Here is a 54,949-nt window from a genome sequence, read left to right on the forward strand (position 1 = left end):
GAACGCACCGCCGCCATGACCCCGTGGCTGTGCGACTACAACAGCCGCAGGCCTCACTCGGCTCTCGGTGGACAACCACCCACAAGCAGGCTCCCTAAGGACAACCTCCTTGGAAACGACATCTAGAGCCGCCCTGGGACGTTCATCCCTTGCGACCCCGCCCCCGTGCCAGAGGGGCATGGACGCACCGAGGCGGGTGTTGCGCCCGATGCTCGCTGGAGACCGGCCATGACAAACCGCGATATCATCGTCATCGGCGGATCGTCGGGTGCGACCGCACCGCTCAAAGTGATCCTCGGCGCTCTGCCCGCAGATCTGCCGGCGGCGGTCTTCATCGTCGTGCACATCCCGGCTCGCAGCCTCGGCCTGCTCGCGACCGTCACGGCCGCGGCCGCGCACATGCCGGTCCACGCCGCAAGCGACGGCATGACGATCGCGCCCGGCAACATCTACCTCGGCGTACCCGACCATCATCTGATCGTGCGCGACGGACGGATGATGCTCGGCCGTGGTCCCCGCGAGAACATGGCCCGCCCGTCCATCGATCCGCTGTTCCGCTCGGCCGCGGCGGCCTACGGCTCCCGCGTGATCGGCGTGTTGCTCAGCGGCTTGCTCAATGACGGCGCAGCCGGTCTGGAGGCGATCAAGCGCTGCGGCGGGGTCGCGATCGTCCAGGACCCCGCGGACGCGATCGCCGATGAGATGCCGCTCAGCGGGATGGCGGCAGTCTCCGTCGACCTCGCCGTGCCGAGCGCCCGCCTCGGCGACATCCTGTCCGAACTCGTGCAGGAGCCGGCCGGACCGCGCCTGCCGGTGCCGCCTGAGATTCGCCTGGAGGTTGACATCGCCGCGGGCGAGCGCGTCGACAGCGATGTCTTACGCCGCATCGCCGATCCCGCGGCGCTGACCTGTCCGCATTGCAGCGGCGTCCTGTCCAAGGTTCGCGATGCCAAGCCGCTGCGCTTCCGCTGCCAGGTGGGTCACGCCTACACGGCGGAGGTGGTCGCCAAGGAGCAGGAGAATGCCGTCGACGAGGCGCTGCGCGTCGCCCTGCGCATCATCGAGGAGCGGGCCGAACTCGTCGCCCGCATGGCGCAGGACGGGCGGACCTCCGGACGTCCGGCCGTGGCGGAGTTGTACGAGGAGCGGGCTGCCGAGTACCGGAACTATGCAGAGACGATCCGCCGAGCGGTCCTGCTCTCCCTGCCGCAGCCCGAATCGTCCGGCAGCGAAGGGGCGCAGGAGGAATAGGAGGCGGTGTTTCCATCGCACGGCAATCTTGCCGTAGCAGGAGGGCCCGAGACTTTCTACACGAAGCGCATGGAGCGGCATCGCCACTCTCTCCGCATCTCACAGCACGGCGATTCAGAATGTCCCAGGTCGATGCGAGCCCGTCACGAGCAAAAGTCTTCGTGGCCCTCAGCGCGTCGGCTGCAAGCACCGGATCGTTGCAGCGCGTCCTTGCCGGCCTGCCGCGGCTGGACGGCTTGGCGGTGATCATCGCCCTGCAGCACCGGAGCGCCCTCGATGAAGATGGCTTCCGGCACGCTTTGTCGAAGGCGGGTCGTGAGCTCGCGGACATCCGGGACGATGCCCTCGTCGAGGGCGGACGCACCTACCTGATCGGCGCCGACCTTGTCGTGAGCGTCGAGAGCGGGCGCTTTCGCACCCGTCCCGCCGAACAGGTCGGGGGCCGGGGCATCATCGACAGCTTCCTCGTCTCGCTCGCTCGCGACGAGGACGGGCGCAGCATCGCCGTTGCGCTGGCGGACACGGACGGGGACGGAACGCTCGGCTTCAAGGCGATCAAGGAGGCGGGCGGCCTGACGCTCGCCGAGGAGACCAGGGAGGCCAGAGCCGGTGAGCTCACCTCCAGCGATAGTCCGGCGGCGCTGGCCGACGCTGTGCTGCCCATCGACGCCCTCGTCGAGCGGGTAGCGTCCGCCGCCCGCCAGATCGACGCTGAAGGCATCGCCACCCCGGCCGCATCCAAGGCCGCGCTCACGGCCATCGCAGGAGTACTGCGCAACAGGACCGGCCACGACTTCCACGGCTACAAGCCCGGGACCTTCCTGCGCCGGGTCCAGCGCCGGATGCAGGTTCTCTCGACGGAGAAGGTCGAGGATTACGTCGAGCTTCTGCGCAGCCAGTCCGAGGAGGCGCAGGAGCTCTTCAACGATCTCCTGATCGGTGTCACGCAATTCTTCCGGGACCCGAAGGAGTTCGAGATCCTCGAACGGGAGGTCGTCCCGAAGCTGTTCGCCGACAAAGGGCGGGACGATCAGATCCGGGTCTGGGTAATCGGCTGCTCGACCGGCGAGGAGGCCTACTCGCTGGCGATCCTGCTGCGCGAGCACATGGCCACCCTGGACGCCGTGCCCCAGGTCCAGATCTTCGCGACCGACCTCGACGGCCGCGCCCTCGCCTCGGCCCGGGCCGCCCGCTTCGCCAGCACGATCAGTGAGTCCATGTCGCCAGAGCGGCTGGCGCGCTGGTTCGTGAAGGAGGGCAACACCTACTGTCTTGTGAAGGAGCTGCGCGAGATGTGCATCTTCTCACAGCACTCGATCATCAAGGACGCGCCGTTCTCCCGGCTCGACCTGATCTCGTGCCGCAACCTGCTGATCTACCTCGACGCCGAGTTGCAGAGCCGGGTCATCCCACTGTTCCACTTCGCCCTGAAGCCCGAGGGCACCCTGTTTCTCGGAAATTCCGAGAACATCTCGCGCCACACCGATCTGTTCGCGCCGATCGACAGCCGTTCACGCATCTTCCGCCGCCGGGAGACCGGCGCGCGCATCCTGCCGGACTTCCCGTTCACGACGCCGGACCGGCGGCCCGGCACCGCGGTCGTCGCCGAGGAGCGGGTCCGGCCGAACGGGGTGACGCTGACCCGCCGCGCCGAGCGGCTGGCGGAACGCTACGCCCCCGCTTACGTGATCACCGACATCGCCTACAACGTCCTGCACTTCTCCGGACGGACCGGGCGCTACATCGATCCGGCCGGCGGCGCCGCCAGCCTGAATCTGCTGCAGCTCGTCCATCCGGACCTGCGGCTCGACCTGCGCGCGGCCCTCACCAGCGCCGGCGAGACCGACCAGATGATGCAGATCGAGGGCCTGCAGATCGGCCAGAACGGAGCGCGCCTATCGGTCGACCTCGTGGTCGAGCCCATGCGGGACGAGCCGGATGCGCGCGGCTACTTCGTGCTGTTCAAGGACGGCGGCCCGGTGGCGGCCGCCGGACGCGGCGCCGACGCGGTCACCTCAGGCGGGCTTGAGCACACACGGCGCCTGGAGGCGGAGCTGAGCGCCACGCGCGAGCGCCTGCAGGCCACCATCGAGGAGCTGGAGAGCACCAACGAGGAGCTCAAATCCTCAAACGAGGAATACCAATCGCTCAACGAGGAGCTGCAATCGACCAACGAGGAGCTGCAGACCTCGAAGGAGGAGCAGCAATCCGTCAACGAGGAGCTGACCACGGTCAACGGTGAACTCGGTCACCGGGTCCAGGAGCTGGGACGGGCCAACAGCGACCTGAAGAACTTCCTGGAGAGCACGCAGATCGCGACCGTCTTCCTGGACAACGAGCTGCGGATCACCAACCACACGCCCGCCGTCACCGAGATCTTCCACCTCATCGAGACCGATGCGGGCCGGCCGATCGGCCACATCAAGTCGCGCATCGCCTACGAGGAGCTGCAGGACGACGCCCGACGCGTGCTACGCACCCTGAGCGTGGTCGAGCGCGAGATCACCAACTCGACGACGGGCGCGCAGTACCTGGTTCGGGTCCTGCCCTACCGCAGTGTCGACAACTTCATCGCCGGCGTCGTGATCACGTTCGTCGACATCACGGAGCGCAAGCGGGCCGAGGAGCGCCAGCGTGCGAGCGAGCGCCGGCTCCTCGCTCTGGTCGAAGGCATCCCGCAGCTCGTCTGGCGCGCGGGCGAGGACGGGCGGTGGACCTGGGCGAGTCCGCAATGGGCCGCCTATACCGGCCAGACGGAGGCGCAGAGCCGCAACCACGGTTGGCTCGACGCCGTGCATCCGGACGACCGCGGACCGGCCGTCGAGGCGTGGCGCGACGCCGCGCGGGCCGGCTTGCTCAAGATGGAGGGACGCCTGCGGAGCGCGGCCGATGGCAGCTACCGCTGGTTCCAGACGCGCGCGATGCCAGTGCGTGGCGAGCGCGGCGACGTGGTCGAGTGGCTCGGCACCTCGACGGATATCGACGACCTCCGTCGGATGCAGGAGCAGCAGCAGGTTCTCGTCGCCGAGCTGCAGCACCGCACCCGTAACCTTCTCGGCGTGGTGCACTCGATTGCGCAGCAGACCCTGGCCTCCAGCGAGACGCTGGAGGCCTTCGGAACGGCATTCAACGAGCGGTTGACTGCGCTCTCACGCGTGCAGGGATTGCTGTCTCGCGCGGGAGATGAGCCGATCACGCTCCGAACACTGATCCGCACTGAGCTTGACGCGCTCGCCGCGGCCGGCCTGCAGGAGCGCGTCGTGCTGGACGGCCCAGAGGTACGCATCCGCAAGGCGACGGTGCAGACCTTTGCGCTGGCCCTGCACGAGCTGGCCACCAACGCGCGCAAGTACGGCGCCTTCGCCAACGCCCATGGCCAGCTCAGTGTGCGGTGGTGGACAAGCGACAGCGATGGGCAGGATCAACGGCTCGTGCTCGAATGGGTCGAAACCGGAATTGACCGCCCCCCCGAGATAGGACGTGCGGCTCCAAAGAACGGCTATGGCCGCGAGCTGATCGAGAACGCGCTACCGTATGCGCTCGATGCCACGACGCGCTACGAACTGGGCGAGGCCGAGGTACGTTGTCTGATCGAGCTTCCACTGGCCTGAGGTCACATCGGAGGGGCGAATGACGACCGATCCGTCGATCCATGAGCTGGACGCGTTGTCCGGCCACAAGGTGCTCGTGGTCGAGGACGACTACTTCATCGCTAGCGAGATGCGGCGGACGTTGTCGACGAGAGGCGCTGAGGTGCTCGGTCCTGTGGCGACGGTCGACAAGGCCTTGGCATTGATAGCGGCGAGTTCGGAGATTGATGTAGCCGTGCTCGACGTCAATCTGCGCGACGTCAAGGTCTTCCCGGTCGCGGATGCTCTGAAGACACGCGGCGTGCCGTTCGTCTTCGTCACGGGCTATGATGAGGCCACCATTCCCGCGCGCTACACGCATGTTCAGCGCTGTGAGAAGCCGGCGGGGATCGACACGCTCGCGCAGGTCTTGTCGAAGGAAATCAACATCCACTGAATATCTTTACAGGTCCAGCGTAGATCGAACTCAAAATTCTGGGGCAATGCCAGTGTAGGATCAAGAATCTCGGACGAGATTTTCCGGAGCCAATGCGTTCAAATTGGCTCTCCTGACCACTCCACGATCCCGGCGCGTTCTTTTCCAGCATAATCAGTTGAAAGCAGCCAAGCCGTGTCCAGCCCACATCTCTCGCTCGGAGCCGCTTAATTAGCCGGCCCGTCAAGGGAGATTCTCAACGCCTCCTTGGGATTGAGAGCAGGTGCGGCGGTGATGTCCGCTCTCATGAAGGACTGCTCGGAAGCGGACGGGCCGAAAATACACCCCAAGCGGACCAAATAAACCTCGACGGCGCAGCCCTTACGCCCACGCCACCGGCAGCTCGCTCACCTGCGTCGTGTAGCGCGGCGTCCGCATCTCGAACTTCGTGTTCCACTCCCGCCGGCTCACCAGCCCCGCCCGCGCCGGCACCACCGCGCCTCGGCCCCAACGCGCATTGCACGCGTCCATCGCCGCCATCAGCGGGCCGGATCGCTCCCGGTCTAGCGCGCCGATCAGCGCCCGCGGGCTGTGCGACAGCGGCACGAGGTCGTTCGTGACGATGCCGGCCTTGCTGTAGCGCCACGGCCGCTCCCCCGGCTCGCGCCAGGTCTTGGCCACCCCGTGCCGCGCCGCCTTGATCAGCGCCAGCGTGTCCGAGCTGTGCTCCGGCAGGCTCACCGTCGTCGAGACCGAGCGCATCGGCGCGCCCCGGTCGTGCTCGCTCGTGTGGTAGAAGACCGTCACGTGATCCGTGCCCAGCCCCTCCCGCCGCAGCTTCTCGCCGAGCCGCGTCGCGTGGGCGGCCACCGCCTCCTCCAGGGTGGCGCGATCCTCGATCCGGCCGGAGAACGAGCGCGTCACCGCGCAGCCCTTGCGCCGGGCCGGCACCAGCTCCAGCGGCAGGCAAGCCAGCCCGCGCAGCTCGTGGATGATCCGCTCGCCCACCACGGTCAGGCCCTTGCGCACCGGTCGTGGGTCGAGGTCGCGCAGGTCCGCCACGCTCTCGACGCCCATCGCATCGAGTTTGGCCAGCGAGGCCCGGCCGATGCCCCAGACCTCGGCCACGGAGATCCGGCACAGCCAGTGCGCGTAGGCCTCCGGATCGGTCAGGTCGCACACGCCGCCGAGGTCCGGCACGGTCTTGGCGATGTGGTTGGCGAGCTTGGCCAGCGTCTTGGTCGAGCCGATGCCGACGCAGGTCGGGATGCCGGTCCAGGCCCGCACGGTGGCGCGCAGATCCCGGGCGAGCTCGACCCGGAGCGCCGGCGCCACGTCGGTGAGGTTCAAAAAGCTCTCATCGATGGAGTAGATCTCCACCTGGGGGCTGAACTGCCGGTAGACCGCGTTGGTGCGCCCCGACATGTCGCCGTAGAGCGTGTAGTTCGACGAGAACACGCGCACGCCCTGCGCCCGGCACAGGTCGCGGATCTTGAAGTACGGATCGCCCATGCGGATGCCGAGCGCCTTGGCCTCGCTCGTGCGGGCGATGGCGCAGCCGTCGTTGTTCGAGAGCACGATCACCGGCACCCGGGCGAGCCTGGGATCGAACACGCGCTCGCACGAGCAGTAGAAGCTGTTGCCGTCGATCAGCGCCACGGCGCGTCCGCCGCCGATTCGGTCGCGTAGCCGGGCCTCTTGCGTGCTCACGCGCGCTGGCCGCGGGCGATGTGCCAGCGGATCGAGAAGCGGACCACGCCCCAGATCACGCCCTCGCCGAGTTCCTCGACCGCGAAGGCGGGCAGGTCCGGGTTGCAGAAGGCCAGCCGCGCGACGTTGCCCTCGATGACGAGGCGCTTGCACGACATCTGGCCGTCGATCGCCGCCACGACGATGCTGCCGTGGGAAGCCTTGAGGCTGCGGTCGACGCAGGCGAGGTCGCGGTCGAAGATGCCGGCACCCTCCATGGAGGATCCGCTGATCCGCCACAGGAAGGTGGCGGGTGGGTTCGGCACGAGCCAGCGCGGCAGCTCCAGGGCATCCTCGACGAAGTCGTCGGCCGGCGACGGGAAGCCGGCGCACAGCGCCTGGCCGATCAGCGGCACGCGGACGGCGTCAGAGCTTTCCATGAGCAGCCCGTCGATCCGGTTGAGATGCACCCGTGGCTCCGCTGTATTAGAACATATACGGAACAAACATCGCGCGGCGCGGTGGTTCGATCGGTTCGGCTCTCGGCGCCGAAAGCGCAGTGGACGGGTGTGGACAGCGGGCGAGAACGCGAACGGCGACTGCGGGTTAGGCCGACCTTCGCAGAGGTGAGGTGAGGATGGCGATGAAGACAGCGTTCGTGGTGCAGCCGTTCGAGCTGCACCGGAAGCGGCTGCGGCCAGCCAGGCAGGAGCCGGTGCACACGGAGAGCGGCGCCCTGAAGAAGGCCGAGAACCTGGCCAAGCGGATGCCCGGCGCTGCGGCGCTGAAGGTGGTGGCCGACGATGAGACCGGCGAGCTAGAGGGCGTGACGATCCTCGGCCAGTGGGGCGAGATCCCGGACGACTTCGCCGAGAGCCTGCAGGGCGGCTAGAGGTTCGGTGTGCCGCCTCTGAACTTCATGGGACATGGCCCGTTCTCATGGCTCAGCTGTCGAACGGATCACCTCATGACACGCGGTCTCGCGGCGCTCGCAGGCGCCCTATCCCTCGCCCTCGCTGGGCCAGCCTCGGCGCAAGTGGTGACAGGAGGCGCGGGGAACACCGGCGTCGCCCCGCTGGCGACGACCGGCGGCGCCGGCCGGGGCGCCAGGGATCTGGGGCCGAGCCCGATTACGCGGGGGAACGAGGCCAACCCGAGCAACTCGTCGACTCCGGGCACGACGCCCGGCATCAACATCGGCGGTACTCCGACCAGCGGACCGCCCGGGACGGGCGGCACGTCGGGCGGCCCTTCGCTCGGCCGTTAAGCCAAGTGGCTCGAAACCCGAACTTCTTCTGCGCGCGGGTGGGCGCACATCCATGATGCCGGTCAGCCACGAGCCGCCGGCCGAGGATAAGGCGCAGCGAACTTTCAGATCGGCATCCCAGGGGTCTGACCCTTCAAGGGCCGGTAGCCGGACGCCTGGGCGAATGCCACGCGATCGGCATGGTTCGCTTGGGCCGCACCGGAGCCGAGCATCAGCACGCCGCAGGAATCCACGCGCAGCGTGCCGCTCGTTGGATGCACGCCGAACGTTCGGGGTCGGTCCAGCCGAGACGGTGCGCCTCAGCGCCATACTGATCCAGGAAGGACAGCGCGTTCGCGCGGATCGCGGCCCATTTCGCCGGGGCGAGATATCGGCAGGGCGAGGCGTGCTCGGACAGGCGTTCGATTTGGTCGCGCCAGGAGGTGACGGCAGTCGGAGACTCGACGGGGGTAAGACTAGCCGACATGGCCAGCGCTGCTACTGCCTATAGGGTTAAGGATTGGTGGCCGATCTTGCGGGTCCAGGAAGTCTCGCAACGACTCTGTAAGCCGCGCAATATCTCGTGTCTCGCACTCCCAGATTATCAGCACATCCCAGCCAGCCGCCAATAGCTGTACTTCTTTGCGGATGTCACGCTCGACATTCCCGTCGAACTTCGCCTGCCAGTAGGCTCGCCGGTCAGCAGGCGTCGCCGCTCGCTTGCATCCTGAATGGCGGTGCCAGAAGCAGCCGTGAACGAACACGACCTTCCGGCGGCCGGGAAATACGAGGTCCGGAGTGCCTGGTAAGTCTCTGCGGTGCAAGCGGAAACGGTAACCGAGGTTGTGGGCCGTGGATCGCACCGCAAGTTCCGGGCGGGTGTCTTTGCCCCGGATGCCCGCCATTCGGCGCGAGCGCGCCTCAGACGTCAGCGTATCGGTCAAGCGACCGCTCGTAGCTGTTCGATGACCTGCCGGGCAACGATCTCGGCAAAGGCACACGGCAGGGCGTTTCCGACAATCTGACAGGCATGCTCGACGATGGAGGTGTCGAAGTAATAGTCCGGAGGGAACGTCTGGAGCAGGGCGGCCTCTCGCAACGAGATCGTCCTGTCCTCCTCAGGGTGACCGAACCTTCCCTTGCTGAGCGTGGTGCAGCCAGCCGTGATCGTCACGGAAGGCTCGTCCCACGACATGCGGCCGTACACGTTGGTGAAGCCGTCATAGCCGCCTCTGTGGCAGGGCGGACGGACCTCTTCGGGCATCGTCTTCCAGACGGCACCGGGCTTCGCGTGCCGGAGGCGCTCGAGATTTGCGGGGGAGAGGGAGCGCGTCACATGCCAGTCGACAGCGATCGGACCGCCCAGCGCTTTCGCTTCGCTAAACGTGACCGCTGGCCGGTTTATGCCGGCGAGCGCTTCGCGTACGGTGCGCCAAACCGGGAGTCCGGATTTGCCGGTGCGCGAATGAGTCGGGGCCGGCATGGATATGTCAAACCCCAGCCCGGCGAGTAGTACAAGACGACGTCGCCGCTGTGGAACACCGTAGTCAGCGACTTGGAGAACGGACCAAGTGCACCGATAACCCAGGTCACGGAGCCTTCTCACCAGTTCGTCGAACAGAATTTTGCCCTTGTCGACGAGGCCCGGCACGTTCTCCACCATGATAGCCCGCGGCCGCATTTCCTCGGCCAAACGAGCCACTTCGAGGACGAGTTCGTTGCGCGGATCAGCCTTGCGCCATTTGGAAGTGAGGCTGGAAAACCCCTGGCACGGCGGACAGGCGGCCAGCACATCCAGCGCCCCGCCAGCCAAGCCGAGTAGTTGCGCCCCGTCGATGGTCCGCACGTCCTGCTGGAAGACGCGCACCTCGGGATGATTGGCCTTGAAGGTCGCTACTGCGCTCGGTTCGACCTCGACCGCGGCTACGGTGCGAAAACCGGCGTCGCGGAGACCTACCGCCAGGCCGCCGCCACCAGCGAAAATCTCGATTGCGGTCGGCGTGTTCGTGCCAACGCTCATGGCTTCAACGCCAGATCGCGTTGGCGCTCCGCCTCAGCGAGGAACTCTTGATGCATGTGCTTCGTACGTCGCAGGAAAGCTGTCCACGTGATGTGTTCGACCTTGCGGTCTCGCGCGGCCGATTCGAACGCCGCCTTCGCCGATCCGCTCAAGGACACACCGTCACAAACGAGAGTGACATTAAAGCCTTTGAATAGTTTCTTGAACTCCTCATGCCCCTTGTGATCAAGAAACATGGACATGACATCGATGTATGTCTGTATCCGCTCCCATTCTTCGTTATTGATGTTGTGAGATGGGCGTTTAATCTCGATGATTTGCAATCCAAAATCATGACTAGATAAAACAAAATCAGGGCGCTTATTGCCTTTGTCGAAATCTTGTAAATTTAGATCTTCACCAGTTTCAGTCTTGTAGAATTTCTCAAACTCGACCTTGAGATTGGTCAAGCTCTGGTTCGCTGTGATGGGTGACCACTGCGGGTTGATTAACCACGGCGCTTCAGCAATGGAGTCTTGCAGTGCCTGCTCCAGGGTTTTGGCCTCGTCCTTCAAGTCCGTCAGTCGTTCGATAACCCTGACGCGCTTTTCTGCGATCATGCCGTACGAAGACAGTTCGGCGACGCGAGCCGTCCGCAGGATCTTGGCGACTACGCCCAGAGGGGCCTCAGTCTCATCTGCAGCCTCTCGAAGGGCATCGTCGAGTTGCACGTGCGGCCCCAGCATGAGGCTGAGCTGAACCAAGCTGTCGACATGCTCGGCGTCTTTAACCTCTCCCGGTCGCAAACGTTCACCCATAAGCTTAGCGATCTTCAGAGTAGTATTTCTAATAGGAGCCCACTTCGCTCCTGGAAATGCCGCTTCAACTTTGGCATTGACTTTGCCAACTTCAAGGAATTCTTCCCAAACTTTCTTCTTATATGGCTCGCGGGATAGCGTACCTACGACCTCAACGACACCCTGCCCCCACTTTTCAAAAGCATGACCCAAGTCGTCTGACCACAGGATGTCCCTCCGGTCAGTCTGTATAAGATCCTCCTCCTCATCGAGCCAGTCTGCTTCAAGCTGACCAACGAGATACGACCGGACTTGATACTCTCCGGTGAACCCTGACTTCCGATTGAACACACTGGACTGAGCTGCGATCTTGCCGCGACAGTAAATCCGGATGCCGGCCATGAGGTCGTCACGGTACGACTCCCGGGCGTACGCTACCCATCCCGTGACTGGATAGAACCGGCCGTCATGATGAATGAACCCCGCTTGCAAGGAGGTCATCGGTTTCCCGTCCGGACCGGTGACCGAGTATACGGACGCGCGCGGTGGTCTCGGCCATGGCAACCTCATAAACGATACCGTCTATTGAAGTGGTACGCCGTGCCATGTAGGCTGTCAACATAAACGGTACCGTTTAGGAGCAAGCCTTGCCGGCAATCGCGGCGTCGGTCAGAAGCGCGACCATGGGGCGTCCAGCGCTACACATGACGCCGACACAGGTGCGGCTGCCGAAGGTCGTTCGTGACCGGATCACCGACCTTGTCGGCAAGAAGGGCATGGCCGCCTTCATCCGCGAGGCCATTGAGGAGAAACTGGCGGCGACTGAGGCTCAGGCCCCTCGCAAACCATCTTCTCCCCCCAACCGCACCACCCCCAAAACAGACTAATCCCCCGTCGTCTCCGAACCCCTCGGGAAGGGGGAGGGGCGGGGCGAAAGGGTGCGGGACGCTCTGAAAATTCCCCAATCGCATCAAAGGGCACCCTTGTCCCTCACCCGAGGGGCAAGCGATTGATCTTCCTCGTCTAATGGCACTTCTGCCGGGCCCACCATCCGCTGCGTCCGCCAGCCTCTCAGACCACGCGTCAGCCCGGGACCACGCGTCAGCCCGGCCTGCCGGTGCCCGTCAGGTGGGAGCGGATCGGGCCGAGGTTGCTGATTGCGATGATCGCCGGTTCCGCGACGCCTGCCTTCACGTCGTCGTGATGCGGCGTCCTGGCGACCCGGCGGACGAACGAGCATGCCGGAACCGGCACGGTCGCGTCCGGGGCAAAATCCTCGCCGCCGGCGACGTACCGAGCGAACGCGTACCTCAAGACGCAACAGGAAGACTGACATCAGCGTCCAAGCTGTCGAGTCGATGATCCTATGACATCGATATCATGCAGACGAACAGGATCAGAAGCTCGAATGTGATCCACCCGCCGAATACGAGAATCAGTTCACGATCCGCCTTCTCGTCGATCCGCGTCGCAGCATACATAAGCGCCCCCTTACGGCCCTTCAGGCTCCGCAAGCATGTTCATCCGATGCAGCGATATTAAACTTTCAAGTATTCAATCATATTCGCGAACTCATGGCAATTGCGGATTTTGGCGGATTCGGACGGACATCAGCAACCGCCGTCGGAAGCGGCAGCGGACACGGAGATCCGGATTGCGGATCTCGCGGCGCAGCGAGTCTCATCGCGCGTTGCCCAGGACACGACGTGCAGGCATGCCGCGGATCCCGGTCCGCTTCGTTGAAACCCGAGCCCCCGCCGCGTATTCGGCCCCGGCGGCCCGGGCGGCCGCGCAGAGGACGATCCATGAAGCACGGTGCGCGCAACGACATCCCCGCCACGGTGACGGCGATCAAGCGCGGGGGCGTGATGGCTCAGGTCGAGGTGGAACTCGTCGGCACCACCTACCGCATGGCCTCGGTGATGACCGTCGACTCGCTGGAGGAACTCGGCCTCAAGGAGGGCGACACCGTGCACGTGCTCGCCAAGGCGGTGAACGTGCTGCTCGTGAAGCCGTAACGGCGCAGCCCGGTTCCGCGCGATCGGCGAGCCCGCCGCGGAACCGGTCGCCTCATCCGTCAGCCGCCGGGCCGGACCCGGCCCGTCCGAAGCGCGCGTAGAGCGCCGGCAGCACCACGAGCGTCAGCAGGGTCGCGCTGATCAGGCCGCCGATCACCACGGTGGCGAGCGGGCGCTGCACCTCCGCGCCGGTGCCGGTGGCGAGCGCCATCGGCACGAAGCCCAGGGAGGCGACGAGCGCGGTCATCGCCACCGGCCGCAGCCGGGTGAGGGCGCCTTCGCGAATCGCCGCCCGCAGCGGCTGCCCCCCGGCGACGCGCTGCTTGATGAAGGTCAGCATCACGAGGCCGTTCAGCACCGCCACGCCCGACAGCGCGATGAACCCGACCGCCGCCGGCACCGAGAGCGGCATCCCGCGCAGCCACAGGGCCGCGATCCCGCCGGTCAGCGCCAGCGGCACCGCACTGAACACGAGGAGCGCGTCGCGCGCCCGGCCGAGCGCCGCGGTGAGCAGCAGGACGATCAGCCCGAAGCAGACCGGCACCACCACGGCGAGGCGCGCCCGCGCCGAGGCGAGGTTTTCGAACTGCCCGCCCCAGCTCAGGGAGGCGCCCGCCGGCAGCGGCACCTGCGCGGCGATCGTCTCCTGCGCCTCCGCCACCAGGGAGCCGATGTCCCGGCCGCGGACATTGGCGGTGACCACGACCCGGCGGCGGCCGTTCTCGCGGCTGATCTGGTTCGGCCCCTCGCTGACCGAGAAGCGCGCCACCTGCCGCAGCAGCACGGAGGCGGCCCGGCCGTTCGGGTCCGGGGGGAGCGGGACGGGCAGGTTCTCCAGCGCCTCCCGGTCCTCGCGGACCTGATCGGTCAGCCGCACGACGATCGGCACGCGCCGGTCGCCCTCGAACACGATGCCCGCCTCCCGCCCGCCCATGGCGGCGCCGATCACCTCCTGGATCGCCCCGGTGCTGAGCCCCAGCCGCGCCGCCTCCTCCCGGTCGATCGTGATCTCGAAGACCGGCAGGCCGGCGATCTGCTCGACCTTCACGTCGTCGGCGCCCGGGATCCCGCGCAGGATCGCGGCGATGCGGTTGGCGGTCTCCAGCATCGGCCCGAAATCCTCGCCGAACACTTTTATGGCGAGGTCGCCCCGCGTCCCGGCGAGCAGCTCGTTGAAGCGCAGCTGGATCGGCTGGGAGAATTCATAGACGTTGCCGGCGAGGTCGCCGAGCGCCGCCTCGATCCGCGCCTGCAATTCGGCCTTGGACAGGGCCGGATCGGGCCACGCGGCCTGCGGCTTGAGCATCACGAAGGTGTCGGAGGAATTCGGCGGCATCGGGTCGGTGGCGACCTCGGCGGTGCCGGTCTTCGAGAACACGGTGGCGACCTGCGGGAATTTTTTGATCGCCTGCTCGACCTTGAGCTGCATCGCCTGCGACTGGGTGAGGCTGGTGGACGGGATCCGGGTGGCGTTGAGCGCGATGCTCTTCTCGTCGAGGAGCGGGATGAACTCGGTGCCGAGCCGGGAAGCCAGCAGCCCGGCGCCGGCAAGCAGCAGCAAAGCCGCCCCGACGAAGGGGGCGGGCGCCCGGATCGCCGCGTCCAGAACCGGCCGGTAGAGCGCCTTCAGGCCCCGGAGGATCGGGCTCTCCGCCTCGGTGACCCGGCCGGTGAGCGCGATGGCGATCAGGGCCGGCACGAAGGTCAGCGACAGCACGAAGGCCGAAGCCAGCGCCAGGATGACGGTGAGCGCCATCGGCTGGAACATCTTGCCTTCGACGCCCGAGAAGGTCAGGAGCGGCAGGTAGACCAGGATGATGATCGCCTGCCCGTAGAGGGACGGCTCGATCATCTCCTCGGCGGATTGGCGCACCGTCTCCAGGCGCTCCTCCAGGGAGAGCCCGCGCCCGGCCGCGTGCTGCCGCCCGGCGAGGTGGCGCAAGGCGTTCTCGGTGATGATCACCGCCCCGTCGACGATGAGCCCGAAATCGAGCGCGCCGAGGCTCATCAGGTTGGCCGAGATCTTTGCCTCGACCATGCCCGTCACGGTCACCAGCATGGCGACCGGGATGACCAGAGCCGCGATCAGCGCGGCGCGGATGTTGCCCAGCAGCAGGAACAGGACGACGATCACCAGCCCCGCGCCCTCCGCGAGGTTCTTGCCCACCGTGCGGATCGTCGCCTCGACGAGTTGCGTCCGGTCGAGCAGGGTCTCGACCACGATGCCGGGGGGCAGGGCGCGCCGGATCTGGTCGAGGCGGGCGCCGACGGCGGACGCCACCGTGCGGCTGTTCTCGCCGATCCGCATCAGGGCGGTGCCGATCACGGTCTCCCGCCCGTTCTCGCTGGCCGACCCGGTGCGCAGGTCGCGCCCGATCCGCACCGTGGCGATGTCGCGGATCCGCACCGGCACGCCGCCGCGGCTCGCCACCACCACGTCGGCGATCGCCGCCGGGCTCTCCAGGCGCCCGGCGGCGCGCACCACGTAGCTCTCGCCGTTGTCCTCCAGGTAGCGGGCGCCCTGGTTGGCGTTGTTGGCCTGGAGCGCCCGGGCGACATCCGCGAAGGACAAATCGAGGGCGGTGAGCGTCGTCGGGTCCGGCTGGACGTGGTACTGCTTCTCGAAGCCGCCGATCCCGTCGACCCCGGCGACGCCCGGCACCGCCTTGATCTGCGGCCGGATGATCCAGTCCTCGACCGTGCGCAGATAGGCGACCTGCTCCAGCTCCGTGCGGAGATCCTGGCCCTCCGGGGTCCGGTAGCTGCCATCCGGCTGCCAGCCGGGCTTGCCCGCCGGCGCGACCGCCCGCTCCCCCGGCGGCGCGTAGCGGACCGACCACATGCTGATCTCGCTCAAGCCCGTGGAGATCGGCCCCATCCGCGGCTCGACCCCGGAGGGCAGATCCTCCCGCACCTGGGCGAGGCGCTCGGCGACCTGCTGGCGGGCGAAGTAGGTGTCGAGGGACTCGGCGAAGACCGCGGTGACCTGCGAGAAGCCGTTGCGCGAGAGCGAGCGGGTGTAGTCCAGGCCCTTGATGCCGGCGAGGGCGGTCTCGACCGGGTAGGTCACCTGCCGCTCGACATCGACCGGCGACAGGGAAGGCGCCAGGGTGTTGATCTGCACCTGGTTGTTGGTGATGTCGGGCACGGCGTCGATCGGCAGCCTCGCGAGCGCGACGGCGCCGAAGCCCGCGGCCAGCAGCACGAGGAGCAGCACCAGCCAGCGCTGACGGACCGAGACGGCGAGGATGCGGCTGATCATGGCGCGCGCCTCAATCGTCGTGGCCGGCTTCGGCCTTGCCGAGCTCGGCCTTCAGCAGGAAGGTGTTGCCGGTCGCGATCTCGGCGCCGGGCTCGAGCCCGGCGGTGACCGCGTAGGCCTCGTCGTCGGAGGGCCCGAGTTCGACCACCCGCTTCTCGAAGCCGTCGGCCTTGCGCACGAACACCACGGGCTTGCCGTCGATCGTCTGGACGGAAGCCTTGGGGATCCGGACCGGGACCACGTCCCGGGCGATCTCGATCTCGGCGGTGACGAAGGTGCCGGGCCGCCACGCGAAATCGGGATTCGGCAGGGTCACCACCACCCGGGCCGAGCGGGTGTCGGCGTTGAGGAACGGGCTCACGAAGATCACGCGGCCCTCGGCCCGGTTCTCCGCCGCGCCCGCCCGACCCGGGGTGACGGCGACGCGGGCGCCCTCCCGCACCTGGGCGAGGTCGAGCGTCGGCACCGACAGCTCGATCCAGACCGTGGACAGGTCCGCCACCGTGTAGAGGTCGGCCGGATCACCCTCCTTGCCGACCGCGGTGCCGACATCGACCTTGCGCTCGACGATCCGGCCGGCGAGCGGCGCCCGCAGCGGGTAGCGGCGCAGGCTCGACTGGTTGGGCGTCGCCTCGTCGCGCTTCTGGGCGGCCGCCACCGCGGCGGCGTCGAGGCCCAGCGCCGACAGCTTCTGGCGGGCGAGGTCGACCCGCAGCCGGGTCTCCTGATAGGCGGCCCGGGCGGTCTCGAAGGCGGCCTCGGAGGCGCTGCGCGAGGCGAGCAGCTTCTGCTGGCGCTCGAAGTTGATGGTCTGCAATTCGGCCTGGACCTGGGCGGTGAGGTACTCGCTCTTGGCGTCGGCGACCTCCCGGCTGTCGAGGATCGCCACGACCTCGTCTTTCTGCACGGCGTCGCCGAGGCGCTTGCGCATCTCGGCCACCGTGCCGACCACCCGGGCCGGAACGCGGGCGATCCGGTCGGTGTCGGGGGTGATGGTGCCGGGGACCAGGAGGTGGCGCGCCAGCGTACCGCCGCCGACCTGCATGGTCGCGATGTCCTGGCCGGCGATCTGGTCGGACCGCATCCGGATCACGTCCGCGGCGTGATCGGCCGCGTGATTCGCGCCATGCGGAGGGTCATCGCGCGCCACGCCATCCGCGGCGGCCTTGGAGCGGTCCGGCGCCGCGGCGTGGTCATGGCCGTCCGGGGCGAGCCCGGCAACGGTGACGGGCTGCCGGAGGAGGCCGGGAACGGCGGCGCCGAGGGCGATGCCGGCGGCCAGAAGGACCGCGCCAATGGCGGCGGACGGGAGGATGCGCATGGATCGGCTCTGGGAGCGGCCGGGACGGCGGGCTGCCGCGCGTGGCGGCCCCGGGAAGCCCGGTCAGGTTTCGCGTGGAGGCGGGCCTGGGGCCGGTTCCGGCCTCCGGGCGGGACGCGCGCCGATCGGCGGCGTCAGCTCACGCGCGTGGGGGCCGCGGCAGCCGGTCGGGATCGACGGGGGGACGGCCCTGCGCGAGGCGGGCTCGCAGCGGCCGGCCCGGCACGGGCGGCGGCACCAACATCGCGGCCTCCAGGCGGGCCGCCAGATGACAGCCGCAATGGACATGCGCGGCAAGGCCGGGATCGACGGCGGTGGCGGTGTCCGGCGCGTCGAGGGCCGAGCCCTCGCCCGCCTCGTGGTGGCCGCCCGCGTGGAAGGCGAGATCCGCCGCGAGGCCGACGCCCGGCCCGGCGACCGACAGTGCCAGGACGAGCGCGAGGACGAGCGCGAGCATGCGGACGGCGAGCGCCCACCAGCCCCGCGCCCGAACCGTGCGCCTATGCCGAACCCCGAAGGTCATCGCGGGTCTTATGGTCGAGGCGGAGCCGGGGACACAAGGGGCCCGCTTCGGAGCCGGCTTGCCCCGATTGGCGCCCCCGTCGAACAGGTTCTCAAGCAGCCAGCCGGAGGACCCAGTCGTAGAAGTCGGGCCAGCTCTCCGTCCGGGCCGGCTGATTCGGGGATGCGGCGGCCTCCGCCAAGGTCTCCGCCAAGATCTGGGACCGGACGTCCCGGGGGGCGTGGCCGAAGGCGGCGCGGAAGGCTTGCGCGAAATGCGCGGGGCTCTCGAAGCCCCAGCGATAGGCCACCTCCGAGACGCGGGCGCCGCGCCCGTCGCCCGCGGCGAGGTCCTGATAGGCGCGGGCGAGCCGGCGCTGACGGATGTGGCCGGACACGCCCCCGAGCGGAGCGAACAGGCGGTACAGGGTGCTGCGCGAGAGCCCGAATTTCCGGCCGAGCGTCTCGGCGTTCAGGTCGGGAGCGGTGAGTTCGGCCTCGATGAACCGCCGGAGGATGAGAAGGAGCGGGGCACCGTCCGGGGCATGACCGACCCGGTCCGCCTCGGGCAGGCCGGAAACCGCCGCGCCAAGCAGCATCGCGGTCGCCTGCGCGGCCGCCGCGGCCTCGCGCTCCGAGAAGCCGGGGGCGTGTGCGCCGAGGGAGCGCAGATGATCGTTCAGCATCCGGCCGAACGGGGTCGCGCCCCGGATCACCTGACCGTGGAGCGCGTCGAGCGCGCCCTGATAGGCGCCGAAGAGTCCGCGCGGCAGCACCACCGTGAGGGCCTGATAGTCCGTGGAACGGGCGGATAGCGGCTGCGACAGGTCGAGCAGGCAGATGTCGCCCGGCCCGCACGCCTGCTCACGGCCGCCGACCGCGACCTGGGATCGGCCGGACAGGCGCACATGCGCCAGGACGTGATCGACGCCCATGCGGGCCACGAGGGCGCGGTCGCGGCTGAATTGCAGGCCGGAGGCGGTGGCCCGGCAAAGGATCGCGTTGCCGAGGTGCTGGACATGCGACTGGCCCCGGAACTCCGCCAGATCCTCCTTCCGGATCGCGAAGGTCCAGAACGGGGCGACGGCATCGCGCCAGGCCGCGGCCTGGTGAAGACCTGGCCGCGCGTCATCGAGGCGCAGAACTGAATTCGATCGCATCGCCCGTGTGGCTCAACCCCATGCCGGAGTACTCGTCCGGGCGGATCTCTTACAGGATATCGGGTTTCGAAGAAAACGGGCGGCGCCAGCAAGGGGATCGACCATCGCCCAACCCGCCTGCGCCGCGGCGGACCGCCGGATGAGGGATCCTGCCGGATCCGGTCCGCCCGTTCAGGGCGCGCCCGATACGAAACGTCCCGCGAGCCGGAGGGCTGCGGGACGGAGAGTTGCACGGTTGTGAGGACCGCTGATCTCGGTCCTTATGGTTAACGGCGCGTTACCGTCCGCTCGGCGCCGCGCCGCTGCCCGTGGCGCCGTTGCCGGTGCTGCTGTCGCCCGCGGGCGCGCCGGAGGATGACGTGCTGCCGTTGGGCGTGCTCTGCGCGGCGGCCATGCCGGCGCTACCGGCGACGAGGGCGAGGGCGAGCAGGGCGGATTGGACGGTGCGGCTGGTCATGGTGCTCCTGACTTCCAATCGAAGCTTCGGTGGGCCGGCACGCGGGGCCGGAGGGCCAGCCCGAGCCGGTCTGGCCTGGATAACGGCCAGCCGCCGCGCCCGTTCCGGGCCTAAATTCCTGCCGCCAGCGGCAAGCACTTCGTTAGTCGCGACAATTTCGATCGGGAACAGCCGTGCAACTCCCAAGCTTGTCCGGAAAACGGCCAACGAGGGCGGGCGAGGGCGGGACGTGAAGATCTTCCGGATCATGCAGGCGGCGACGGGGGCGGTTCTCTGGATCGGCGCGGCGCTCGACGCCCTGGCGGCGCTCGACACGATGGCGAGCGCGGCCGGCTACCGCGACAGCAGCGGAATCCCGCCCCACCTGCGGGCCGGCGGCCTTTACGTCGAGGAGGTGGAGGTCCGATCATGACCAAGCTGTTCATCGCGCAGGTGCGCGACGCTCAGGGTGAGAAGCCCCTGGTCACCGTCCGGGCGGAGGCCGAGGGCGAGGCGCGCCTGTTCCTGACGGCCGCCTATCCGGACGCGGAGATCGCCGCCATCGCGGAGCCCAGCGACTGGACCAGCGATGCCGATACCGGAACCCGGGCCGGCGACATCCGCGAGCATCCGGGCGTCGCGTGGCAGATGCCCTCCAGCCTGGCGGGTTGAGGGCCGGGTGCGGCCCGCGATCCGGCAGGCCGTTTGCAGACAAGTGTAACGGGTCGTTCAGGGGTTCTCAGCGTGGAACGGGGAGGCTGGGGCATGATGTCCGGCGATCCGACACCGCGGCTCTTCGCGGCCGTGGCTTCCCTGACCGGCACCGGGATCCTGATGTGCCGGACGGAGCCGTCCTGGGACGGGATTCTGATCGGCCTGCTGTGTCTCGGCCTCTGGGCCCTCGGGACCCTCGCGGCGCGGCCCGCGCGCGCCCCCGTGAGGCCGGCGCGCCCGATGGTGCTGGAGGCCGTCATCGTCGAGACGCCACGGGCCGGGCAGGCGCTGCTGCCTGCGCCCCACCCCACCGGCCGGCCCCATGGTCCGGGGGCCGCGTCCCGCCTGACCGAAGCGCCGACGCACCGGCAGCGGGTGATCGAGCGATACACGCGCCAGCGCCGGTAGCGCAGGCCCCGCGGTCCCTCGCGAGCTTCTGCCGCAGTCTCGATGCGGGCGGCCCCGGCGTTGGCCCAGAGCCAACCCAGGAGACAGCATGGCGGACAAGGCTGACGTGACGACCTACACGGTGAAGCAGGCGCTGGCCGCCAAGGTCGGGGATCACATCGAGATCGCGGTCGAGGCGCAGGACGGCACGACCCTGAAGCTCAAGGCGACCGCCGACCAGCTGGATGCCCTGGTGGGCGATCTGGAGACGATCCTGGACGCCGACGATGCGGAGGGCGAGGCGGCCTGAGCCGCACCGCGCCGAAGCCGTTCGGCCGGCCTGACCGGGGCGAGCCCCGGGATCAGGAGCGGCCCCCGATCGCGGCACGATCGGGGGCCGCTGCCGCTGAAGCGTCCCGATCCGGGGCGGGGCCGGTCCGAGGCGGAAGCCGCCACCGATCTCCGGATGCCCCGGGGATCGGCCGCAACGGCCGGATCGGGGCCGTTCTTGAGCAGGACAGTTCCTGGGCAGAACAGTTTCTGGGCAGACACCGGATAAGCGGTTCTTGAGCCGGCCATTTCTGGTATGGCTTCGTCTCGATCGATGGGTCCGAGGAGGTTTCCCGTGTTCGGCTGCGTCTGCGCTCTCCGGAACGGCAAAGCCTCGGCCCCTGGAAGCCGGGCGCACGGAACCGGGCCGCGGGCCGCGTAGGCCGCATCACCGGCCCGGAGCCCCCCATGGCCGCGAGCCCACCGCCGGCACCCTATCGCCTGCAATGCGTCGTGCATCGAGAGAGCGCGAGCGGCATCATCATCCACGACGAGCAGATCCTCGCGCCATCCGAGAACGCGGCCGTGGCGGACGCGAAGGCGCGCTTCGCGCAGCTGCTCGCCGGCCGCTCGGGCTCGGCCGCTCTGAGGGATCGGGCCGGGCGCGTCGTCTGGTCCAGGCGGCAGAACACGCCGTCGGGGTCAGCGACGCCCGAACCCGAGGGATAGCTGCGCTGACGCTCGCTCGCGCGACGGGCCGCCGCGCCTCAGCGCTGCGGTTCCAGGTCGATCACCAGGTCGATCATCGGGCCACCGAGATCGAAGATCTCGTCATCGGACGGACACCCGTCCTCAAGCTCGATCTCCTCCCGGCGCCGGAACGAGACCGCCGACAGGACGCCGAGCGAGAGCGCACCCGCCAAGAGAGCAACCAGGATCGCGACCGTCATGACGAACCCCCCGGGTGCGGCGTGCAGCGGCATCAAGCACCGGCATGATTAAGACCGGGTTCCCACGGCGACGCAAGGGCGAGGCGATCCGCCGCGGCGCGGAAGGCGTCGAAACACACACGGTGTGTCCCGCCATATCCCGCCGCCGCATCGCGCGTCGGCAACGCCCATCGGAGGGGCAGCAGCTCACCGCCGCTCGGGCACGGCATCCTGCTGGCGGTCGACCTCGTCGCGCACGCCGCGGCCGGCCATCAGGATCTCGGTCATGAAGGCCGCGATCGCCGCGACGGTGCAGAGCAGGGCCGCCCCGAAGCAGGCGAACAGGACCGACGCGGCGGCGGCGTCGCGCAAAGCCCCGACGAACAGGGTCAGCACGGCCACGCCGATCAGGCAGCTCCCGAGCGAGGCGAGGGCGACCGCGATGTCGAGCACGAAGGAGCGCCGCCGCAGGTAGGTCAGCCGGCGCGACAGGCGCCGGGCCTCGGCATCCGCCGCCTTCGCCCGCTCGATCCTGGCAGCCTCCGCCGAGAGGGCATCGACCTTGTCGGCGATCCGGCCGAGGCGGGTCGAGAACACGTTGAGCAGCGTCGCGAGCGCCGAGAGCAGGAAGGCGGGCGCGAGCGCCACCTGGATGATGTGCGCGATGCTGTCGGGCTCGGTGGAGCTGAGCGAGAATCCGAACATCCGACGCTACGCCCGCGCGCGCGTCACGCGCGACAGGCCGTCCGGGCTGCACCCGGGGCTCGCTTGGAGGGGGAGGGGAAATCGCGATGGCACCATCCGGCCAGGGTCACCACAGGATGCCCCGCCCGTGCAAGTCCGTCACCGGAACCGCCACACCCGCGGATTGGTGGCGACGGCCGCCAGGACGTAGCAGGCGAAACCGAGCGGCGTCCCGTAGGCCACGACGGCGACGCCGATCCCGATCCAGATTGCCAGGAGGGCGAGCATCGACAGCAGGGCGACCGGATTCATGCGCGCCTCCCGGAGCTATGGCCGATGTGCCGTACCGTCACGGCGCGGGCGGCAGCGCCTGCACGACGATGGCCGCCGGCACCGAGCGCCGGATGCAGGCGAGCGACGCCGCCACCCTCGCCCGGTTCAGGAACGGCCCGAACACCACCGGCGCATCGCCGGGCGGCGTCTCCGCGAAGGTGTCGAGCGCATCGACCCGGGCCGTGAGGCGACAATCCCGGCTTGCCCGCGCGACCGCGGGGGTCACGCCCTCGGGACCGATGAAGCGGGACAGGAGCGGGCCGCGGACCGAGCCGGCATAGATCCACCAGCCGATCGTATCCGCCTCGACCGCGCCGGCCGCCCGCGGCCGGCCCAGGCAAGGCATGCGAGGATGTTGCGGGCGTGCATGCAGGCCGGCTCCATCCGGACCGGCGCGGCGATCCCAACCTCGCGGTCGACGATCGAGCCGGTGCTCTCGCCGGCGAAGCCCGGTTGCGGATGGGCGCCATGATCCGCTGACGTCACGCGGTCCGCTCGCCGACACGCGACATCCGCCGCTTCTCCACAGGCCACACGGCCGATCCGCGCGGCGGTCGCGGCGGAGGCAGCCTGCGCGAGGACTGGGTTTCCGCCCAACGCACCGCGAAATCCACCGGCCACTATAATGACGGACCTCCATCATCGAAGGTCAGGCCATTCGCTGAGAGCTTTCATCGGCGGATGATCGGCCGCGATCATTGGCCATGCCCCGGGTCAGGTCTGCACGAGCCCGGCGCGGGCCGGCGGGAGACCCACGCACCAGCCAGGTAGACAGAGGGTCGGCCGCCGGGAAACCGGACGTCCCGGATGGCCAGCCATCGGAGGGGCCGGTAAATTAATGTTAACCGCTTTCAGCCGGCCGGGGCGGGCTTGCGGGCCGTCATCGGTTAGGATTTAACAAACGACGAAGCTTCCTGGTTGGTCCTGGGAACGTTTACGAGCGAACTCAAGCCCCGCCCGCCTCCGCGCAGCGGGGCTTCTTGTTTGAGCCCTGTCCCGGCTCCGGCATCCGACAGGATAGGCGAGAGCGCCCACCGCCGAACCGGAGGAGGCCGCCTCGGAACACAGGCCTGGAACCGGCTCCGACGGCGGTGCGATCGGGGCCGGCCCGAACGGGAACGCCCGGATACGCGTCTTCCGCCGCGCCGCCGCAATCTCCTGCGGAAGGTGCTCCAGCACACTTGATTATTGGCCGTTCGAAAACGCGAAGCTCGGCTGTTGCAGCGTTGCACTATCGCGCGGCATCAACCTGTCGTTCTGTGGTCCGGTACACATCCCGCCCAACGGGAGACAGAGGACCAGATGATCAAGAAGCTTCTTCTCGCGAGCGCCGCCACGGCTCTCCTCACCGGCGCCGCCTCGGCCGCCGACCTGCCGCGCCGCGCCGCCCCGCCGCCCGTGTTCACCCCCGTGCCGGTGTTCACCTGGACCGGCGCCTACTTCGGTATCAACGCCGGCTACGCCTTCGACGCCTCCAGCCGCTCGACCGGCTCGTCCTTCGGCGTGCCCTTCCCCTACGCCGCCCCCGGCACCGTCGCCACCTTCCGCGACCGCAGCCAGGACGGCTTCTCGGGCGGCGCCCAGATCGGCTACAACTTCCAGCTGACCCCGGGCAACGGCGTGGTGTTCGGCATCGAGGCCGACGCCCAGTACCTCGACTTCGGCCGCAACCGGAACAACGCCTTCATCAGCGGCGCCGTGGCTCCGGGCTACTACGTCACCGACCCGCGCGGCCTGTCGAGCCTCGACTACTTCGGCACCGTGCGCGGCCGCCTCGGCTACGCCTTCGACCGTGTCCTCGTGTACGGCACCGGCGGCTTCGCCTACGGCTCGGGCTCCTCGGATCGCTCGTTCGGTGGCTACGCCGGCAACGACAGCTTCCGCACCGGCTACGCGGTCGGCGGCGGCATCGAGTACGCGCTCCCCACCGACTCGTTCCTGAACTTCTTCCGCTCCTCGGCCGTGACGCTCAAGGTCGAAGGCCTGTACGTCAACCTCGACCACAACAACCGCAACCAGGGCGCGTTCGTCATCAACGCCGCCAACAACTTCCCGGTCGTCTACAGCGGCGTCGGCCGTCGCTCCGACGAGTTCGCCGTCGTCCGCGCCGGCCTGAACTACAAGTTCGGCTCGTACTAAGACTCGCCCGCGGAAACACCGGTCCGGCCTGACGGCCCGGCGGGTGTTCTCCCGGCAATCGACCCTCGGCGATGCGGCCCCGCCGCATCGCCCCTCGACCCGAGCATCCCCAGCCCGATCAGACTGGCCGCTCGCGCCGAGCAACGCCCCGGGAGCCTCTCCCGGGGCGTCTTTCGTCGTGGGGAACCGCCCGCCTCAAGCGTGAACGGCGTGCTCCAGCTGCGCCTTCGACATCTTCGACCGGCCGGGCACGTTCTGCGCCCGGGCCTTGCGCATCAGCGCGGCCTTGGTCGTCCCGGACTTGCTCTCCGTCTTGCCCTCCGTCTTGCCGGCAGCCTTGCTGCTCGCCTTCCCGCTCTTGCGCGCGGCGGCGGATTTCTCGGCGGCCGCCTTCGGCTGCTTCGAGAACTGCTTGCCCTTGGCGGTATCGGCCCGCTTCTTGGCCGTGCTGGCGGCATATTCCTTGTCGCTCAGCGTCGCGCGGGCCTTCTTGGGCAGATAGCGCTCGCCGGTCTTCCCGCTTTCCTGGCCAGACTTCGTGCCCCATTCCTCGTCGGTCCACTGCTTGAGGTGGTTGTCGTCCGACTTCTTGCCGGCGTAGCCGCCGCCTTCCTTCTTGTATTCGGCGGTGGCCATCTGGGCCTTGCGCGCCGACCACTGGCCCGGCTTGCCGCCCTTCTCCGACTTCGTGACCTGCTTCTTGACCTTCTCCCACAGTTTGGGATCGGTCTTCTTCGCGGTTCCGGCCATCGTCACGTCTCCGAATAAAGATTTCGCAGACAACACCAGGCCCACGGCTCCGTTCCGATGGCGCGCCGCCCGGGCGGGAATCGCATGGGATTATTCGCGGATACGCCGGCAGCTCCGGCGGGTTGGCCTCTGAGGATCGGGCCTCGGAGGGACACGGCATGGCAGACGCACCGGACGACACGCAGGCTCAGCGGAGGGCCGCCGATACGACTGCCGGCAAGCCGGAGAGCGCGGGTCTGGCCCATACGCCCCTCGACACCGCCACCGGCACGGTCAAGCCGCAGGACGGCCCGATGGAGCGGCCCGGCACCGAGAAGGAAGAGGCGCGCCACGGTGGGGCCAGCCTCGGGGCCGAGCGCGACCGGCCCCCGGGCGGCCGGTGAGCCCCTCCGGCGGCCCCACCGCGCCCGTGCACCACACAGCAGAGAGAGGAACACGCAGCATGCAGATCCGGCACAAGCCCCTGCGCGAGCAGGTGATCGTCATCACCGGCGCCTCCAGCGGCATCGGCCTCGCCACGGCCCGGGCGGCCGCAAGCCGCGGGGCCCGGGTGGTCCTGGCGGCGCGCAACGGCGCCGCCCTCGACGACATCGCCCACGACATCCAGGAGCGCGGCGGCGAGGCCCGGGCCGTCGTGACCGACGTGTCCAGCCGCGCGGATGTCGAGGCGCTCGCGGCCGAGGCGATTCGCGCCTATGGCGGCTTCGACACCTGGGTCAACAATGCGGGCCTCTCGATCTTCGGCCGCCTCGAGGAGGTCTCGGACGAAGACCATCGCCGGCTGTTCGACGTGAACTTCTGGGGGATCGTCTACGGCTCCACGGTGGCGCTGCAGCACCTGCGGAAGCGTGGGGGCGCGCTGGTCAACCTGGGCTCGATCGCCTCCGACCTCGCCTTCCCGATTCAGGGCATGTACTGCGCCTCCAAGCACGCGATCAAAGGCTTCACCGACGCCCTGCGCATGGAGCTGCAGGAGGAGGGTGTTCCGGTCTCGGTGACGCTGATCAAGCCGGCCTCGATCGACACGCCCTTCCCGGAGCACGCCAGGAACTACATGGCGCGGGCTCCGAAGCTGCCGCCACCGGTCTACGACCCGGCGGACGTCGCCAAGGCGATCCTGTACGCCGCCGAGCACGGCCCGCGGGACCTCTATGTCGGCGGCGGCGGCAAGATGATGAGTTCCCTGCGCAAGCGCGTCCCATCGGTGACGGACTGGATGGGGGCCCAGGTCATGTCCCGGACCCAGAAGGCCGGTGCGTCCGGGCCGGACCGGGACGGCGCCCTCTTCGCGGCCGGACGGGATGGCGCCGTGCGCGGTGCCTCGCCGCATCACGTCATGCGCAGCGCCTACACGCAGGCCTCGGTCACCCCGGTGCTGACCGGGCTCCTGCTGGCCGGCGCCACGGCGGCGGCAGCCTCGCTGCTCGCCCGCTCCGACCGGTCATAAAGGCCTCGAACTGTTTGTTTCCAAACAATAGCGGCTCAGGTCAGCGTCTATTCAGGCATCATGACCAATCTGCTCGGAACTCGCGCCCGGCCAGCCCGGCGCGAGCCCGAACAGAAGGGTTGATCATGATGCACGTGAAGATGCTCGCCGCCGCGGCGGCCGTCATCGGCGGCCTCGGCTTCGCCTCCGCCGGCGCGGCTCCCCTGACGCCGGCCGCTGCGGACACGCTGGCCGGCCCCGCGGCCGTGACCAGCGTGGCCTATGGCTGCGGTCCCGGCTGGGCGCCCGGTCCCTACGGCCGCTGCCGTCCGATCTATCGTCGGCCGCGCTTCTACGGCCCGCGCTGCTTCTTCCGTCCCACCCCCTTCGGACCGCGGCGCGTCTGCCGCTACTGAGCCGATCGTCGGCGGGGCCCGGCCCCGCCGAACCGTGATGCGGTCCCGGGGTTGAAACGACAGCCGGCGGCCGGCTCGCGGAGACGATTTTTTCGGATCAGGCGCCCTGCCGGATCGGGTGATCGCGCCACGCATGGGAGACGCCATGGCCCGGGATCAGAGCGGTGGAACCGGCGATCGGGAGCGGGCTGCGGCCGCGCGGGCCGGCCGGAAGCGCCTCGGCGAGAACGGGCGGCCGCAGAGGCCCCCGAAGCGCGCCCGACCCGACGGCCGTGACGGTGACCGGACCGCTGGATCCGAACCCGCACGCCATCAGGAAGGCAGCTGACGCGGCTCAGCGTGCCGCCGCGTTCCGTCAGGTGACCGCGCGTCGGGCCGGGTTTCCAAAGGGCTGAGCCCTCGGGGCGGGGCCAGGGCGAAGCCCTCGTTGCGGACGAAGCCCACCTTCCTCGTCACGGCTGCCGTCCGCCACAGGGACGCGGCTCCGGTCCACGCGCGGCCGGGTCCGATCCGACGATCCCGGTTACGATGCCGGCCGCGCAGAGCTGCGCCGCGTCGGGGATCCAGATGGCGGCCGGGGCGACCGCCAGGGCCCGGGCCACGAAGGCCGCTGGCAGGCCGGCGGCCCGGTAGGCCGCCCGCTCCGGCGTGGGATCCACCGGACGCACCCGCCCCCGCACGCCGACCGCGTAGGGCGCGTGGAAACCGAGCCGACCGCGTTCAGCCAGGATGCGCCGCCGTCCGCGGATGAAGATCAGCGTACAGGCCGAGGCGCAGGCATCGGACACCTGGGTCTCCAGCCCGCGGGCCGCCACGAGGGCTCCGATCGCCGCCCCCTCCTCGACGAGGCCGCCGTCGCTCGTCAGGTGCAGGCGCACGATCCCCGGATGGGCGCCGAGGAGGCCGGCCACCCGCGCGGCCACGCCCTCGGTCAGGTCACCCACGAGGTGCAGATCCCGGCCATCCGATCCGACCGTGAGCCGGGCCGGGACCTCCGGCTCATCCGACCCGGAGGCCGCGCGGGAGGCCGGCCCCGGGCCCGCAGCGGCGGAACCCGGAGCTGGACAGAGGACGGCCGGGCAGGCGGCGAGCGCCAGGGCGAGGATGCGCGCGCGCATCCCCGACCGGCGCCCCCACCGGCGGGTGAGGCACGGCGTGGCGGCCGTCATGGCGGCTTGTCCTGTAACGGAATCGGAGGGGCGAAACCGGGGGGACCGGCGGGGCCGGACGCGGACCCTACTGGAGGTAGGCCACGAACATCTCGGCCACGGCCCGCGACGCGTAGGCCTCGGGGCTCTCGCCCCAGCGGATCGGGAAGGCCTCCGCCACCCGGCGTCCGGCGAGGATCCGGGCCACCTCGTCGGGCATCAGCCCGTCGTCGAGGGCGTTCGCGAGGGCGGCGCGTTCGTGGGAGGAATGGGAGCGGATGCTCCGGGACAGGGGGCCGCGGAGGGCGGCCGGATCGGCGAGCGCCGCGGCACTCTTGTCGGCAAGCGCTGCGGCGCTCAGGTCGAAAGAAGGGGTCGGGGAACCGTTATAGGTCAGCATCGCTGGTCGCCTTCCATGTCGGGTGGGTTGCTGGCTGCGCGTCTCGGACGCGGCAACACCACGGACAGGGGGACATCGACGGGGCGATCCGATTCACGCTGGCGATCACGGCAAACCTCCATCCGGCTCTGCATCGACCCGGGCAATCTAGCCGTCGGAGCCGAAAAAAGGCTGCCAATCTGATGGGGCATCGCAGCGGAGCTTATGCGCGGAACCCGCCTTCGGGAGCAGAACATGTGAAGCGGGCTCGTCTCCTCGCGTCTCGACGCGGGGCGCCCGGCCTGCCACCATCGGGCTTCCGGGCGGCCGAGTCCGCGGCAGGGACAGGTGGCATCATGACAGGATCACTCGCGCGCGCCGTGATCGTCCAGCCGGGGGGCGGCTTCGACAGGGTCGGATTCGGGGAACGATCGGTCCCGGAGCCCGGCCCCGGGGAGATCACGGTCCGCCTGCGGGCGAGCTCCCTCAACTACCACGATTACGCGGTGGTCAGCGGGATGTGGGGGCCGGGCGAGCCCCGCATCCCGATGTCCGACGGGGCCGGCGAGGTCGAGGCCGTCGGCCCCGGCCCGGCGGAGTTCGCGGTGGGCGATTGCGTGGTCAGCACGTTCTTCCCGACCTGGCTGGAGGGCGTGCCGCAGGTCGAGGGCTTTGCCACCGTGCCGGGCGACGGGGTCGACGGCTACGCCCGGGAGCGGGTCACGGCGCCGTCCACCGCCTTCACCCGCGCGCCCGCGGGCTGGGACCACGCCGAGGCGGCGACGCTGACCACCGCCGGCCTGACCGCGTGGCGGGCGCTCCACGCCGATGCCGGCCTCAAGAGCGGCGATGTCGTCCTCGTCCAGGGCACCGGCGGCGTCTCGCTGTTCGCCCTGCAATTCGCGAAGGCCGCGGGCGCCACGGTGATCGCCACCTCCTCCAGCGACGCGAAGCTCGAGCGGCTGCGCGGGCTCGGCGCCGACCACCTCATCAACTATCGCGCCGATCCGGCCTGGGGCGAGACCGCCCGGCGGCTGACCGGCGGCCGCGGCGTCGATCACGTCCTCGACGTCGGCGGGCCGGGGACGCTGGAGCAGTCCATGGCCGCCGTGCGGGTCGCCGGCCACGTCTCGGTGATCGGTATCCTGTCGGGCGTGGCGGGCGCCTTGCCGCTGGTCCCGGCGCTCCTGAAGCAGATCCGCCTGCAGGGCGTGCTGGTCGGCAGCCGGCGCCACCAGATCGCGATGATCCGCGGGATCGAGGCCTGCGGGCTGCGGCCGGTGGTCGACAGCCGCTACCCGCTCGACGACCTCGTCGCGGCGTTCCGGCACCAGGAGAGCAACCGCCATTTCGGCAAGATCTGCATCGAGATCTGAGGAACGGGCCGCGCCCGACCGGCGCGATGCGGCCGCTCCAGATCGCCCGATATGGTTCACCAATCGACTCTCCAGGCCGACAAACTAATCTGCATAAGTATTCATCCGAGGAAACCCTCTGTAGGCTTGCGCGCCCCAAGCCGCTGCGGAGGAACACCATGTCAAATCCGCTCGTGCGCAAGCTGGAAAGCTACGTCCCGCTCTCGGAAGCCGATCGATTGTGCTTGATCGATGTCGTCGGCCCAGGGCGTATGGTCGCCGCACGGACGGACATCATCCACGAGGGCGACGACCCGCGCGCCGTCAGCGTCATCCTCGACGGCTGGGCCTGCCGCTACAGGCAGTTCATCAACGGGCGCCGCCAGATCGTCTCGTTCCTCCTGCCGGGCGACCCGTGCGACCCGCACGTCTTCCTCCTCGACGAGATGGACCACACGATCGGGGCGATCACGCCCGTCCTCCTCGGCCAGATCTCCGGCCCCGCGCTGCAGGCGATGACCGCCCGCAGCCCCCAGCTCGACCTCGCCTTCCACCGGGAGGCGCTCGCCACCGCGGCGGTCCAGCGCGAGTGGACGATCAGCCTGGGCAGCCGCACCGGCATCGAGCGCCTCGCCCACCTGTTCTGCGAGTTGCACGCACGGCTGGCGGCGGTGGGTCTGGCCGAGGCCGAGACCTGTCCGATGCCGATCACCCAGAACGATCTCGGCGACGCGATGGGCCAGACCAGCGTGCACATCAACCGCACGCTGCAGGAGCTGCGCGGCATGGGGTTGATCACCCTGCGCAGCCGGCGCCTGACCATCCACGACCCGATCGCCCTCGCCCGGCTCGCCCATTTCGATTCGGCGTATCTCCACATGACGGAGCAGCCCGGCCGCGCCGTCGCGCGGCGCGCGTGACGCCGCCCGGCCCGGCCCGATCGAGCCCGGCCGGGCCCGGTCATCAGGCGGCGCGGATGCCGACCAGGAAGCGGCCGACCTCCGTCGAGAGGCGCTCGGACTGGGTCGCCAGGGCCGTGGCCGCCGTCAGCACCTGATCGGCCGCAAGCCCCGTCTGCTCCGAGGCCTCGGCCACGCCGGCGATGTTGGCGGTCACCTCCGAGGCACCCTGCGTCGCCTGGCCGATATTGCGCACGATCTCCTGGGTTGCCGCACCCTGCTCGTCCACAGCCGCCGCGATCGCGACCGCCATGCCGTTGATCTCGCGGATCCGGCCGATGATCGTGTCGATCGCACCGACCGCTGCGCCGGTGACTCCCTGGATCCGGCCGATCTGCGCGGCGATTCCGTCGGTTGCCCGAGCCGTCCTCTCGGCCAGCGCCTTCACCTCGCCCGCGACGACCGCGAAGCCGCGGCCGGCCTCACCGGCGCGGGCCGCCTCGATCGTGGCGTTGAGCGCCAGCAGATTGGTCTGCTCGGCGATGGACGAGATCAGGCGCACCACCTCGTCGATTTCCGAGACCGCCATCCGCAGCTCGGACATGAGGCCGGCGGCCTGATCGGCCTCGCCGACCGCCTGTTGCGCCAGTCCCGAGGAGCCGCTCGCCTGCCGGCCGATCTCCTGGATCGAACTGCCGAGTTCCTCGGTCGAAGCCGCGACGGTGTTGATGTTGACCGTCGCCTCCTCGGCCGCGCGCGCGACCGTTCCGGACTGGCTCGCGGCCTCCTGGGCGGTCGCGGTCATCTGGCGCGCAGTGGCCTGAAGTTCGCCCGCGGAGGACGAGACGCGATCGACGATCGTGGCCACCGCCTGCTCGAAGGCCTCGGCCAGCTCCATCCTGTTGCGCCTGCGCTCGACCGAGGCGGCGGCTTCCGCCTGCCGCTTCCGCTCGACCTCGGCGGCGGCGTTGCGGGCGACCATCGCCTTGATCGCCTCCACCGCGCGGCCGACCATCCCGATCTCGTCGCCGCGCCGCGCCTCCGGGATCGCGGCCTCGACATCGCCCTCCGCCATGCGCTGCAGCCCCGCGACGAGGCGGCGGAGGGGCCGCGTGATGCCGAATGCGACGATCGCCGCGGAGAGGCCGAGCCCGGCAAGCAGGGCTGCCAGGGCGACGCCGATCAGGATCGTGCGGGCCTGCTCGGCCTCGTGCTGCGAAGCGATCTTCGCCTCGTTGAGACGGGCCGTCGCCTGCGCCTCGTAATCGCGCGACGCCTTGTTGAACTGGTCCCGGAGCTCGCGGCTCTCGACGACGCCGACCTGAATCGCCGTATCCCGTTCGCCGCGCAGGGCGAGGGCGTTCGAGCGGTCGAGCAGATCGAAATAGGCGCGCGCGATACGACCGATGTTGCGCTGGATGTCCTGGATTTCCTTCCGCCGCGACCCCGCAGCCAATGCCTCGACATTGTCGGCCACCGCCTTGACGGCCTCGTCATAGCGCCGGCGGAACAACGGGACGTCGGCTTCCGGGTGGCCGATGATGATGTTGCGGTTCATCAGGCCCGCTTCGAGAAACTGCTCGCGGACCTGCCCGAACATCTCCAGCCGAGAGAAGTAATAATCAACAAGATACCTGTTTCGATCTTCAAGAACTTTTAGAGCGTTCAAGGAATATATAGCGATGAATGCGCTCGCAAGAGTGATCAAAATGAAAGGAATAGATATCTTGACGATTACCTTTACGTTACTGAGCCACCGCATGTAACCCAACTCCCGTTCGTCCCCAGGAGCCCTGTAACATGAATTCCCTGGACGTTGTGCCAGGATGTGCGGCCGATCTGTGGTTCTTTTTAGCATCTTGAAATGGTTTATATCTGATCAATATTCGAATAAATCGAAAATATTATTGAAGACCAAAGCACCAAATTCTGGATCATCGATCGATAGCGGCAGTTTCTCGGTGATTGCCCTGTCCGGAACGTGGTCTTCGGTCCGATATCCGGACCCAGAGCCGATCCCGGGCGCGCCGACGCGAGGCCCCGTCAAGACCGAGCCCGCGCCCTGCGGACCCATCCGAGCGGCGGCCCAGGCTGCGTCGGTAGAGGCCCTTCAGCCCGCCATGCAGCGCGAACCCGGCCCCGGCGCCGGACATCCCGGCGGTCCCGCCCCTCGCATCCTCCAGGCCGGAGGCTGATACCTTGGGACGTCCCACGCGATGGGGATCGGGCCGGGAGGCGGAGACAGGAGGAGGCGGATCGGCTGCGACGAAGCCGTGCGCCCGCCCTCAGGCGAGCACGATCGGGTAGCAGCGCGCGCCCACCGAGGCGGCGAGCACCTGCACGGCGCCCACGGTCGAGACGTCGCCGGCCACGTGGACCACGTCGGTGGCGCGCAGGCTCGGCAGGTGGGCGGTCAGCGGGCCGGAGCGCACGTCCGGCGGGCGGGGGCCGCCGCGGTCGGCGCAGAGCACGATCCGGGCGACGCCGGTGCGGCGCAGCCAGTCCAGGCTCTCGCGCATGTAGAGGTCCAGCGCGTCCCGGGCGCCGATGGCCAGCGCCATCTCGCGGGCGGGCTCGACGTAGCGGGCCGCCCGGGCGATCGCCCAGATCGCGCCGAAGCCGGCGCCGGCCGCCACCAGGACGAGGCGCCCGCCCCCGGGGCGGTACTGCCCCCGTCCCACCGGCCCCTTGAGGCGCACGGGCTGGTCGAGCCGGATCGCGTCGACCGGGCCGCCCTCGGGATCGCGGGGGATGTGGAACACCGCCTCGTTGATCTCGGCGGCGCCGTCGACCCGCAGGGTCGGGGCCAGCGTCAGGGTGGGCAGCCCCGAGAACGTCACGCGGGCCTGATGGCCGGGCTCCAGGGTCGGGCGCTTGGTCAGGGTGGCCACGATCTCGACGATGCCGGGGCTGAGCCGGCGGATCTCCGTGACGGTGCCTTTCCGGACGGCGACCGGGATCGGCGGCGCCTCCTCCTGCCCCGGGATCGGGGCGGAGGGCAGGCTCGGCCGGAACGCCTCGGGCCGGGCCCGGTGGGCCGGCGGACGGCGGGCGGGGCGGGCCGCCCCCTGATGCGCGACGCCCTGGCCGGCGAGCGGCGCGCCGGCCTGCGGTGTCCCGGACGGCATCTGGACCGGCGCGATCATGCCCTCGGCCAGCGCCGCCTCCAGGGGCGTGTCGCCGGTCGAGACACGTACCGACCGGCCGTTGACGACGAGCGAGCAGCGCGCGCCCATGGCCTTACCCCGCATGGTCTGGAGAGGGCTCACCGAAGGTGGATTCACGGGCGAGGGCGGGTTCACGGGGCCGGATCACTTGGCACGGATCAGGAGCGAATCGACCAGAGCCGCCCAGCGCTCGCGGGTGGCGCGGACATCGTCGCTGGCGGCGGACTCGGTGAGGAGCTGCCGCTGCGCCCGCAGCGATTCGACCTCCTGCCGCTGCGCCCGCAGCACCGCCTTCATCACCTGAAGCTCGGTTTCGAGGCGCGCGATGGCGTCGGCCTCGTCGGATTCGTCGAAGAGGTCGTCGTCGGGCCCGTTCTCGGGCTCGTTGGCGTGCCGGAGGTCGTGGCCGGGCACGTCATGACCGGGCAGGGGCAGCCGGGTCCGGGCCTGCTGGTCCAGCCGGACCGGCCGGGCCATGAGGCGGCGCAAGAGATCCGAGCTGCCTGCCTGCTGATAACGCCGTGCCGCCTCGGCCATCCGCCCATCCCCATGCCGGGCGCCGGCGCGCCCATCCATCAACAGGAGCTTGCGCGGACATGGTTAAGGTGGGCTTAACGATCACATTCAGATTTTATTGACACCTCAACGACTTGCCTACCACATTCCCGGGCCGCCCTCGGTCGACTCAGATCCTCTGCCTGGAAGGCGCCGGCGGATCATGGCTAGGTCGGCCTCCGCCCACGTTTGATGCATAGCCATTGTCTCCCGCGAATGAGTGTGTAATTTTACGCAAGTCTGAACGATGATAGGCTACGTGGTCGCTTCACATCCTGCCCCGGATCGCGCGCCGACAGATTGAGAAGCGGCCGCCGGGGCAGAAAGTGCTCCGGAGATGTCGAGGAAGACGCACGGCCGCAAGACCCGCGAGCTGATTGCGGCCCTCTACGATGACGGTTGGTATTTGGCCCGGAAAGGACCGGGCGATCACGTCCAGTTCAAGCACAAGGACAAGCCTGGAAAGGTGACAATCGACACGGGCGCGTCCGAGATACCGACCGGTACCCTGCGCAGCATCTATCGGCAGGCCGGATGGACTTGGTGATGACAACGGCCGCGGACCCGTCTCGGGCCCGCGGTCCAATTCCTCGATGTCACCGGCAATCGAGATGGCGGACATGACCCACGTCGTAATGCTCGTGCACCAAGAGGATGGCGCGTTCGGTGCATCCTTCCCCGACTTCCCAGGCGCCACTACGGCCGCCGGCGATCTCGACACGCTCTACCGGAAGGCCGCCGAGATGCTGGCCTTCCACGTCGCCGGCATGGTGGAGGATGGGGACGAGATCCCGCGCGTGCGCACGTTGGACGAGTTGCGCGGCGATCCGGCCTTTCAGGCGGACAGCGCCGGGGCGATGGTGGCCCTCGTCCAGGTCGAGCTGCCCGGGCGGGCCGTGCGGGTGAACATCTCCATGGAGGAGGGCTTGCTTCGCCGTATCGACCGGGCCGCCGAGGCGTCCGGCGAGAGCCGCTCCGCCTTCCTGGCACAAGCCGCCAAGGCGCGCCTTTCGGCCGGTGCCTGATCACCGAGGGTGAGGGCAGGGCCTTCGCGAAGCGTCAGGACACCGTGCCCTCCTCAAGCCGCCCCCGCGGCCGCCGCCTTCATCACCCCGGCAACGAGCGTATAGGTCTCCACCCAGGCCGCCCGCACCTCCGGCGTGAAATCCGCTCCCAGCCCCTGCTCCAGGGTCCAGAGCAGGGCCTCGCCCACCGGCGCGTAATGGGCGGCCTGCGTGCCGTAGGCGATGTGCTTGCGCCCGAGATCCTGAAGCGCCGGCACCACCGTGTCCGGGTGGTTCAGGTTGGCCACCGCGAGCCCCAGCATCGCCATCAGCTTCTGCTTCTGCTCGGTCATGTCGTCGGGGAAGAGGGAGCGCACCTGTGGGGCGATCGCGAACAGGCGGCCGTAGAACAGGTCGGCCGCCGTCCCGGCGATCGGCCGCACCTTTGCAAAACTGTCCTGCACGAGCTTGATCTGTTCGGGCGTCATCGCATCACCTGCCAAGGGATCCCGTCCCCGGCCGATTACACCGACTCCAACCTATCAAAACCAACATGGAGCAGTATCAGGCCGCCTCCGGCGCGGCGCCGACGATCTGGCGGGCCTGCAGCAGGGTCATCGGCTCGCCGAAAGCCGGGCCGAGCGCGTATTCGCAGCCGAGCCCGGCGAGCGCCTGGGCGTCGGCCTCGGACTCGCAGCCCTCCGCCACGATGGCGAGGTTCAATTCGCTCGCCATGCGCACGATCGAGCGCAGGATCGCGGTCTGGCCGGTGCCGATCTGGCGCACGAAGGTCGCGTCGACCTTGATCGTGTCGAACGGGAAGCGCTGCAGATACGACAAAGCCGAGTAGCCGGTGCCGAAATCCGACAGGCACAGGCCGGCGCCGAGGTCGTGGATCCGCGCCAGCATCTGGGCGGCATATTCCGGGTTCTCCATCACGAGGCTCTCGCTGAATTCCAGCTTGAGCGAGCCGGGCAGGGCCCCGGAGCGGGCCAGCACGGTCTTCACATCGTGCAGGAGGTCGTGGCGCAGGAGCTGGCGCGAGGACAGGTTGCAGGCCGCGAAGATCGGGGGCTCGACCTCCAGGGAGCGCTGCCACGCCGCGAGTTCGAGCGCGGTGCGCTCCAGGGCGAAGATGCCGAGATTGACGATGAAGCCGCTCTCCTCGGCGAGCGGCAGAAAGGTCGAGGCGGGGATGCGCCCGAGCTTCGGGTGGTCCCAGCGCAAGACCGTCTCGAACCCCGCCACGGTGCGGTCTTCCAGCCGCACCACCGGCAGGAACAGCACCTTCAGCTCGTTGCGCTCGATCGCCTTGCGCAGGTCGCTCTCCAGCATCAGCCGGTCCGAACGGTCGGTGCGCATGTGGGCGCGAAACACCTCGATCCGGTCGCCGCCGTTGCGCTTGGCCTGGATCATGGCGATCTCGGCGCTCTTGAACACCTCGTCGCGCTTGAGGTTGGCGCCGGCCTCGTAGAGCGCCAACCCGATGGAAACGGTCAAAAAAATCTCGCGGTCGGCGTAGGTGATGGGCGTGGCGATCGCCCGGCGGATCATCTCGGCGAAGGCCAGGATCCGGTCGGGCTCGCGCTCCGAGACCAGGATCACCGCGAACTCGTCGCCCGCCACCCGGGCGAGCGTGTCCTGCGGCCGCAGCAGGCGGCCGAGTCGGCGCGAGAGGGTCAGCAGGATCGAATCGCCCGCCGACAGGCCGATCGCGTCGTTGATGCCCTTGAACCGGTCGACGTCGAGCACGATCACGGTGGGCTTGAGGCGCGGATCCTGGCTGGCGAAGGCCAGAGCCGCGTCGAGGCGGTCGCCGAACAATTCGCGGTTCGGCAGGCCTGTGAGGCTGTCGTGCACGGCGTCGTGGAGCAGGCGCTCCTCGGCGGTCTTGATCTCGGTGACGTCCGCGATCGTGCCGACCACGCGGATCACCTCGCCGTCGGCGCCGATCACCGGGCGCGCCTTCAGCCGGTACCAGAAGAACGTGCCGGATTCCGAGCGCAGGCGGAAATCGTGGACGATGCGGCCGCGCCGCTCCTCGATCACCGTGTCGAGGGCCGCCGAGTAGCGCTCCACGTCGAACGGGTGGAGGGCGCTGAGCCAGTTGGTGGCCGGCCCCTCCAGGGTGCCCCGGGCAAGGCCGAGCTGGGCCTCGATCTCCGGGCCGACGAAGACCCGGTCGGCGGGCACGTCCCAGTCGAACACCACGTCGCCGGCGCCGGTCAGCGCCAGCGCCCGGCGCTCGGTGTCGGAAACGAGGGCGTGGCTGAGGCCGCCCCCCGCGAAGGCGTGCTGAAGCACCGTGAAGCCGATCAGCATCACGATCAGCACGAGGCCGCCGATCAGCGCCGGCTGCACGAGGTCGCTGCCGATCTGGCCGGTGACGGCGAAGCCCGCCGCCGCCACCCAGACGACCAGCAGCAGCCAGGTCGGCACCAGCAGGATCGCCCGGTCGTAGCCGTTATGGACCGCGAGGTAGAGGATCAGCAGCAGGCCGATGCCCGCCACCGCGGCGATCGAGATGCGCGCCACGCCCGCCGCCACCGGGGGGTCGAACACCGCGAGCCCCACGAGCCCGGCCAGGAAGGCCAGCCAGAAGAACGCCACGTGGCTGTAGCGCACGTGCCAGCGGGCGAGGTTCAGGTAGGCGAACAGGAAGACCAGCAGCGTCGCCCCGAGCACCGCCTCCGCGGAGGCCCGGTAGACCCGCTCGGCGAGCTCCGTGACCGGAAAGACCCGCTGGAGGAAGCCGAAATCGATGCAGGCATAGGCCAGAACCGACCAGGCCAGCGCGGCGGCTGCGGGGAAGATGATCGCGCCCTTGACCACGAACACGATGGTCAGAAACAGGGCGAGCAACCCGCTGATCCCGATGATGATCCCCTTGTAGAGGGTCAGGCCCGCCGATTTCCGGCGGTAGGCATCCTGGTCCCAGAGGTGGAGCTGGGGGATGTTGGCGCCGCGCAGTTCGGCGACGTAGGTGACGGTCGTGCCGGGATCCAGCGTGATGGTGAACTGGTCGGCTTCCGGATTCTCGTCCCGCTCGGGCCGGATGCCCTGGCTCGCCGTGATGGCGGCGATGCGCGAGCCGCCGAGATCGGGCCAGATCACCCCGGAATCGACCAGCCGGAAATGCGGGGCGACGAGGATGCGGTCGATCTGCTCGTCGGTGTCGTTGGTGAGCGCGAACACGATCCAGTCGGGCCGGGCGCCGGCGTCGCGCGCCTTCACGACGATGCGGCGCACGATCCCGTCCTTGCCGGGCGCGGTCGAGATCTGGATCAGGTCGCCGTCCGAGCGGTAGCGCTCGATCGCGCCGGTCAGGTCGATCACCGGGGCGTCGAGGGTGACGCGCACCGCCTCCACGGCCCGGGCGGGCGCGCTGAGCGCGAGGGCACCGACGAGACCGCCGACCAGGGTCAGGAGGAGGGCGAGGATGCGCAAGGGTGTCTTGATGTCCGGCCGTGCGAGAAGCGGCATCGGCCGCCCGAGCGGCCTCGATCGAGCGGATCGCGCCCTTTTGCGGCCAAATCAAGTTGCGCCGGCCATTTCGCGGCGCGATCCAGAGCCGGTTCGACCGATATCCCGTGTTTCCAAAGGGCAAGCCCTTTGGTGGGCTGTCAGGGCAAAGCCCTGACGGATTCCAGGGCTCTGCCCTGGACCCGCGAAAGGGGGCGCGCCCTTTCGAAACCAGGACTGGCTCTCAGGCCGCCTGGAGCGCGCCCGCGATCGTGTCGAGGCTCGGCAGCTTGCGGATCGGGCCGATCGCCGCCAGCGTCGGCGTGCCCTTGAGCATCGCGGCGGCGGCGGCGCGCACATCCTCCACGGTGACCGCGTCGACCTTGGCGATCACCTCCCCGGCGGGGATGACCCGGCCCCAGGCCAGGATCTGGCGGGCGTTGCGCTCGATCCGCCCGCCGGGCGTCTCCAGCGCCGAGAGCAGCGACACCTTGAGCTGCGCCTTGGCGCGGGCGATCTCGGTGGCGTCGAGGTCGCGGGCCGCCCGGGCGGTGGCCGCGAGCGTCACGTCGACGAGTTCGGGCAGGTCCGCCCCGGCGGTGCCGGCGCCGATGCCGAACAGGCCGCAATCCGAGAACGGCCAGTGGAAGGCCTGGATCTCGTAGGCGAGGCCGCGGGTCTCGCGCACCTCCTGCCAGAGCCGCGAGGTCAGGCCGCCGCCGAGCACCTGCGCGAACATGTGCAGCGCGTAGTAGCGCTCGTCCCGGAACGACAGGCCCGGCAGGCCGATCACCACGTTGGCCTGTTCGAGCTTGCGCGGCATCCGCCGCTCGCCGCCGCCATAGACCCCCGGCACCGCCGTGGGGGCGGATTTGGCGGGGAGGGCGCCGAAATGGCGCTCGGCCGCCGCCACGATCGCCTCATGGGCCACGGCCCCGGCGCCCGCCACCACGAGGCGGTCCGGCGTGTATTCCCGGTCGAGATAGGCGCGGATCCCGGCCTCGTCGAAGCTCCGGATCGTCTCGGGCCGCCCGAGGATCGGCCGGCCGACCGGCTGGTCCGGGAAGGCGGCCTCCGTGAAGGCGTCGTAGACCACGTCGTCGGGGGTGTCCTCGACGGCCGCGTATTCCTGCAGGATCACGCCCTTCTCCCGGGCGAGTTCGCCCGCGTCGAACACCGAATCGGTCAGGATGTCGCCGATCACGTCGAGGGCGAGGCCGGCATCCTCGCCGAGCACCCGGGCGGTGTAGCTCGTCCCCTCCGTGAACGTGGCGGCGTTGATCTCGCCGCCGACATTCTCGATCTCTTCCGCAATCTTCTGCGCCGAGCGGGTGCGGGTGCCCTTGAACGCCATGTGCTCGATGAGGTGGGACAGCCCGGCCTCGTCGGCCCGCTCGTTGCGCGAGCCGGCGCCGACCCAGACCCCGAGACTTGCGGTCGCCACACCCGGCATCGGCTCGGTGACCACCGTGACGCCGTTGTCGAGCCGCGTGGTGCGCAGCGACGGCGAGGCGGCGTGGGTGGAGAAATGCTGGTTCATCGCGGGCTCACGCACCCCTCGTGATGCGGGCGCGCTCGCGGATGAGCTTTTCCAGGGCGGCCTGGTCGTTGGCCACCCGGGTCAGGCGCTCGGGCCGGTCCATCAGATCGGCGAGGTGCGGGGGCAGGGGCGGGCGCAGGCCGCCCGTGGCCTTCGCGACCGCGTCGGGGAATTTTGCGGGGTGCGCGGTACCGAGGGCGACGACTGGGGTGGCTGGATCCTGTTCCAGCAGGCGCCGACCGGCCCGCACGCCGATGGCGCTGTGGGGATCGAGCACCACGCCGGTGGCGGCCTGGGTCAGGGCGATCTCCTCCATCACGTCGGGCTCCGGCACCGCGACGGCGTCGAACTCCGCACGGACCGTCGCCAGCACCTCGGGGCTCAGCGAGAACCCGCCAGACTGCTTCAGCCCGGCCATCAGCCGCGACAGGGCGGAGGCGTCGCGCCCCAGCGCCTCGAACAGCAGACGCTCGAAATTCGAGGAGATCTGGATGTCCATGGAGGGCGAGGTGGTGGGCACCACGCCGCGCAGCTCGTAGGCGCCGTGCTCCAGGGTGCGCACCAGGATGTCGTTGGCGTTGGTGCCGATCATCAGCCGCCCGACCGGCAGGCCCATCTGCTTGGCGACCCAGCCCGCGAGCACGTCGCCGAAATTGCCGGTCGGCACCGCGAAGGAGACCGGCCGGTGGGGCGAGCCCAAAGCCACCGCGCTGGTGAAGTAATAGACCGCCTGTGCCGCCACCCGGGCCCAGTTGATCGAGTTGACCCCCGACAGCCGCACCGCGTCGGCGAAGTCGGCGTGCTGGAACAGGGCTTTGACGAGGTTTTGGCAATCGTCGAACGTGCCGTCGACCGCGAGCGCGTGGACGTTGTCGGCCGGCACCGAGGTCATCTGCCGCCGCTGCACCTCAGAGACCCGCCCGTGGGGATAGAGGATGAACACGTCGACCCGGTCGAGCCCGCCAAATGCCTCGACGGCGGCCGAGCCGGTATCGCCCGAGGTCGCGCCCACGATGGTGGCGCGGCTGCCGCGCGCGGCCAGCACGTGGTCCATCAGCCGCCCGAGCAGCTGCATCGCCACGTCCTTGAAGGCGAGCGTCGGCCCGTGGAAGAGCTCCAGCAGGAACAGGTTGTCGTCGAGCTGGGTCAGCGGGCAGACCGCCGGGTGCCGGAACGTCGCGTAGGCCGCGTCGATCATCCGATCGAGGTCCGGGGCGGCGATGTCGCCGTCGATCAGCGGGCGCAGGACGCGCTTGGCGGCCTCCGCGTAGGGTCTGCCCGCCAGGGCGGCGATCTCCGAGCGGCCGATCTGCGGCCAGGTCTGCGGCACGTAGAGCCCGCCGTCGCGGGCAAGCCCCGCGAGCAAAGCGTCCGAGAACGAGAGCGGCGCGGCCTCGCCGCGAGTCGAGACGTGGAGCACAGGGTCCTCCGAGGGAAGGCGCCCCCTCTACACGATGCCGGCGGGCCTGTCGAAAGCCTGAAGCTGCGCGGCCGGTCTGCCCGCAGAGCGGGGCGGCCGGTTTAAAGCCTCTCACAAAACTCCCGCCGCGCTGTCGCGACCAGAGGGACATGTCCGGTGTCCGGGAGTTTTGTGAGGAGCTCTTAACCGGGGCTGAACGGGGCGGTTCAGGGCCGGTTCGGCGGAGGCCGCCCATGAAGCGGCCGACCCGGCGGCGATGAGCCGGCGGGGTCGATCCATCCTCGAAGAGAGCCGACATGACCCGAATCATCGCCCTCGCGGGCGTCGCGGCCCTGCTGTCCGGCACCGTGGCCTTCGCCCAGGCGCCGCCTCCGCCCCCCGGCGGCCCGCGGCCCGGCCCCGAGGCCGGCGCACCGCCTCCGCCGCCCCCGGGCGGTCCGCGCCGCGGCCCGGGTGCCGACGCGCCGCCCCCGCCGCCCGGAGGCCCGCAGCGCGACGCCGACGGTCCTCCGCCGCCCCCGCCGCCGCCGAAGGGGGCGCATTTCATCATCGAGCGCGGCGATGCCCGCATCGACGTGAAATGCGCCGACGACGACACGACGAAGGCCTGCGCCGACATCACCCTTCAGATGCTCGACAAGCTCACGACGCTGAAGCCGGAACCCCGGTGACGCCGCAGGCCCGCCGCCCCGAAGGCGGCGGGTCCCTCAGGCGTTCGTGCTTCAGGCGTTCGTCCCCGGCGCCTTGATCAGGCGGCAGCCGGTGATGCGCCACTGCCCGTCCGCGTCCCGGGCGAGGCTGTACTCGGCGGTCCAGTCGACGCCGTACTCGTCCTGGATCGCCACCGCCTGGAGAACGCTGTCGGCGCCGATGTCCCGGCCCTCGCCGAACACGAAGCTGCGGTGCCGGTAGACCGGGCGGTACTGGTTGCGGACCATGCCGATGAACAGGTCGGCGTTCGGGAAGAGCTCGCGGATCGCCGGGGCCGCCTGGGCGTAGGCCGCCGGCGCGTCGTCGCGCTCGAACGCCTCGACCTGCCGGGTGATCGTGGCCTGGGCCGCCGCGCGGGCGGCGTCATCGGCCGCCGCCGGTCCCACGAGGCCGAGGACGAGGAGGAGGGCGGGTAACGCGCGCATCGAGGTCACTCCAGCCGGACGGATCCGATATTCGTTATCGTCCCTTGAAAAATGGTCTCCGTCCCGCCGCCGACAATCTGGACGCGGATCGTCAAGTCGACACGTCGCCGACCCACCGCGCGAAACCTGTTTTCACTCCCGCGGCATGCCCCGACCCTGAACGGGCTTCGCGAAAGGGACGGTTTCGCGACGAGGACCCGCGATCCAACCGGGATGTGAGCGGATGAAGCCCTGGTTTGTCGACGCCAATCTGCTTAGGCGCGAATGCGCTGGGCAGGTATCGCGCTTCGATTGTGCAAGTCGCTGAAAAGAGGGGCATTTTTCCGCCAAAACACCGCCGCGGGTTTGACCCCCCATCCCGGTTTTGCAACCCTCCGGCCGACTCGGTTCTCCGAGACTCGGAGTCGCGTGGAGTGCAGACCGATGACGCAGAGCGAGGCCGATGCGGGACCTGGGGCCCCGGAGCATCCCGCCGGGGAGGTGCCGGGCGGATCGCCGGCCATGAGCGTCGGGGTGTTCATCCCGATCGGCAACAATGGCTGGCTGATCTCGGAGAACGCCCCGCAATACCGCCCGAGCTTCGCGCTCAACAAGGCGATCACCCTGAAGGCAGAGGGTTACGGGCTCGACTTCGCCCTGTCGATGATCAAGCTGCGCGGCTTCGGCGGCAAGACCGAGTTCTGGGACCACAACCTCGAATCGTTCACCCTGATGGCGGGGCTCGCCGCCGTCACCACCCGGATCAAGCTGTTCGCCACCGCGGCGACCCTGTGCCTGCCGCCGGCGATCGTCGCCCGGATGGCCGCGACGATCGATTCGATCTCGGACGGGCGCTTCGGCGTGAACCTCGTCACCGGCTGGCAGAAGCCGGAATACGACCAGATGGGCCTCTGGCCCGGCGATGCGCATTTCGCGAAGCGGTACGACTACTTGGCTGAGTATGCTCAAGTTTTGCGCGAGCTGTGGGAAACGGGGGCCAGCGACCTCAAGGGCACCTATTTCCAGATGAACGATTGCCGGCTGAGCCCCCGGCCGCAGGCGCCGATGAAGATCATCTGCGCCGGCCAGAGCGGGGCGGGACTGGCCTTCACGGCGCAGTATGCCGACTACAACTTCTGCTTGGGGAAAGGGCTCAACACGCCGACCGCCTTCGCCCCCGTGGTGGAGAAGCTGGCGGAGGCGCGCGCCAGGACCGGGCGGCGGGTCACCTGCTACGCCCTGTTCATGATCATCGCCGACGAGACCGACGCCGCCGCGATGGCCACCTGGGAGCATTACCGGGCCGGGGCCGATGCCGAGGCGATCGCGTGGCTCGGCCTCCAGGGGGCGGCCGACACGAAGTCCGGCGGCGACACCAACGTGCGCCAGCTCGCCGATCCCGCCTCGGCGGTGAACCTCAACATGGGCACGCTGGTCGGCAGCTACGCCACCGTGGCGGCGATGCTCGACGACATCATGACCATCGACGGGGTGGAGGGCGTGCTGCTGGTGTTCGATGATTTCCTCAAGGGTCTCGACGCGTTCGGGACCCGGATCCAGCCGCTGATGCGCAGCCGTCGGCACGTCGCCGCGCCGCTGGCGGAGGTCGCGTGATGGACGCCCCCGCCGGATATCGCGATCCCCAGGGCCGCCACGGCAGCACCGTCCTGCCGGCCCGGCCTGAGCCGATCGCCTTCGACCCCGCCGCCACGGTGCTGATCGTCGTGGACGTGCAGAACGCCTATGCGAGCGCGGGCGGCTACCTCGACATCGCAGGCTTCGACGTGTCGGGCACCGGCCCGGTGATCGCCCAGATCGTCCGGGCCGTAGCGGCGGCCCGGGCGGCGGGCATCCGGATCCTGTGGTTCCAGAATGGCTGGGATCCGGACTACGTCGAGGCGGGCGGCCCGGGCTCGCCGAACTGGCACAAGTCCAACGCCCTCAAGACCATGCGGCGGCATCCGGAGATGAACGCGCGGCTCCTCGCCAAGGGCTCCTGGGATTACGCGCTGGTGGATGCCCTGAAGCCCGAGCCCGGCGACCTGACGATCGGCAAGCCGCGCTACAGCGGCTTCTACAACACGCCCCTCGACAGCATGCTGCGCGCCCGGGGGATCAACACGCTGATCTTCACCGGCATCGCCACCAACGTCTGCGTGGAATCGACCCTGCGGGACGGGTTCCACCGGGAATATTTCGGGATCGTGCTGGCCGACGCCACGCATCAGGCCGGGCCGGAGAGCCTGCACCACGGGGCGCTCGCCAACATCGAGACCTTCTTCGGCTGGGTCTCGGACGTCGCCGCCTTCGCGGCCGCCCTCGGGACGGCCTCACCCGCCGGGGTTGATGCGGCCGACCTCGATATGGCCGAATAAGTGCATCCCGCATCCTGCCGGTACCGGCAGGATGCACGCGCGCCGCCCGACGCGGCGCCTCCCGCGCGGCCTGCCCGGCCCGGCCGACAGGTCGAACGGGAGAGCGCACGCGCATGCCGAAGCAGGTCGTCATTCCGCCGGGGACCGGTAAGCCGCTCGCCCCCTATGTGCCGGGGACGAAGGCCGACGGGGTGCTCTACGTCTCGGGCACGCTACCGCTGGATGCGGAAGCCAATGTCGTCCATGCCGGCGACGCCGCCGCCCAGACCCGCCACGTGCTGGAGACCATCAAGGGCGTGGTCGAGGCCGCGGGCGGCACGATGGACGACGTGACCTTCAACCACGTCTTCCTGAAGGACTGGGCTGACTACGCGGCGATCAACGCCGTCTACGCGGAGTATTTCCCGGGCGAGAAGCCGGCGCGCTACTGCATCCAGTGCGGCCTCGTGAAGCCGGACGCGCTCGTGGAAATCGCCTCCGTGGCGCATGTCGGCCGATGAGCGCCCGATGAGCAGAGGCGCGGCCCCGCTGTACCACGCCGTGGCGGGCCCGGAGGACGGGCGGCCGGTGCTGCTCTCGCCGGGGCTCGGCGGCGGGGCCGGATATTTCGGGCCGCAGATGGCGGCGCTCACGGCGCGCTTCCGGGTGGTGACCTACGATCACCGCGGCACCGGGCGGTCGCCCGACCGGCTCGGCCCGGATCACGACATCCCCGCCATGGCCCGGGACGCGCTCGCAGTGCTGGACGCGGCCGGGATCGACCGCGCCGACGTGGTCGGTCACGCGCTGGGCGGCCTGATCGCCCTGCAGTTGGCGCTCGCCGCACCCGGGCGGGTCGGGCGGATCGTGGTGATCAACGGCTGGGACGCCCTGGACCCGGCCACCCGCCGCTGCTTCGCGGCCCGCAGGGCGATCCTGGCCGGGGGCGGGCCGGAGGCCTTCGTGCGGGCGCAGGCGATCTTCCTGTACCCGGCCCCCTGGCTCTCCGACCAGGCAGAGCGGGTCGCGGCCGACGAGGCCCACGCCCTGGTGCATTTCCCCGGGGCCGAGACCGTGCTCACGCGCATCGGCGCCCTGGAGCGCTTTGCGATCGCCGACCGGCTCGGGCGCATCCCGCACGAGACCCTGGTGATGGCCGCCCGGGACGACGTCCTGGTGCCCTATACGCGCTCCGAGCGCCTCGCGGCGGCGCTGCCCCGGGCCCGCCTCGCCCTCGCCCCCGAGGGCGGCCACGCCCACAGCGTGACCTGTCTGGAGGCCTTTAACCGTGCCCTGCTGGACTTCCTCGATCGCCCCGCATGAGCGAACCCGCGAGCTGCGGCAGGGCCGCGGCCAGGAGGGCGGCCGCGCGCAGCACCTCGGCGGCCTCGGCCGGGGAGCGGTGGGCGAGCGCCAGGGCGAGCCGCAGGGGCACCTGCGCACAGAAGCTCGCCGCGATCAGCGCCAGGGCCGCGGCGGCGCCGTGGTGCTTGCCGGCATAGAGGATCTGGCTGCGCAGGAAGTAGAACAGCCGCCGCGCCCGCACCTGCCGGGTCGTGCCCTGCCCGAGATGGCGGACGACAGCCCCAGCCACGTGCCGCACGGCAAACCCCGCCACCCGGGCGCGGGTGCAGAGGTCGGCATCCTCCCAGTAGACGAAGAAGCGCGGGTCGAACCCGCCGAGGGCCGTGAACAGGTCGCGGCGGATCATCAGGAAGGCGCCCATCACCTGATCGACGGCGCGGTCCTCCGCGTGGTCCCATTCGAGGAGGAAGTGCGGGCGCACGAGGCCCAGACGGTCGAGCGCCAGGGCCCGGCCGAGGAGGCCGAGCGCCGTGGGCGCCCGGGCGCAGGAGCGCGCAGTCCGCCCGTCGGGATCGACCAGCCGGGCGCCGACGATCCCGGTCCGCGGATCGGCCAGCAGGGCGCCCAAGGCCTGCCCCAGGGCGTCGGGCTCCACCTGCGTGTCGGGGTTGAGGAACAGGATCGCCGGGGCCTCGCCCGCGGCGGCACCCTGGTCGCAGGCCCGGCCGAAGCCGAGATTTTTGGAATTCCGGATCAGCCGAAGAGGGCGGGGCAGGGGGGGCAGATCCTCGACCGAGCCGTCGGCGGACGCGTTGTCCACCACGATCACCTGAACGGATTCGGCATCCTGCACGCCTGCGAGGCTCGCGAGGCAGGCGCGCAGCAGCGCACCCCCGTTCCAGTTGACGATCACCACGTCCACGACCGGGGAGCGGGCAGGGCGGTCGGTCACGGCAGATCCTCGGGCAGCAGATCCTTGGGCAGATCCTCGGGCGGCCCGAGGCGGCCGAGGGCGCCGTCGCGGGCGGCTCCAAGGAGTCGCAGCAGCACGGCGGGCCGGAAGCTCGAATCCGCCCAGTACAGCCCGGCCTGGAGGGGCAGGTAGGCGGCCTGGGCGAGCTTCCAGCGCAGCGGCAGGTGCGGCAGCCGCCACGCATAGACCGCGTTGCGCAGGTAGGTCGCCATGCGGAACAGGGGCTGGCGCGGCATCGCGAGTCCAAAAGCCCGGATCACGCCGCCGCCGACCCGGTGGGGGATCGCGACGTCGCGGGCAACGTAGCAACCCAAGCCGAGGCTCCAGGCGCGAAAGCACCATTCGAGCTCGACCCCGTCGATGAAGAAGTCGGCCCGGAACGGGCCGACCCGGTCGAACGCGGCGAGATCGATCAACGAACCGGAGGTCGCCAGGAACTGCACCGGGGCGAGGGCGCCGGTCTCCGGCATGCCGGGGCGGCGCGGATAGGCCGGCGCCTTGTGGCCGGGAGCCGGCGCCGGGGCGGGGCCCACCACCGCGGCCGGGATCCCGGCGCGCCGCAGCTGGCTGAGGGCGGCGAGCAGCCCGGCGGCGAGGTTTTCGGGCGGCTCGGCATCCTGATCGAGGAGCAGGAGCGTCTCCGCCCCCGCGTCCCGGGCCGCGTCGGCAATCCGGTTGAGCGCCGCCGCGATGCCGATATTGCGCCCTGCCGACAGCAGGCTCACGCCGGCCTGAGCGAGGCGCGCCGCGTCCCCGGCAGCGAGACCGCCATTGTCGAAGGCGATCACCGTGGCGCCCGCGACCGCGGCTTGGGTGAGGACGCGCTCCACCTGATCCGGGCCCGGCCGGAACAGGGTCACGCCGAGGGCGAGGCGGCCGGATCGCGGATCAGGCACCATGCGGGCTCCGGCGCGGCTGGTGACGGCTCACGCCTGCTCCACCGCGGCGGTCGCCGCCTCCAGGGCGGCCGTGATGGCGGCGGTCTGCTCGGCGCTGAGCGGCCCGCGGGCGAGGCGCATCTGCAGGGCGAGCTTCAGCCCCTCCTTGGCGCGCACCAGGGAGGGCGGCGGCCCGTCGCCCCGGGCGGCCTCGGCCTCGGCCATGCGGGCGAGGATGGCGTCCAGGGTCGGACGGTTGCCGTTGAGGACGGCCTGACCCTCCGGGGTGATCGTGTGCAGCCGCTTGGTGCCCTCCCCGGGGGTGACCGTGACGTGGCCGAGTTCCTCCAGCAGCGTCAGCGTCGGATAGACCGTGCCGGGGCTCGGGCTGTAGGCGCCGCCGACCCGCTCCTCGATGGCCTTGATGATCTCGTAGCCGTGCCGTGGCTTCTCGGCGATCAGGTGGAGGATCACGAGCCGCAGGTCGCCATGGGCGAAGAAGCGGGCGAGGTCGCCGCGGCCACCGCGGCCGACCATCCGGCGGTCGCCGGGTCCGCGGCCGGGATGCCCGTGCCGCCCCCGGTGATCACCCCCCATCGGGCCCCGATGGGCGCGGAAGCGGCAGGCGTCGAAGGGATCGGTGCGGCAGGGGTGCGGGACATCAGGATGCATGATGCCGACTCACTTTCGATATGTCGAACGTATCGATATATCGATATCTGACCGTCAGCAAGAGGCGGGTGGCGACGCGAGATCCGAGGCGGTGGGAACGGCCGGAGCGACCGAATCGGGACGCGGCCTCATAGGGTCGCCCACGGTTTACGGGCTCTGCCGGTTCGGTTAGTGCGGCGGCTCACCGATGCCACCGGCCCAGCACACCCGCCTCGTCCCGACAGTCGCCCATGATCCGATCCCCGACCCGATCCGAGATCCACGCGGCGACGGCGCCCCGGGGCGGCACGCGGTGAACGCGTCTGCGCGAAGGCCCGGCACGCGCCGCGGCTCCGATCGGACGGATCGGGGCCGCCCCCCGGAGCCGGCCGGGATCCAACGCCCCATCGACGAGGACGCCGCATGATCTCCGTCAACGAGGACATGAAGCAGGAGATGCTGCGGCGGGGCATCTCGGTGCTGCATCCGGCCCCGTTCGGCCTGCCGGAGGACTGCACCTTCGAGCCGCCATGCAGCATCAAGTGGATGGGCGTCGATTACTGCCTCACCATGGGGGCGTTCTCGTACGCGGTGAGCGGCTATTATTTCGGCGCCGACATTGCCCGCTACTGCTCGATCGGCGAGAGCGTGCAGGTCGGGCGCGGCAGCCACCCGGTCCAGTGCGGCTCGACCTCGCCGCTGTTCTACACGCACCATTCGGCGGTGTTCGACCGCCTCGACCCGCGGGCGGAGGATTACGAGATCTGCGGGCCGTATCTCTGGCCCAAGCGCGTGCGCATCGGCAACGACGTCTATATCGGCCACGGCGCCTTCCTGATGCCCGACATCACGATCGGCGACGGGGCAGTGGTCGGCGCGATGGCGGTGGTGACCAAGGACGTGCCGCCCTACGCGATCGTAGCCGGCAGCCCGGCCCGGGTCGTGAAGATGCGCTTCCCCGACGCGCTGATCGAGCGCTACCTGAAGGTGCAATGGTGGCGCTACGCCTTCTGGGACCTGCGCCAGTGCTCGATCACCGACCCCGAACAATTCCTCGACGCCGTGGAAGAGCGGATCGCCAGCGGGATGCAGGAATACCGGCCGGAGATGATTGCGCTCCAGTCGCTGGTGCCCAGGTGATGCGGTACGATCGAGGGGCAATCGAGGCCGTTGCAGAGTACCCGACTGTTACTGCGTGAGGGGGCACACCGCGGGATAGGTAACGCCACCGGACGCAGGGTATGGGTCTCGGTCTTACAGGCGTTCAGCGTCGCATCAGCATCCACTCTGGCAGAGTACGCTCCGCAGCATCGTGCCGAAAATCGAGACCGGCACGATGCTCAAAATCCGCGTGCCCGCATCACTGGGTCAGACGATTGGCCCAGCTGCGAGCAGTGCCTCGTCGGCCCTGCTCAGGAGTCGGCCGGCGGCCCGGCGGTAAAGTACACCGAAACGCCGGACCATCGATTCTCCCGTGTGCGGCGCCACGACTTCCCGCCCCCGTGCGGCGAGTTGCTCACGGAGCGGAGCTTCCGACCACAACCTGAAAATGGCCGAAGCAATCTCTCCGCTATTGTTGGGATCGAAGAGGAGCGCACCACCGTTGGTCAGCGACGGCAGAGAGGTGACGTTGGAGGAAGCCACGGGGCATCCGATGTTGAAGGCCTCCCAAATCGGACAGCTGCCGGCCTCGAACTTCGTCGGCACGACGACGCCGCGGGCCAGATGATAGAGCAGCACCAGATCGCGCTGTGTGATGTATCCCGCCCACCGGATGCAGTCAGTTACGTTCAGCGCAGCCGCTCGCTCCAACACCTGCAAAGAAAACGATTTGAAGGCTCCTGTGAAGACCATCAGGGGCGGTTCGATACCCTGTGAGCGCAGAATTGCGGCCGCTTCCAAGAGGCCGATGTGGTTCTTGTGCTCCCAGCCGGCCGCCGGGTAGAGCAGGAAGCCGCTCGGCTGAACCCGCAGGCGATCACAGATGGCCCGCATCTCAGCCGCGGTCGGAGGGGTGCGGTCGGCAGCAGGCGGAGCGAGGGGGATGATAGGCAGCTTCTCGGGCGGTAGACGGTACTGCCGTTGAAGGTCTTCAGCAATCCATCGCGATGCCACCGGTACGATTTTTGCCGACTGACAGAAATATTGATATAAGATCTCACGTTGCTCGATCTCTCCATCGGAAAAGAATTGCGGCAGATGGAGATGCTGCAGATCATGCGGATGGTATAGAAGCGGCAGGTCAGAATCGAGCGCAGACTGCGCGAGGGAATGCACCACGGCGACGCCCGCGGCACGCAGGAAACCAGTCGCGTCTCGGAAATTGACGCGAACAGCTTTGGTGTCTTCCTCAAACTTGAAGACACGTTTCGTCACCGGCGTGCCGATCAGCTTGGCGTCTCGCGTGCGGACCGGAAGATCTGCCACATTCACCGGTAACAGGCCGCAGTGTTCCGGCAGGATCGCGCGCAGATCGTAGCGTTCCGGCGTGTCGACGATGAGCGAGAAGCGAAAGTCGTCGGCAGACAAATGGTGAAGGTGCGTGATCAGCCCGTGAATGACCTCCGCCACGCCGCCCGTCGATCCGAGGGGGACGCGCGCGTCGATAGCCACATGGAGTTGATCAGACACGGTACGAAGTTTCCCGGGTGGGTCGGCGCGAGACGCTCGAACGTCCCCGTCATCGGACCGAATCCTTGTCTGAGGCTGTCCCGCCGTGTCCGGAACGGACGCGTGAGGCCGACCCAACAGGAGTCGGCTCCGGTCCGCCTCCGGCAGGGTGCGCCAATATTCATGGGCCGATCGGACGTAGCTCAAGTCGACGGTGCCGGGCGGCGGCGCTTCTCCGCGCCCCGTATAATGGACGGCCCACTTCGTCTTATAGTTCGTCGTCGCCTGTTCCGTCCGGACAACACGAAACCCGCGCTGGCTGATCGCCGCCCAGATGACTCGGTCTCCGGCGCCGCTCAGCTGGACCGGCATCGTCGCCCACAGCGCCGCAATGTCGAGGGCCGATCGACTGAGCATGACAGTCCCCGTGTCAGCGAACTGTGCTCCGTCACTTTCCCAATCGAATGGATCGAGGACGCTCCGATCCAAGCGCCGAAGAATTCTTCGACTAACACCTATATCTGCCCCGGAATTGACGATGTGCTCGTAAAGACTGGAGACATGATTGTTTTCAAGCCAATTGTCCGCATCCAAAAAACAGACATACTCGGCGCCCGTCTGAAACGCATGCAGGGCGCCGATTCCCCGAGCGAAATTGCCCGCATCGCGGTGGGCAGATGGCAAGATAATGTGTTCGCAGGCCCAAGCAGAAATCGCAGGATTTGGGTGGCCATCCGCAACGATGATATGCCGCGCCGCCCTGATCTGCTGCGATACGCTTCGATGCGCAATCATTAGCTCTTCAACATCTTCCTTGAAATACGGCATAACTACAGCAATAGTCATCTGATACGCTCAATACTTATGACTTATGATGCGCCAACATAGATCGAAGCCAGCTCCAGCCATCAGAAGTTGGCCCATTCCAGCACGCGATGTCATAATGAGTCTGTGCTTGCGCGAGGCTGGCCACAGTCTATCAAACAGAAATCCGCTTGCCTTCGACACTCATTTTTCCGAAATTCGAAATTTAAATTAAAACGACATAGAAATTACGCTCATACGCGTCAAGTTCAGGTGGCAACATTAAAGCAAGAATATTTTCATTCGAAGATTTTGTATTGAAAATTTACCAGAAGGGGCGCGTCATATCTCTCCATAGACCTTTTAACTCTGCGACAGCAATTTATTTATGCGCAGAATATGTTGCCTGCAGCATCTTACGAATATATTGGCCTTCGAATCGGCACAATTTTTAATACATCAACAAAAGAATTCCCATTAAAGGAGACTATATCAGTTGGCTTGCATGTATTTATATTATTTTGTCCCATAATCTCCAGGATACGGCGTTGACAAATCAATCATAGGTGCCCATAATTGGCGATCGACAACCTATCGCTCATGATCAGGTCCTAAGATATATCTGTCCCTGAGCGGAATAATATTCGCAGCTCAAAGCCAAAATACGAAACCATCTTCCAATGACATCAGAAAAATTTGTCCTTTGCAGACCTGATGGCGGCTTGAACGATATGCTTTGCCAAATCGAGGCCGCCTGTCGCTATGCAGAGCGATCAGACCGGCGCGTCTTTGTCGATACTTCTTATAAAAAGTCAATGCATTTTAGAGATAATTTTTCGAAATACTTCGGCAGTCGATGGAACAGATTGATCGTCGACTCGAATTTGCTTGATCCCGACCTGGACGCGATGTCCGTCTTTCCCCGCGAACTGACGGGACGTATCACGTCCTATACGCCCAAGTGGAGCGCTGCGGCAGCCAATTGGATCGATACGGAAACCGGCGTGCGCCTCTCGTTCGATTTTACGAGGACGTATGATGAGCAGATTGTCCTACATCACGCGCAAAATGGGGGGCCGACCGCAGTCGCAGCCATGTCGCGGTTGAAGCTGAACAGCCAGCTCGTCGATGCGCTTGCCGAAAGAATACGCATCATAGGAAGACCTTATTGCGGCGTCCATATTCGAAACACCGACTACAAGACGGATTATGTCAACGCCATCAGTGGCATCAAGCATCTGCTCTCACCGCCTGTCTTCATTGCGACAGACGATGCTGTGTGTCGAGAAGCCTGCGCCGAGATCCTTGGACGGAGCAATGTGATATATTTTTCAGATCTATCAAACGATTCCGGAATGCCTCTTCATTTTGTCCAAAATCAAGAGACCGTCTTCGGCAGAAACACTGATGCAATCCTGGATTTGCTGACGTTGTCGTTTTCGACGCGATTCTTTCGATTTCGGCTACAGAACAACATCTACCATTCTGTGTTTTCAGGATTTACAATATTAGTCGACTATCTGAGACACCATAAGATCGTACTTTCATCTCTCGTAAAATCAAATTCAGAACAAGACAATTTATTTGCATCCCTCCT

The 54,949-nt window shown here is 68.6% G+C and carries 57 protein-coding genes (1 of these 57 cut by a window edge); 27 read left to right on the forward strand and 30 right to left on the reverse strand.

Annotated features, from left to right (window positions below):
* The 4 genes from FVE89_RS04375 to FVE89_RS04390 all read left to right on the forward strand — a co-directional run.
* Positions 1 to 126: integrase core domain-containing protein (locus FVE89_RS04375; protein ID WP_160532917.1), on the forward strand; the 126-nt coding region annotated here is incomplete at its 5' end.
* A 102-nt stretch (positions 127 to 228) separates the two neighbouring features.
* Positions 229 to 1,251: a chemotaxis protein CheB gene (locus FVE89_RS04380; RefSeq protein WP_160532918.1), complete on the forward strand. Its 1,023-nt coding sequence runs from the start codon at positions 229 to 231 to the stop codon at positions 1,249 to 1,251.
* Between the two features lie 119 nt (positions 1,252 to 1,370).
* Entirely contained in the window at positions 1,371 to 4,862 is a 3,492-nt protein-coding gene (locus tag FVE89_RS04385) for a CheR family methyltransferase (RefSeq protein ID WP_160532919.1), read from the forward strand.
* Positions 4,863 to 4,881: 19 nt separating this feature from the next.
* Positions 4,882 to 5,277 (forward strand): response regulator, encoded by a 396-nt coding sequence (locus FVE89_RS04390; protein WP_160532920.1) that lies wholly within the window; start codon positions 4,882 to 4,884, stop codon positions 5,275 to 5,277.
* A gap of 360 nt (positions 5,278 to 5,637) precedes the next feature.
* Here FVE89_RS04390 and FVE89_RS04395 read toward each other — a convergent pair whose 3' ends face one another.
* Both FVE89_RS04395 and umuD read right to left on the reverse strand, forming a co-directional pair.
* A complete protein-coding gene (locus tag FVE89_RS04395; protein WP_160532921.1) occupies positions 5,638 to 6,966 on the reverse strand; it encodes a Y-family DNA polymerase in 1,329 nt (442 codons plus the stop codon).
* Positions 6,963 to 7,415, reverse strand: coding sequence for a translesion error-prone DNA polymerase V autoproteolytic subunit (umuD, locus tag FVE89_RS04400; RefSeq protein ID WP_160532922.1), 453 nt, complete (start codon positions 7,413 to 7,415; stop codon positions 6,963 to 6,965). Before umuD ends, FVE89_RS04395 begins: the two co-directional genes overlap by 4 nt.
* Positions 7,416 to 7,582: 167 nt before the next feature.
* Between umuD and FVE89_RS04405 the strand changes: the two genes are divergently transcribed.
* Positions 7,583 to 7,837 (forward strand): hypothetical protein, encoded by a 255-nt coding sequence (locus tag FVE89_RS04405; RefSeq protein WP_160532923.1) that lies wholly within the window; start codon positions 7,583 to 7,585, stop codon positions 7,835 to 7,837.
* Positions 7,838 to 8,667: 830 nt separating this feature from the next.
* Here FVE89_RS04405 and FVE89_RS04410 read toward each other — a convergent pair.
* The 3 genes from FVE89_RS04410 to FVE89_RS04420 are packed head-to-tail and all read right to left on the reverse strand — an operon-like array spanning position 8,668 to position 11,488.
* A complete protein-coding gene (locus FVE89_RS04410; protein ID WP_342390018.1) occupies positions 8,668 to 9,192 on the reverse strand; it encodes a very short patch repair endonuclease in 525 nt (174 codons plus the stop codon).
* Positions 9,132 to 10,211, reverse strand: coding sequence for a DNA cytosine methyltransferase (locus tag FVE89_RS04415; protein WP_160532925.1), 1,080 nt, complete (start codon positions 10,209 to 10,211; stop codon positions 9,132 to 9,134). Before FVE89_RS04415 ends, FVE89_RS04410 begins: the two co-directional genes overlap by 61 nt.
* Positions 10,208 to 11,488: a hypothetical protein gene (locus tag FVE89_RS04420; protein WP_160532926.1), complete on the reverse strand. Its 1,281-nt coding sequence runs from the start codon at positions 11,486 to 11,488 to the stop codon at positions 10,208 to 10,210. The genes FVE89_RS04415 and FVE89_RS04420 overlap by 4 nt, the downstream gene beginning before the upstream one ends.
* 203 nt (positions 11,489 to 11,691) lie before the next feature.
* On the opposite strand from FVE89_RS04420, the gene FVE89_RS30445 reads away from it, so the two are divergent.
* Entirely contained in the window at positions 11,692 to 11,874 is a 183-nt protein-coding gene (locus tag FVE89_RS30445) for a hypothetical protein (RefSeq protein ID WP_202130593.1), read from the forward strand.
* A gap of 214 nt (positions 11,875 to 12,088) precedes the next feature.
* Here FVE89_RS30445 and FVE89_RS04425 read toward each other — a convergent pair whose 3' ends face one another.
* Positions 12,089 to 12,241 (reverse strand): hypothetical protein, encoded by a 153-nt coding sequence (locus tag FVE89_RS04425; RefSeq protein ID WP_210254044.1) that lies wholly within the window; start codon positions 12,239 to 12,241, stop codon positions 12,089 to 12,091.
* Positions 12,242 to 12,792: 551 nt separating this feature from the next.
* Between FVE89_RS04425 and FVE89_RS04430 the strand changes: the two genes are divergently transcribed.
* Positions 12,793 to 13,005: a TOBE-like domain-containing protein gene (locus FVE89_RS04430; RefSeq protein WP_160532927.1), complete on the forward strand. Its 213-nt coding sequence runs from the start codon at positions 12,793 to 12,795 to the stop codon at positions 13,003 to 13,005.
* A 52-nt stretch (positions 13,006 to 13,057) separates the two neighbouring features.
* On the opposite strand, the gene FVE89_RS04435 is transcribed toward FVE89_RS04430, so the two are convergent.
* The 5 genes from FVE89_RS04435 to FVE89_RS04455 form a co-directional block, all read right to left on the reverse strand.
* A complete protein-coding gene (locus FVE89_RS04435) occupies positions 13,058 to 16,267 on the reverse strand; it encodes a CusA/CzcA family heavy metal efflux RND transporter (protein ID WP_160532928.1) in 3,210 nt (1,069 codons plus the stop codon).
* A gap of 10 nt (positions 16,268 to 16,277) precedes the next feature.
* A complete protein-coding gene (locus FVE89_RS04440; RefSeq protein WP_160532929.1) occupies positions 16,278 to 17,588 on the reverse strand; it encodes an efflux RND transporter periplasmic adaptor subunit in 1,311 nt (436 codons plus the stop codon).
* A gap of 139 nt (positions 17,589 to 17,727) precedes the next feature.
* A complete protein-coding gene (locus tag FVE89_RS04445; RefSeq protein WP_160532930.1) occupies positions 17,728 to 18,111 on the reverse strand; it encodes a hypothetical protein in 384 nt (127 codons plus the stop codon).
* A gap of 91 nt (positions 18,112 to 18,202) precedes the next feature.
* The gene (locus tag FVE89_RS04450; protein WP_160532931.1) at positions 18,203 to 19,249 is read right to left on the reverse strand and encodes a helix-turn-helix domain-containing protein; all 1,047 of its coding nucleotides are present in this window, start codon (positions 19,247 to 19,249) and stop codon (positions 18,203 to 18,205) included.
* Positions 19,250 to 19,526: 277 nt separating this feature from the next.
* Positions 19,527 to 19,706 carry a hypothetical protein gene (locus FVE89_RS04455; protein WP_160532932.1) on the reverse strand — a complete coding sequence of 60 codons (180 nt, stop codon included), beginning with the start codon at positions 19,704 to 19,706 and terminating at the stop codon, positions 19,527 to 19,529.
* 229 nt (positions 19,707 to 19,935) lie between these two features.
* Between FVE89_RS04455 and FVE89_RS04460 the strand changes: the two genes are divergently transcribed.
* The 5 genes from FVE89_RS04460 (at position 19,936) to FVE89_RS04480 (ending at position 21,785) form a co-directional block, all read left to right on the forward strand.
* A complete protein-coding gene (locus FVE89_RS04460) occupies positions 19,936 to 20,118 on the forward strand; it encodes a hypothetical protein (RefSeq protein WP_160532933.1) in 183 nt (60 codons plus the stop codon).
* A complete protein-coding gene (locus tag FVE89_RS04465; RefSeq protein WP_160532934.1) occupies positions 20,115 to 20,357 on the forward strand; it encodes a hypothetical protein in 243 nt (80 codons plus the stop codon). Before FVE89_RS04460 ends, FVE89_RS04465 begins: the two co-directional genes overlap by 4 nt.
* Positions 20,358 to 20,450: 93 nt before the next feature.
* A complete protein-coding gene (locus FVE89_RS04470; RefSeq protein ID WP_160532935.1) occupies positions 20,451 to 20,807 on the forward strand; it encodes an energy transducer TonB in 357 nt (118 codons plus the stop codon).
* Between the two features lie 88 nt (positions 20,808 to 20,895).
* Positions 20,896 to 21,096, forward strand: a complete 201-nt coding sequence (locus FVE89_RS04475; protein ID WP_160532936.1) for a hypothetical protein — start codon at positions 20,896 to 20,898, stop codon at positions 21,094 to 21,096.
* 428 nt (positions 21,097 to 21,524) lie between these two features.
* A complete protein-coding gene (locus tag FVE89_RS04480; protein ID WP_160532937.1) occupies positions 21,525 to 21,785 on the forward strand; it encodes a hypothetical protein in 261 nt (86 codons plus the stop codon).
* Positions 21,786 to 21,823: 38 nt separating this feature from the next.
* On the opposite strand, the gene FVE89_RS04485 is transcribed toward FVE89_RS04480, so the two are convergent.
* The 4 genes from FVE89_RS04485 to FVE89_RS04500 all read right to left on the reverse strand — a co-directional run bounded on the left by FVE89_RS04485 (position 21,824) and on the right by FVE89_RS04500 (position 23,348).
* A complete protein-coding gene (locus FVE89_RS04485; RefSeq protein ID WP_160532938.1) occupies positions 21,824 to 22,006 on the reverse strand; it encodes a hypothetical protein in 183 nt (60 codons plus the stop codon).
* A 186-nt stretch (positions 22,007 to 22,192) separates the two neighbouring features.
* Positions 22,193 to 22,690 carry a DUF2721 domain-containing protein gene (locus FVE89_RS04490; protein ID WP_160532939.1) on the reverse strand — a complete coding sequence of 166 codons (498 nt, stop codon included), beginning with the start codon at positions 22,688 to 22,690 and terminating at the stop codon, positions 22,193 to 22,195.
* A gap of 138 nt (positions 22,691 to 22,828) precedes the next feature.
* Positions 22,829 to 22,981: a hypothetical protein gene (locus FVE89_RS04495; RefSeq protein ID WP_160532940.1), complete on the reverse strand. Its 153-nt coding sequence runs from the start codon at positions 22,979 to 22,981 to the stop codon at positions 22,829 to 22,831.
* Between the two features lie 37 nt (positions 22,982 to 23,018).
* Positions 23,019 to 23,348: a hypothetical protein gene (locus FVE89_RS04500; protein ID WP_160532941.1), complete on the reverse strand. Its 330-nt coding sequence runs from the start codon at positions 23,346 to 23,348 to the stop codon at positions 23,019 to 23,021.
* Between the two features lie 956 nt (positions 23,349 to 24,304).
* On the opposite strand from FVE89_RS04500, the gene FVE89_RS04505 reads away from it, so the two are divergent.
* Positions 24,305 to 25,141 carry a porin family protein gene (locus tag FVE89_RS04505; RefSeq protein WP_160532942.1) on the forward strand — a complete coding sequence of 279 codons (837 nt, stop codon included), beginning with the start codon at positions 24,305 to 24,307 and terminating at the stop codon, positions 25,139 to 25,141.
* Positions 25,142 to 25,336: 195 nt separating this feature from the next.
* Here FVE89_RS04505 and FVE89_RS04510 read toward each other — a convergent pair whose 3' ends face one another.
* Entirely contained in the window at positions 25,337 to 25,891 is a 555-nt protein-coding gene (locus tag FVE89_RS04510) for a hypothetical protein (RefSeq protein WP_160532943.1), read from the reverse strand.
* A 158-nt stretch (positions 25,892 to 26,049) separates the two neighbouring features.
* On the opposite strand from FVE89_RS04510, the gene FVE89_RS04515 reads away from it, so the two are divergent.
* The 3 genes from FVE89_RS04515 (at position 26,050) to FVE89_RS04525 (ending at position 27,733) form a co-directional block, all read left to right on the forward strand.
* Positions 26,050 to 26,274, forward strand: coding sequence for a hypothetical protein (locus FVE89_RS04515; RefSeq protein ID WP_160532944.1), 225 nt, complete (start codon positions 26,050 to 26,052; stop codon positions 26,272 to 26,274).
* A 59-nt stretch (positions 26,275 to 26,333) separates the two neighbouring features.
* A complete protein-coding gene (locus FVE89_RS04520) occupies positions 26,334 to 27,338 on the forward strand; it encodes an SDR family oxidoreductase (RefSeq protein ID WP_160532945.1) in 1,005 nt (334 codons plus the stop codon).
* Between the two features lie 125 nt (positions 27,339 to 27,463).
* Positions 27,464 to 27,733 carry a hypothetical protein gene (locus tag FVE89_RS04525; RefSeq protein WP_160532946.1) on the forward strand — a complete coding sequence of 90 codons (270 nt, stop codon included), beginning with the start codon at positions 27,464 to 27,466 and terminating at the stop codon, positions 27,731 to 27,733.
* 452 nt (positions 27,734 to 28,185) lie between these two features.
* Here the strand turns inward: FVE89_RS04525 and FVE89_RS04530 are convergent, their stop codons facing one another.
* A complete protein-coding gene (locus tag FVE89_RS04530; protein WP_202130595.1) occupies positions 28,186 to 28,902 on the reverse strand; it encodes a hypothetical protein in 717 nt (238 codons plus the stop codon).
* Positions 28,903 to 28,969: 67 nt separating this feature from the next.
* A complete protein-coding gene (locus FVE89_RS04535) occupies positions 28,970 to 29,281 on the reverse strand; it encodes a hypothetical protein (protein WP_246730499.1) in 312 nt (103 codons plus the stop codon).
* A 335-nt stretch (positions 29,282 to 29,616) separates the two neighbouring features.
* On the opposite strand from FVE89_RS04535, the gene FVE89_RS04540 reads away from it, so the two are divergent.
* Positions 29,617 to 30,636, forward strand: a complete 1,020-nt coding sequence (locus tag FVE89_RS04540; RefSeq protein WP_160532947.1) for an NAD(P)-dependent alcohol dehydrogenase — start codon at positions 29,617 to 29,619, stop codon at positions 30,634 to 30,636.
* Positions 30,637 to 30,794: 158 nt separating this feature from the next.
* On the forward strand, positions 30,795 to 31,535 hold the full coding sequence (locus tag FVE89_RS04545; RefSeq protein WP_160532948.1) for a Crp/Fnr family transcriptional regulator: 741 nt from the start codon (positions 30,795 to 30,797) through the stop codon (positions 31,533 to 31,535).
* A gap of 43 nt (positions 31,536 to 31,578) precedes the next feature.
* On the opposite strand, the gene FVE89_RS04550 is transcribed toward FVE89_RS04545, so the two are convergent.
* The 3 genes from FVE89_RS04550 to FVE89_RS04560 form a co-directional block, all read right to left on the reverse strand.
* Positions 31,579 to 33,276: a HAMP domain-containing methyl-accepting chemotaxis protein gene (locus FVE89_RS04550; protein WP_160532949.1), complete on the reverse strand. Its 1,698-nt coding sequence runs from the start codon at positions 33,274 to 33,276 to the stop codon at positions 31,579 to 31,581.
* A 523-nt stretch (positions 33,277 to 33,799) separates the two neighbouring features.
* Positions 33,800 to 34,750 (reverse strand): ferredoxin--NAD(+) reductase, encoded by a 951-nt coding sequence (locus FVE89_RS04555; RefSeq protein WP_160533031.1) that lies wholly within the window; start codon positions 34,748 to 34,750, stop codon positions 33,800 to 33,802.
* A gap of 75 nt (positions 34,751 to 34,825) precedes the next feature.
* Complete coding sequence (locus FVE89_RS04560) at positions 34,826 to 35,218, reverse strand: hypothetical protein (RefSeq protein ID WP_160532950.1); 393 nt, start codon at positions 35,216 to 35,218, stop codon at positions 34,826 to 34,828.
* A 355-nt stretch (positions 35,219 to 35,573) separates the two neighbouring features.
* On the opposite strand from FVE89_RS04560, the gene FVE89_RS04565 reads away from it, so the two are divergent.
* Positions 35,574 to 35,783 (forward strand): type II toxin-antitoxin system HicA family toxin, encoded by a 210-nt coding sequence (locus tag FVE89_RS04565; protein WP_160532951.1) that lies wholly within the window; start codon positions 35,574 to 35,576, stop codon positions 35,781 to 35,783.
* A 73-nt stretch (positions 35,784 to 35,856) separates the two neighbouring features.
* Positions 35,857 to 36,261: a type II toxin-antitoxin system HicB family antitoxin gene (locus FVE89_RS04570; RefSeq protein ID WP_160532952.1), complete on the forward strand. Its 405-nt coding sequence runs from the start codon at positions 35,857 to 35,859 to the stop codon at positions 36,259 to 36,261.
* A 53-nt stretch (positions 36,262 to 36,314) separates the two neighbouring features.
* On the opposite strand, the gene FVE89_RS04575 is transcribed toward FVE89_RS04570, so the two are convergent.
* From FVE89_RS04575 to thrC, 4 genes are all read right to left on the reverse strand, one after another.
* Positions 36,315 to 36,728, reverse strand: a complete 414-nt coding sequence (locus tag FVE89_RS04575) for a globin family protein (protein WP_160532953.1) — start codon at positions 36,726 to 36,728, stop codon at positions 36,315 to 36,317.
* Positions 36,729 to 36,804: 76 nt separating this feature from the next.
* Complete coding sequence (locus tag FVE89_RS04580) at positions 36,805 to 39,723, reverse strand: EAL domain-containing protein (RefSeq protein ID WP_202130596.1); 2,919 nt, start codon at positions 39,721 to 39,723, stop codon at positions 36,805 to 36,807.
* Between the two features lie 223 nt (positions 39,724 to 39,946).
* A complete protein-coding gene (locus FVE89_RS04585) occupies positions 39,947 to 41,242 on the reverse strand; it encodes a pitrilysin family protein (RefSeq protein WP_160532955.1) in 1,296 nt (431 codons plus the stop codon).
* Positions 41,243 to 41,249: 7 nt separating this feature from the next.
* Positions 41,250 to 42,662 (reverse strand): threonine synthase, encoded by a 1,413-nt coding sequence (gene thrC, locus FVE89_RS04590; RefSeq protein WP_160532956.1) that lies wholly within the window; start codon positions 42,660 to 42,662, stop codon positions 41,250 to 41,252.
* Positions 42,663 to 42,958: 296 nt separating this feature from the next.
* On the opposite strand from thrC, the gene FVE89_RS04595 reads away from it, so the two are divergent.
* Positions 42,959 to 43,333, forward strand: a complete 375-nt coding sequence (locus FVE89_RS04595; protein ID WP_160532957.1) for a hypothetical protein — start codon at positions 42,959 to 42,961, stop codon at positions 43,331 to 43,333.
* 51 nt (positions 43,334 to 43,384) lie between these two features.
* Here FVE89_RS04595 and FVE89_RS04600 read toward each other — a convergent pair whose 3' ends face one another.
* Positions 43,385 to 43,798 carry a DUF4864 domain-containing protein gene (locus tag FVE89_RS04600; RefSeq protein WP_160532958.1) on the reverse strand — a complete coding sequence of 138 codons (414 nt, stop codon included), beginning with the start codon at positions 43,796 to 43,798 and terminating at the stop codon, positions 43,385 to 43,387.
* Between the two features lie 501 nt (positions 43,799 to 44,299).
* Here FVE89_RS04600 and rutA point away from each other — a divergent pair.
* From rutA to rutD, 4 genes are all read left to right on the forward strand, one after another.
* The gene (gene rutA / locus FVE89_RS04605) at positions 44,300 to 45,391 is read left to right on the forward strand and encodes a pyrimidine utilization protein A (RefSeq protein ID WP_160533032.1); all 1,092 of its coding nucleotides are present in this window, start codon (positions 44,300 to 44,302) and stop codon (positions 45,389 to 45,391) included.
* Positions 45,391 to 46,152 carry a pyrimidine utilization protein B gene (gene rutB, locus FVE89_RS04610; protein WP_160532959.1) on the forward strand — a complete coding sequence of 254 codons (762 nt, stop codon included), beginning with the start codon at positions 45,391 to 45,393 and terminating at the stop codon, positions 46,150 to 46,152. Before rutA ends, rutB begins: the two co-directional genes overlap by 1 nt.
* Positions 46,153 to 46,265: 113 nt before the next feature.
* Positions 46,266 to 46,652 (forward strand): pyrimidine utilization protein C, encoded by a 387-nt coding sequence (gene rutC, locus FVE89_RS04615; RefSeq protein ID WP_160532960.1) that lies wholly within the window; start codon positions 46,266 to 46,268, stop codon positions 46,650 to 46,652.
* 7 nt (positions 46,653 to 46,659) lie between these two features.
* On the forward strand, positions 46,660 to 47,454 hold the full coding sequence (rutD, locus tag FVE89_RS04620) for a pyrimidine utilization protein D (protein ID WP_160532961.1): 795 nt from the start codon (positions 46,660 to 46,662) through the stop codon (positions 47,452 to 47,454).
* Here rutD and FVE89_RS04625 read toward each other — a convergent pair.
* The 3 genes from FVE89_RS04625 to FVE89_RS04635 are packed head-to-tail and all read right to left on the reverse strand — an operon-like array spanning position 47,414 to position 49,959.
* Complete coding sequence (locus tag FVE89_RS04625; protein WP_160532962.1) at positions 47,414 to 48,388, reverse strand: glycosyltransferase family 2 protein; 975 nt, start codon at positions 48,386 to 48,388, stop codon at positions 47,414 to 47,416. The genes rutD and FVE89_RS04625 overlap by 41 nt on opposite strands.
* On the reverse strand, positions 48,385 to 49,308 hold the full coding sequence (locus FVE89_RS04630) for a glycosyltransferase family 2 protein (protein ID WP_160532963.1): 924 nt from the start codon (positions 49,306 to 49,308) through the stop codon (positions 48,385 to 48,387). Before FVE89_RS04630 ends, FVE89_RS04625 begins: the two co-directional genes overlap by 4 nt.
* 27 nt (positions 49,309 to 49,335) lie before the next feature.
* Positions 49,336 to 49,959 (reverse strand): PadR family transcriptional regulator, encoded by a 624-nt coding sequence (locus FVE89_RS04635; protein WP_160532964.1) that lies wholly within the window; start codon positions 49,957 to 49,959, stop codon positions 49,336 to 49,338.
* 402 nt (positions 49,960 to 50,361) lie between these two features.
* On the opposite strand from FVE89_RS04635, the gene FVE89_RS31485 reads away from it, so the two are divergent.
* Positions 50,362 to 51,078, forward strand: a complete 717-nt coding sequence (locus FVE89_RS31485) for a CatB-related O-acetyltransferase (protein ID WP_160532965.1) — start codon at positions 50,362 to 50,364, stop codon at positions 51,076 to 51,078.
* 228 nt (positions 51,079 to 51,306) lie between these two features.
* On the opposite strand, the gene FVE89_RS04645 is transcribed toward FVE89_RS31485, so the two are convergent.
* Positions 51,307 to 53,394: a glycosyltransferase gene (locus FVE89_RS04645; protein WP_210254045.1), complete on the reverse strand. Its 2,088-nt coding sequence runs from the start codon at positions 53,392 to 53,394 to the stop codon at positions 51,307 to 51,309.
* A gap of 680 nt (positions 53,395 to 54,074) precedes the next feature.
* Here FVE89_RS04645 and FVE89_RS04650 point away from each other — a divergent pair.
* Positions 54,075 to 54,949, forward strand: the 5' portion of a protein-coding gene (locus FVE89_RS04650; protein WP_160532967.1) for a hypothetical protein. Its footprint extends 19 nt past the window's final position; the window shows 875 of its 894 coding nt (coding positions 1-875); it begins with the start codon at positions 54,075 to 54,077; its stop codon lies beyond the right edge, outside the window.

It is taken from the genome of Methylobacterium sp. 2A, from assembly GCF_009806555.1.
GTDB lineage: Bacteria > Pseudomonadota > Alphaproteobacteria > Rhizobiales > Beijerinckiaceae > Methylobacterium.

Excerpts from the sequence above, each read along its gene's own strand:
- FVE89_RS04525 (WP_160532946.1), top strand. The coding sequence starts at position 27,464 with ATGATGCACGTGAAGATGCTCGCCGCCGCGGCGGCCGTCATCGGCGGC.
- FVE89_RS04445 (WP_160532930.1), bottom strand. The coding sequence starts at position 18,111 with ATGACCTTCGGGGTTCGGCATAGGCGCACGGTTCGGGCGCGGGGCTGG.
- FVE89_RS04480 (WP_160532937.1), top strand. The coding sequence starts at position 21,525 with ATGGCCGCGAGCCCACCGCCGGCACCCTATCGCCTGCAATGCGTCGTG.
- FVE89_RS04645 (WP_210254045.1), bottom strand. The coding sequence starts at position 53,394 with ATGACTATTGCTGTAGTTATGCCGTATTTCAAGGAAGATGTTGAAGAG.
- FVE89_RS04585 (WP_160532955.1), bottom strand. The coding sequence starts at position 41,242 with ATGAACCAGCATTTCTCCACCCACGCCGCCTCGCCGTCGCTGCGCACC.
- rutC (WP_160532960.1), top strand. The coding sequence starts at position 46,266 with ATGCCGAAGCAGGTCGTCATTCCGCCGGGGACCGGTAAGCCGCTCGCC.
- FVE89_RS04435 (WP_160532928.1), bottom strand. The coding sequence starts at position 16,267 with ATGATCAGCCGCATCCTCGCCGTCTCGGTCCGTCAGCGCTGGCTGGTG.
- FVE89_RS04495 (WP_160532940.1), bottom strand. The coding sequence starts at position 22,981 with ATGAATCCGGTCGCCCTGCTGTCGATGCTCGCCCTCCTGGCAATCTGG.
- FVE89_RS04580 (WP_202130596.1), bottom strand. The coding sequence starts at position 39,723 with ATGCCGCTTCTCGCACGGCCGGACATCAAGACACCCTTGCGCATCCTC.
- FVE89_RS04575 (WP_160532953.1), bottom strand. The coding sequence starts at position 36,728 with ATGACGCCCGAACAGATCAAGCTCGTGCAGGACAGTTTTGCAAAGGTG.
- FVE89_RS04515 (WP_160532944.1), top strand. The coding sequence starts at position 26,050 with ATGGCAGACGCACCGGACGACACGCAGGCTCAGCGGAGGGCCGCCGAT.
- FVE89_RS04475 (WP_160532936.1), top strand. The coding sequence starts at position 20,896 with ATGGCGGACAAGGCTGACGTGACGACCTACACGGTGAAGCAGGCGCTG.
- FVE89_RS04470 (WP_160532935.1), top strand. The coding sequence starts at position 20,451 with ATGATGTCCGGCGATCCGACACCGCGGCTCTTCGCGGCCGTGGCTTCC.
- FVE89_RS04600 (WP_160532958.1), bottom strand. The coding sequence starts at position 43,798 with ATGCGCGCGTTACCCGCCCTCCTCCTCGTCCTCGGCCTCGTGGGACCG.
- rutA (WP_160533032.1), top strand. The coding sequence starts at position 44,300 with ATGAGCGTCGGGGTGTTCATCCCGATCGGCAACAATGGCTGGCTGATC.
- FVE89_RS04635 (WP_160532964.1), bottom strand. The coding sequence starts at position 49,959 with ATGCATCCTGATGTCCCGCACCCCTGCCGCACCGATCCCTTCGACGCC.
- FVE89_RS04550 (WP_160532949.1), bottom strand. The coding sequence starts at position 33,276 with ATGCGGTGGCTCAGTAACGTAAAGGTAATCGTCAAGATATCTATTCCT.
- FVE89_RS04450 (WP_160532931.1), bottom strand. The coding sequence starts at position 19,249 with ATGCGATCGAATTCAGTTCTGCGCCTCGATGACGCGCGGCCAGGTCTT.
- FVE89_RS04430 (WP_160532927.1), top strand. The coding sequence starts at position 12,793 with ATGAAGCACGGTGCGCGCAACGACATCCCCGCCACGGTGACGGCGATC.
- FVE89_RS04530 (WP_202130595.1), bottom strand. The coding sequence starts at position 28,902 with ATGACGGCCGCCACGCCGTGCCTCACCCGCCGGTGGGGGCGCCGGTCG.
- FVE89_RS04455 (WP_160532932.1), bottom strand. The coding sequence starts at position 19,706 with ATGACCAGCCGCACCGTCCAATCCGCCCTGCTCGCCCTCGCCCTCGTC.
- FVE89_RS04510 (WP_160532943.1), bottom strand. The coding sequence starts at position 25,891 with ATGGCCGGAACCGCGAAGAAGACCGATCCCAAACTGTGGGAGAAGGTC.
- FVE89_RS04415 (WP_160532925.1), bottom strand. The coding sequence starts at position 10,211 with ATGAGCGTTGGCACGAACACGCCGACCGCAATCGAGATTTTCGCTGGT.
- FVE89_RS04630 (WP_160532963.1), bottom strand. The coding sequence starts at position 49,308 with ATGGTGCCTGATCCGCGATCCGGCCGCCTCGCCCTCGGCGTGACCCTG.
- FVE89_RS04545 (WP_160532948.1), top strand. The coding sequence starts at position 30,795 with ATGTCAAATCCGCTCGTGCGCAAGCTGGAAAGCTACGTCCCGCTCTCG.
- FVE89_RS04465 (WP_160532934.1), top strand. The coding sequence starts at position 20,115 with ATGACCAAGCTGTTCATCGCGCAGGTGCGCGACGCTCAGGGTGAGAAG.
- FVE89_RS04505 (WP_160532942.1), top strand. The coding sequence starts at position 24,305 with ATGATCAAGAAGCTTCTTCTCGCGAGCGCCGCCACGGCTCTCCTCACC.
- FVE89_RS04520 (WP_160532945.1), top strand. The coding sequence starts at position 26,334 with ATGCAGATCCGGCACAAGCCCCTGCGCGAGCAGGTGATCGTCATCACC.
- FVE89_RS04485 (WP_160532938.1), bottom strand. The coding sequence starts at position 22,006 with ATGACGGTCGCGATCCTGGTTGCTCTCTTGGCGGGTGCGCTCTCGCTC.
- rutD (WP_160532961.1), top strand. The coding sequence starts at position 46,660 with ATGAGCAGAGGCGCGGCCCCGCTGTACCACGCCGTGGCGGGCCCGGAG.
- FVE89_RS04560 (WP_160532950.1), bottom strand. The coding sequence starts at position 35,218 with ATGGCCGAGGCGGCACGGCGTTATCAGCAGGCAGGCAGCTCGGATCTC.
- FVE89_RS04570 (WP_160532952.1), top strand. The coding sequence starts at position 35,857 with ATGACCCACGTCGTAATGCTCGTGCACCAAGAGGATGGCGCGTTCGGT.
- FVE89_RS04385 (WP_160532919.1), top strand. The coding sequence starts at position 1,371 with ATGTCCCAGGTCGATGCGAGCCCGTCACGAGCAAAAGTCTTCGTGGCC.
- FVE89_RS04440 (WP_160532929.1), bottom strand. The coding sequence starts at position 17,588 with ATGCGCATCCTCCCGTCCGCCGCCATTGGCGCGGTCCTTCTGGCCGCC.
- FVE89_RS04540 (WP_160532947.1), top strand. The coding sequence starts at position 29,617 with ATGACAGGATCACTCGCGCGCGCCGTGATCGTCCAGCCGGGGGGCGGC.
- FVE89_RS04565 (WP_160532951.1), top strand. The coding sequence starts at position 35,574 with ATGTCGAGGAAGACGCACGGCCGCAAGACCCGCGAGCTGATTGCGGCC.
- FVE89_RS31485 (WP_160532965.1), top strand. The coding sequence starts at position 50,362 with ATGATCTCCGTCAACGAGGACATGAAGCAGGAGATGCTGCGGCGGGGC.
- FVE89_RS04490 (WP_160532939.1), bottom strand. The coding sequence starts at position 22,690 with ATGTTCGGATTCTCGCTCAGCTCCACCGAGCCCGACAGCATCGCGCAC.
- FVE89_RS30445 (WP_202130593.1), top strand. The coding sequence starts at position 11,692 with ATGACGCCGACACAGGTGCGGCTGCCGAAGGTCGTTCGTGACCGGATC.
- FVE89_RS04555 (WP_160533031.1), bottom strand. The coding sequence starts at position 34,750 with ATGGGCGCGCGCTGCTCGCTCGTCGTCAACGGCCGGTCGGTACGTGTC.
- rutB (WP_160532959.1), top strand. The coding sequence starts at position 45,391 with ATGGACGCCCCCGCCGGATATCGCGATCCCCAGGGCCGCCACGGCAGC.
- FVE89_RS04535 (WP_246730499.1), bottom strand. The coding sequence starts at position 29,281 with ATGCTGACCTATAACGGTTCCCCGACCCCTTCTTTCGACCTGAGCGCC.
- FVE89_RS04390 (WP_160532920.1), top strand. The coding sequence starts at position 4,882 with ATGACGACCGATCCGTCGATCCATGAGCTGGACGCGTTGTCCGGCCAC.
- FVE89_RS04380 (WP_160532918.1), top strand. The coding sequence starts at position 229 with ATGACAAACCGCGATATCATCGTCATCGGCGGATCGTCGGGTGCGACC.
- FVE89_RS04595 (WP_160532957.1), top strand. The coding sequence starts at position 42,959 with ATGACCCGAATCATCGCCCTCGCGGGCGTCGCGGCCCTGCTGTCCGGC.
- FVE89_RS04405 (WP_160532923.1), top strand. The coding sequence starts at position 7,583 with ATGGCGATGAAGACAGCGTTCGTGGTGCAGCCGTTCGAGCTGCACCGG.
- FVE89_RS04420 (WP_160532926.1), bottom strand. The coding sequence starts at position 11,488 with ATGACCTCCTTGCAAGCGGGGTTCATTCATCATGACGGCCGGTTCTAT.
- FVE89_RS04500 (WP_160532941.1), bottom strand. The coding sequence starts at position 23,348 with ATGCCTTGCCTGGGCCGGCCGCGGGCGGCCGGCGCGGTCGAGGCGGAT.